General features: G+C 50.8%; 40 protein-coding genes (1 of these 40 running past the window's edge). 27 read left to right on the top strand and 13 right to left on the bottom strand.

The genetic code is table 11. The annotated features are described in order from the left end of the window. Window positions 1-359 precede the first annotated feature (359 nt). Window positions 360-1,886 carry a DNA topoisomerase gene (locus IYN85_RS23980; RefSeq protein WP_196161505.1) on the top strand — a complete coding sequence of 509 codons (1,527 nt, stop codon included), beginning with the start codon at window positions 360-362 and terminating at the stop codon, window positions 1,884-1,886. Between the two features lie 133 nt (window positions 1,887-2,019). Here IYN85_RS23980 and IYN85_RS23975 read toward each other — a convergent pair whose 3' ends face one another. The 3 genes from IYN85_RS23975 to IYN85_RS23965 form a co-directional block, all read right to left on the bottom strand. Continuing rightward, window positions 2,020-2,922 (bottom strand): GGDEF domain-containing protein, encoded by a 903-nt coding sequence (locus tag IYN85_RS23975; RefSeq protein WP_196161504.1) that lies wholly within the window; start codon window positions 2,920-2,922, stop codon window positions 2,020-2,022. Between the two features lie 272 nt (window positions 2,923-3,194). Next, window positions 3,195-4,313 carry a GNAT family N-acetyltransferase/peptidase C39 family protein gene (locus IYN85_RS23970; RefSeq protein ID WP_196161503.1) on the bottom strand — a complete coding sequence of 373 codons (1,119 nt, stop codon included), beginning with the start codon at window positions 4,311-4,313 and terminating at the stop codon, window positions 3,195-3,197. Then, window positions 4,310-5,755: a RimK family protein gene (locus IYN85_RS23965; protein WP_196161502.1), complete on the bottom strand. Its 1,446-nt coding sequence runs from the start codon at window positions 5,753-5,755 to the stop codon at window positions 4,310-4,312. Before IYN85_RS23965 ends, IYN85_RS23970 begins: the two co-directional genes overlap by 4 nt. A gap of 196 nt (window positions 5,756-5,951) precedes the next feature. On the opposite strand from IYN85_RS23965, the gene IYN85_RS23960 reads away from it, so the two are divergent. The 5 genes from IYN85_RS23960 to IYN85_RS23940 all read left to right on the top strand — a co-directional run bounded on the left by IYN85_RS23960 (window position 5,952) and on the right by IYN85_RS23940 (window position 12,319). Beyond that, the gene (locus IYN85_RS23960; protein ID WP_196161501.1) at window positions 5,952-7,454 is read left to right on the top strand and encodes a carboxypeptidase M32; all 1,503 of its coding nucleotides are present in this window, start codon (window positions 5,952-5,954) and stop codon (window positions 7,452-7,454) included. Between the two features lie 99 nt (window positions 7,455-7,553). Further along, window positions 7,554-9,533, top strand: coding sequence for a diguanylate cyclase (locus tag IYN85_RS23955; RefSeq protein ID WP_196161500.1), 1,980 nt, complete (start codon window positions 7,554-7,556; stop codon window positions 9,531-9,533). 97 nt (window positions 9,534-9,630) lie between these two features. Next, window positions 9,631-10,056, top strand: coding sequence for a hypothetical protein (locus tag IYN85_RS23950; RefSeq protein ID WP_196161499.1), 426 nt, complete (start codon window positions 9,631-9,633; stop codon window positions 10,054-10,056). A gap of 27 nt (window positions 10,057-10,083) precedes the next feature. Beyond that, the gene (locus IYN85_RS23945; RefSeq protein WP_196161498.1) at window positions 10,084-10,350 is read left to right on the top strand and encodes a TfoX/Sxy family DNA transformation protein; all 267 of its coding nucleotides are present in this window, start codon (window positions 10,084-10,086) and stop codon (window positions 10,348-10,350) included. A 328-nt stretch (window positions 10,351-10,678) separates the two neighbouring features. Beyond that, window positions 10,679-12,319: a M28 family metallopeptidase gene (locus IYN85_RS23940; RefSeq protein ID WP_304627162.1), complete on the top strand. Its 1,641-nt coding sequence runs from the start codon at window positions 10,679-10,681 to the stop codon at window positions 12,317-12,319. A gap of 53 nt (window positions 12,320-12,372) precedes the next feature. Here IYN85_RS23940 and IYN85_RS23935 read toward each other — a convergent pair whose 3' ends face one another. Next, window positions 12,373-13,968 carry a GGDEF domain-containing protein gene (locus IYN85_RS23935; protein WP_196161497.1) on the bottom strand — a complete coding sequence of 532 codons (1,596 nt, stop codon included), beginning with the start codon at window positions 13,966-13,968 and terminating at the stop codon, window positions 12,373-12,375. Between the two features lie 304 nt (window positions 13,969-14,272). On the opposite strand from IYN85_RS23935, the gene IYN85_RS23930 reads away from it, so the two are divergent. The 4 genes from IYN85_RS23930 (at window position 14,273) to IYN85_RS23915 (ending at window position 18,828) form a co-directional block, all read left to right on the top strand. Continuing rightward, window positions 14,273-14,539, top strand: coding sequence for a DUF4212 domain-containing protein (locus IYN85_RS23930; RefSeq protein WP_196161496.1), 267 nt, complete (start codon window positions 14,273-14,275; stop codon window positions 14,537-14,539). A 10-nt stretch (window positions 14,540-14,549) separates the two neighbouring features. Further along, window positions 14,550-16,250: a sodium:solute symporter family protein gene (locus IYN85_RS23925; RefSeq protein ID WP_196161495.1), complete on the top strand. Its 1,701-nt coding sequence runs from the start codon at window positions 14,550-14,552 to the stop codon at window positions 16,248-16,250. A 150-nt stretch (window positions 16,251-16,400) separates the two neighbouring features. After that, the gene (locus IYN85_RS23920) at window positions 16,401-18,263 is read left to right on the top strand and encodes a DUF294 nucleotidyltransferase-like domain-containing protein (RefSeq protein WP_196161494.1); all 1,863 of its coding nucleotides are present in this window, start codon (window positions 16,401-16,403) and stop codon (window positions 18,261-18,263) included. Further along, window positions 18,256-18,828 carry a 3'-5' exonuclease gene (locus tag IYN85_RS23915; RefSeq protein ID WP_196161493.1) on the top strand — a complete coding sequence of 191 codons (573 nt, stop codon included), beginning with the start codon at window positions 18,256-18,258 and terminating at the stop codon, window positions 18,826-18,828. Before IYN85_RS23920 ends, IYN85_RS23915 begins: the two co-directional genes overlap by 8 nt. Here the strand turns inward: IYN85_RS23915 and IYN85_RS23910 are convergent. Next, window positions 18,820-19,497, bottom strand: coding sequence for an ABC transporter substrate-binding protein (locus tag IYN85_RS23910; RefSeq protein WP_196161492.1), 678 nt, complete (start codon window positions 19,495-19,497; stop codon window positions 18,820-18,822). The genes IYN85_RS23915 and IYN85_RS23910 overlap by 9 nt on opposite strands. A 179-nt stretch (window positions 19,498-19,676) precedes the next feature. Here IYN85_RS23910 and IYN85_RS23905 point away from each other — a divergent pair, with 179 nt between their 5' ends. After that, the gene (locus IYN85_RS23905; protein ID WP_196161491.1) at window positions 19,677-20,642 is read left to right on the top strand and encodes a sensor domain-containing diguanylate cyclase; all 966 of its coding nucleotides are present in this window, start codon (window positions 19,677-19,679) and stop codon (window positions 20,640-20,642) included. A 157-nt stretch (window positions 20,643-20,799) separates the two neighbouring features. Then, window positions 20,800-21,756, top strand: coding sequence for a diguanylate cyclase domain-containing protein (locus tag IYN85_RS23900; RefSeq protein WP_196161490.1), 957 nt, complete (start codon window positions 20,800-20,802; stop codon window positions 21,754-21,756). Between the two features lie 14 nt (window positions 21,757-21,770). Here IYN85_RS23900 and IYN85_RS23895 read toward each other — a convergent pair whose 3' ends face one another. The 7 genes from IYN85_RS23895 to IYN85_RS23865 form a co-directional block, all read right to left on the bottom strand. Continuing rightward, window positions 21,771-22,265: a GyrI-like domain-containing protein gene (locus IYN85_RS23895; protein ID WP_196161489.1), complete on the bottom strand. Its 495-nt coding sequence runs from the start codon at window positions 22,263-22,265 to the stop codon at window positions 21,771-21,773. A 47-nt stretch (window positions 22,266-22,312) separates the two neighbouring features. Further along, window positions 22,313-22,870 carry a hypothetical protein gene (locus IYN85_RS23890; protein ID WP_196161488.1) on the bottom strand — a complete coding sequence of 186 codons (558 nt, stop codon included), beginning with the start codon at window positions 22,868-22,870 and terminating at the stop codon, window positions 22,313-22,315. 1,361 nt (window positions 22,871-24,231) lie between these two features. Then, window positions 24,232-24,981 (bottom strand): sugar nucleotide-binding protein, encoded by a 750-nt coding sequence (locus IYN85_RS23885; RefSeq protein ID WP_196161487.1) that lies wholly within the window; start codon window positions 24,979-24,981, stop codon window positions 24,232-24,234. A 116-nt stretch (window positions 24,982-25,097) separates the two neighbouring features. Then, complete coding sequence (locus tag IYN85_RS23880) at window positions 25,098-25,766, bottom strand: hypothetical protein (protein WP_196161486.1); 669 nt, start codon at window positions 25,764-25,766, stop codon at window positions 25,098-25,100. 49 nt (window positions 25,767-25,815) lie between these two features. Next, entirely contained in the window at window positions 25,816-26,226 is a 411-nt protein-coding gene (locus IYN85_RS23875) for a DUF1801 domain-containing protein (RefSeq protein WP_196161485.1), read from the bottom strand. Further along, window positions 26,210-26,593, bottom strand: a complete 384-nt coding sequence (locus IYN85_RS23870; protein ID WP_196161484.1) for a cupin domain-containing protein — start codon at window positions 26,591-26,593, stop codon at window positions 26,210-26,212. The genes IYN85_RS23875 and IYN85_RS23870 overlap by 17 nt, the downstream gene beginning before the upstream one ends. Before the next feature lie 59 nt (window positions 26,594-26,652). Continuing rightward, a complete protein-coding gene (locus IYN85_RS23865; protein WP_196161483.1) occupies window positions 26,653-27,282 on the bottom strand; it encodes a glutathione S-transferase family protein in 630 nt (209 codons plus the stop codon). 224 nt (window positions 27,283-27,506) lie between these two features. Between IYN85_RS23865 and IYN85_RS23860 the strand changes: the two genes are divergently transcribed. The 5 genes from IYN85_RS23860 to IYN85_RS23840 all read left to right on the top strand — a co-directional run bounded on the left by IYN85_RS23860 (window position 27,507) and on the right by IYN85_RS23840 (window position 32,145). Continuing rightward, window positions 27,507-28,718 (top strand): sensor histidine kinase, encoded by a 1,212-nt coding sequence (locus IYN85_RS23860; RefSeq protein ID WP_196161482.1) that lies wholly within the window; start codon window positions 27,507-27,509, stop codon window positions 28,716-28,718. Window positions 28,719-28,811: 93 nt separating this feature from the next. Further along, window positions 28,812-29,615, top strand: coding sequence for an acyl-CoA thioesterase II (locus IYN85_RS23855; RefSeq protein WP_230390949.1), 804 nt, complete (start codon window positions 28,812-28,814; stop codon window positions 29,613-29,615). A gap of 23 nt (window positions 29,616-29,638) precedes the next feature. Then, window positions 29,639-30,484, top strand: a complete 846-nt coding sequence (locus IYN85_RS23850; RefSeq protein WP_196161481.1) for a MoxR family ATPase — start codon at window positions 29,639-29,641, stop codon at window positions 30,482-30,484. Between the two features lie 2 nt (window positions 30,485-30,486). Beyond that, complete coding sequence (locus IYN85_RS23845; RefSeq protein WP_196161480.1) at window positions 30,487-31,656, top strand: VWA domain-containing protein; 1,170 nt, start codon at window positions 30,487-30,489, stop codon at window positions 31,654-31,656. An 18-nt stretch (window positions 31,657-31,674) separates the two neighbouring features. Next, a complete protein-coding gene (locus IYN85_RS23840) occupies window positions 31,675-32,145 on the top strand; it encodes a hotdog fold domain-containing protein (RefSeq protein WP_196161479.1) in 471 nt (156 codons plus the stop codon). A gap of 2 nt (window positions 32,146-32,147) precedes the next feature. Here IYN85_RS23840 and IYN85_RS23835 read toward each other — a convergent pair whose 3' ends face one another. Continuing rightward, window positions 32,148-33,665, bottom strand: a complete 1,518-nt coding sequence (locus IYN85_RS23835) for a diguanylate cyclase (protein ID WP_196161478.1) — start codon at window positions 33,663-33,665, stop codon at window positions 32,148-32,150. 113 nt (window positions 33,666-33,778) lie between these two features. On the opposite strand from IYN85_RS23835, the gene IYN85_RS23830 reads away from it, so the two are divergent. The 10 genes from IYN85_RS23830 to IYN85_RS23785 form a co-directional block, all read left to right on the top strand. Next, window positions 33,779-34,294 carry a GNAT family N-acetyltransferase gene (locus IYN85_RS23830; protein WP_230390956.1) on the top strand — a complete coding sequence of 172 codons (516 nt, stop codon included), beginning with the start codon at window positions 33,779-33,781 and terminating at the stop codon, window positions 34,292-34,294. A gap of 316 nt (window positions 34,295-34,610) precedes the next feature. Continuing rightward, complete coding sequence (locus IYN85_RS23825; RefSeq protein ID WP_196161476.1) at window positions 34,611-34,901, top strand: hypothetical protein; 291 nt, start codon at window positions 34,611-34,613, stop codon at window positions 34,899-34,901. Between the two features lie 449 nt (window positions 34,902-35,350). Beyond that, complete coding sequence (locus IYN85_RS23820) at window positions 35,351-37,495, top strand: diguanylate cyclase domain-containing protein (RefSeq protein ID WP_196161475.1); 2,145 nt, start codon at window positions 35,351-35,353, stop codon at window positions 37,493-37,495. A 56-nt stretch (window positions 37,496-37,551) separates the two neighbouring features. After that, window positions 37,552-37,989, top strand: a complete 438-nt coding sequence (locus IYN85_RS23815) for a GNAT family N-acetyltransferase (protein WP_196161474.1) — start codon at window positions 37,552-37,554, stop codon at window positions 37,987-37,989. A gap of 8 nt (window positions 37,990-37,997) precedes the next feature. After that, entirely contained in the window at window positions 37,998-38,660 is a 663-nt protein-coding gene (locus IYN85_RS23810; RefSeq protein WP_196161473.1) for an HAD family phosphatase, read from the top strand. 109 nt (window positions 38,661-38,769) lie between these two features. Beyond that, on the top strand, window positions 38,770-39,495 hold the full coding sequence (locus IYN85_RS23805; protein WP_196161472.1) for an ABC transporter ATP-binding protein: 726 nt from the start codon (window positions 38,770-38,772) through the stop codon (window positions 39,493-39,495). After that, window positions 39,492-40,652 (top strand): ABC transporter permease, encoded by a 1,161-nt coding sequence (locus IYN85_RS23800; RefSeq protein WP_196161471.1) that lies wholly within the window; start codon window positions 39,492-39,494, stop codon window positions 40,650-40,652. Before IYN85_RS23805 ends, IYN85_RS23800 begins: the two co-directional genes overlap by 4 nt. 54 nt (window positions 40,653-40,706) lie before the next feature. Continuing rightward, a complete protein-coding gene (locus tag IYN85_RS23795) occupies window positions 40,707-41,600 on the top strand; it encodes an AraC family transcriptional regulator (protein ID WP_196161470.1) in 894 nt (297 codons plus the stop codon). 101 nt (window positions 41,601-41,701) lie between these two features. After that, window positions 41,702-42,427, top strand: coding sequence for an ABC transporter ATP-binding protein (locus tag IYN85_RS23790; RefSeq protein ID WP_196161469.1), 726 nt, complete (start codon window positions 41,702-41,704; stop codon window positions 42,425-42,427). Further along, window positions 42,428-43,341: the 5' end (the start) of an ABC transporter permease gene (locus IYN85_RS23785; RefSeq protein ID WP_196161468.1), read on the top strand. Its footprint extends 1,453 nt past the window's final position; only the first 914 of its 2,367 coding nucleotides appear in the window; it begins with the start codon at window positions 42,428-42,430; the stop codon falls past the right edge of the window.

Raw genomic sequence — 43,341 nt, 5'->3', positions numbered from 1 at the left:
ATTGAATATTGCCTGCAGAACTTGCCTAGAACTTTGCGCATTTCTTCACCCGCTGAGGTAGATAGCAATTATTCAGAGTTGCCCTAGTTCCAGAAAAGTTATTGTGGGTTTACAAAAGTGTTTTTTACATGGCATCTCTCTTGCTGGCCTTTGCCCACTTATGCTGGGATTTTTTTGAGTCATCAAGCAGTTGCAGTGGCCTGGGTATTAAGGATTTAGACCAAACGATTTTTTATAAAAAGCGAGTAAGCAGTTGGACTATGTTCAATTACTGGCGCCCTTAATCCTGAAAGTATTTTGATGAAGTAAAACAATTTCTAAGGTTGAGACTTATCTGTAGAGGGTGGTAACGAGATTATATGATGAAAATATTGATTGTAGATTCGCCTGAAGTGGCTGCGAAACTTTCATCATTGTTAGCATCCGACTGGTGTTTGTTCTCGATACGTAAAGCCGCATTAGAAATATTTGACATGTTTACTAGTGCAGTAAATGGGCATAGTCACGCCTCACTCGATTCTATAGAAGTCAGTAGTGCTGACCTGGTGAGTGTTTTGATGGATTTATCTCAGAAAATCAATGAGGTCCTCATTGAAGATGTCAACGATGAATCGCGAAAGACTTTAACATACCGGATTTTTTGTGCGTTGAAAGTTGGTGGTTGTCGATTCCGGATATTTAGTTGTAAATTAACTTCACCTGGATGGGTGGATTTGCCTGTTGTGTTTATGAAAGATGCCCTCCGTATTACGAGTTTAAACGCAAAGAGTGCAATGACTGCCGATTCGGACAGTCAGTTTCTATCCTCGTTGAATATAACGCCCAGGAATGCTGAAGTTTTGAAGTTAGTCGTAGATAGAGAAGGCTATTTGGAGAGAAAAGGCGTTTATCAAGATGCCTTTAAGCTAAAGCTTGGCAATAAGAGAGTGGTTGAACTGAATCGGGATTTGTCAATAAACGGGCTGGATTTGATGAATGATCCTATTCGATTAGAGAAGGCGTTGTTCAGCATTTCGGATGTTAAGGTTTTAAGTAGCGTTACAGGGAGAGTTAAGATTAATCCTCCTGCACTTTTTACAACAGCGACTCTTGTGCAAGCTGCATATGAACACTTAGGCTACTTACCAAGTCAGACCTTTATGATTGCGGAAGAATTGCTCAGACAAGGACGCATTACAGACTATAAGACCAACAGTCCTGATTTGTCCGGTCAGGGAAGGCATATGTACAAGAAATATCTAGACTGTGAGGGACTGCCACGTTCTAAAGATGATCAACGTTGGCAAGGATGTTTGCTGAGTCACGCTTTTGATAACGAAGGTATTCGACCAACGGACCCGGGTTATGACCCGGATATAGAAAATGAGTCTGATCGCCTTTATCGATTGATCTACGAACGAGCTTTAGCATGCGTGATGATTGAGGGGTGGAACCTGAAAACGATATATACGGTTGTCGGAGAAACTGAAGAAGCAGTTCCGCTCTATTTTGTTGGAGAGATGACTCGAATTGAAACCATGGGTTGGCGGCAAGTTTGTTCTATTGAGCCAACAAATCGGGAAATATCAGAAAGCCGTCTCGTGCCCGAGAGGCAGCAAATTATAGCTGTGGAGGATTGGGCCGTTAGTCGCGTGGCTTCCAAGAATTTCCAACGTTACAATTTCAGTTCGCTGATAGATGAACTAAAAATCGAGAATATTGGTGAGGTTATTGATCGATGTCTGTTTATCGAAGAAGCGACCTTATCAGGTTTTCTTAATATGACAAAAGCGAAAGAGATCCTACCAACACCGACTGCTCAGTCGTTTGTAAAAACGCGCAACTTATTCACCCGCGTAGATTTTGGTTCAGGGCGAGGATCGAAGAACTACACGATGTTTAACTGATTTGGCAGGAAGGCAGCCGGAGCCATTTCAGCCCCGCCCACCGGGTTCTTCAGACCGATGACTGGGGATTTTTTGTTTTTTAAAAAGGATTCGCCAGTCCGTGAAACACACGCCTTGCTCATCCTTCGACGGGTTACGACGAAACAACCACACGGTTACGCCCTTCCTGTTTGGCTTGGTAGAGCGCGGCGTCGGCATGGCGATAAGTGGTTTGTGGGCTCTCCCCTTGTTGGCTGAAACACAGCCCGATACTAACCGTGCATTGAATGGTGCTGTCTTGCCATGCCACTGGCGTTGACTCAATCGCCGAGCGAAGGCGTTCGGCAACGTCTTTGGCTTGTTCCAGCGTGCATTGGGTCAGGAAAATGGCAAATTCTTCGCCGCCAATCCGGAAACATTCTTCGTCGCCACGGCAGCTGGCGCGTAACGTTTTAGACACCTGCTGCAAAGCGGCATCGCCTGCGTCGTGACCGTGTTGGTCATTGATCTGCTTGAAATGGTCGAGGTCGGCAAGCACCAAAATGTAGTCGGTTTTTTGCGATGTCAGGCGTTGTATTTGTTTGTTGTAAGCGGCGCGGTTGGGTAATTGAGTCAGGGCATCGGTCAGGCTTAATTGTTTGTACTGGTTTTTCTTTTCCTCTGTTTCTTCAATCAGAATCCGGTAGTCGCGGCCCCAGGCCGCAACACCGAAAGACAGCAGTGTAATTCCGGCAATTGCAAAAACCGTTTCTAAAATCTGCATACCGAGCGGTTGCACGAGGGCAAACTCGGCCACCATTTTCAGAATCATCAGCCAGACCAGGCAAAATACACCCAGTATAAAAACCCAGTAGGTGCGTTGTTGGCGCTTCAGGATGGACGCGGTGCGAATCCACATCAGCAGTATGACCATTAAGACCGATTCGGCCAGCAGGTCCAGCAGTTCGGCGTTGGGGTTCCATCCATTCTTTGAGCCCAGATTGATGGAAACAATTAATAGTAACAAGCCTGGAAGTGTCACCAGTAGCCAGGGCAGTATCGGTGTTCTTTGGTTCATGAAGACCCACGGTAAAAGCGTTAATTAAGGGCACCTCTAGAAAGTCCATCTGACTCTGGAGTTAAGAACGTTCTTAGGTCCCCATAGAGCGCGGGCTGGCAATGCAAAAACCATCATTAAACACCTTTAAAAGGACTCGTCATTCCCTTCAGTGTTTGCCTTGTTTTGCACGCCTCTAGCACAGGCGCAGAGATCGACGGACTTTTTTAGTGGTGCCCTTCAGTATAGCCAACTGAACGCAGGTTGCGAACAGGGGCCCGAAGACCCTCACTTTAGCTGGCCGCAGCCGGTTTAATGGCAATGGCTGTTCTCAGTTTCTGTTTGCCAAAGGCCGTCATCTTGTCGAAGTCTTCCAGCGCGATAGGCACGTGCTGGCAATCGACCGCAAGCTGGTTGTCGGACACATCGGGGTCGTGCACGTAAATGCAGCGATCATCAATGTGGGTCACGGCAACCCAGTGCGGTGTTTTTTTCTTGTCCATGCGATAGGTGCTGATGAGCACCAAAACGGTATACCCTTGCTGCATGGAGTCCCGAATCCAGTCGGTGGTGGGAGCCTGAAAGTCGATGGCGATGCCGTTGTCCTGAGCTTCTTTTAGGAAGGTGTTGTGCACCAGGGCAATGATGTCTTTTTTGTGGGCTGAGCGAACACCATCTATGAACAGGACATCTTCGGTGTTAACCCGCACCTCGGTGTTGTAGCCACGCTGATGCGCGGCCAGGGCTAGGCCGAAGGGGTGTGTGCCGCCGTGCCCACTGGTCATAAACACGGTGTTGGCTTCACGCCAAATGGCAAGCTCCAGCGTTTGTTGCGGAACACTGTGTTCGGCGTTATAACTCATGGCCATCATCAACGCTGCCGGGCCGCAGGTAAACTCGGTGGTTTGCTGATACCACGGCAATGTTCTGGCCATGGTATTGGGCTCGGCGGTGTAAATGGTTTTTTGCATCCGAATGGCGTCATCGTGGTCCTGGTAGTAGTCGGCGTACTCACCAAACACCCGATATCCCAATTTCAAATAGAGTTGGTACGCCGCCGTGTTGGCGCGCGCCACTTCCAATCGCATAAACAACCGTTGCTGTTGTTTGGCTTTGGTTTCCAGCGCTTGCAACAGTTGTTGCGCAATGCCCCGTTTCTGAAAATCCGGTGACACGGCAATGGAATACAGCCGTGCGAGTTTCGTGCCCCGATTGCACAACACCAGCCCGTAACCGGCCAGATCTTCGTCGGCGGTCACCACTAAAAATATGGCGTCTTCATCCGCCAGCCAGCGTTTAAAGCTGCGCCGGTGAATGCGATCCGATTGAAAGCAACGGTTTTCCAGCGCAACCAAGGCGTTCAGGTGATGAGCGGTGGCGCGTTCAATCGTTAAGGTTGGCGTGTCGCTCATGAGCGGCCCCGTGCCTCCAGCCGCTGTTGAAATTCAGCCATGATCTGCATGTACAGTTCTTTGCCGAGATAAACATCTTCCACTCCGTGGTCGATGCTCGGGTTGTCGTTCACTTCAAGCACATAGGGTTTGCTGTTTTTTACTTTAATGTCAACGCCGTAGAGGCCGTTGCCGACAATACGGGCAGCCTTTAACGCGGCATCCAACACCGACTTCGGCACTTCAAAGGTGGGCAGCGTATCGAAGCCGCCGGAGGTTCCGGTCTTGGCACCGTGGTTGTAAATTTGCCAATGGTTGCGGGCCATTTTGTAGCGGCACGCGTACAGCGGGCGGCCATTCAAAATACCTATGCGCCAGTCGTAATCGGTAAACATGAATTCCTGCACCAGTACCAGTGCACTGAACTGAAACAGCTCGTTTAAGCGGTCGCGCAGTTCATCGATGGTTTTTACTTTGTACACGCCACGGCTGAACGAACCCTCAGGCATTTTTAACACCAGGGGTAGACCAAATTCCGCTTCCAGATCCGTCAGTGTCTGCTCGTTGTATTCATGCAGTATACGGGTATGCGGCGTAGGCACTTTCTGGTAGCTGAAGGCATCGTGTAAAAAGGCTTTGTTGCACGCACGCAGAATCGATTGCGAGTCGTCCATAACCACCAGACCCGCGTCTTCGGCCTGCACGGCCAGCTCGTAAGTGTGGTGGTCAATCGCGGTGGTTTCGCGAATGAACAGCGCATCGAAATGCGACAGGTCGGTCAACTCGTCTTTGGTGACCAGTTGCGCGTTAATAGAAAGCTGCCGGGCGGCTTTCACAAAACGTTCCAGTGCTTTGTTATCGCTCGGCGGGTTTTCTTCCGCCGGGTTAACCAGAATGGCCAACTCCCAGCGCATCTTGCGATGCTCCAGTTGGGTCTTCCAGATCGTCTGAGTAAAGCGGTTCAGTTCGATATAAAACTGCTGTTTCAGCGCTTCGGTTAACGACGGTATCGAGACGCGTTCAACCTGCGCAAACTGCTGCTTGTTTTCCGTTAATACAGTAACCAGCAACACCGGCGCTGAATAGGTACGGAACACCAGGTTCGCCAGTTTGTTGAACTGCGCATCGGAAGCCGTCCCAAAGAAACAATAGAAAGGGGTATCCCCCTTTTCGCCCAGGTTCAGATGCGTGATGTTCAGGCGTTGTTTGGCGCCACCCTGTTTTTGACGCAACGCATTGATGACTTTCACTGAAGGCATAACCTGATGCTGACGCGCTTCGGCAAGCAAGGAGCAATAGTAGCCCTGGCTCAAATAGGTGCCGGCGTCGCAAAGGTTAATCACCCGGGTTTTGGGCTCTCCTTTTTTCGGATAATCGCGCAAATAGGTGGCAAAGGAGATGGCCTGAAATTCAGACGATTCAAGGTCAGACAGCTCATCAGATACGATCAGCGTTTTTTGCATCAGCAGGTTCCATTCTGGGTAATTAAAGGGTGTGCAAACTAGGTTAGTCGGAAGTGCCTATATACGCTTAATTTTTCAACGTGCAATGAATAATTTACGCAACGGCTGCCCGCGTCGCATTGCTGTAAAGGTGACAAAGCCGGGCTTTATCGCTAGGGTAGCCGCAACTCTGTTTTCGCCATTAAGGACTGCTTCCATGAGCTATGAAACGCTGACCAAAACCTTCTACCGGCTGGCCCAACTTGAACACGCAGGCAGTATGCTGGGTTGGGATCAACAAGTAATGATGCCCCCTAAAAGCAACGAAGCTCGTGGCCGGGCCATGGCCGAATTGCAGGTCTTGGCCACCGAAATTATTCAGCAGCCTGCCATGGCTGACGCGTTTGACGCCGCCGAACAGAACCAGGACGCGTTGGAACCCTGGCAGCAGGCAAACCTGCGCCAGATGCGTGAAGCCTGGAAAAAGGCGAACGTCGTGCCAAAAGAATTGGTGGAAGCCAAAGCTATGATCACCAATGAATGTGAACATGCCTGGCGTTCATTGCGCGCCGAAAACAACTGGAAAGATTTTGAACCGACATTGCAGAAGGTTTTTGATCTGGCTCGTGAGGAAGCGCAAGCGCTGGACAACGCACTGCGGGCAGAAAAAGGCTACGTGAATGCCTACGAAGCCCTGTTGGATATTTACGATCCGGGCACGCGGTTGGCGCGGGTGGATTCCGTTTTTTCCGAACTGAAAGCCGAATTGCCGACACTGTTGCAACAGGTATTGGCAAAGCAGCAGGCCAGTGGTGCGCCCATGCAACAACAGGCGCCGGTCGATAAATCGAAACAGATCGCGCTGGCGAATGAGTTGATGGCGGTACTGGGGTTTGATTTTGACGCCGGCCGGCTGGATGAAGCGGCTCACCCATTCAGCGGCGGTGTGCCGGATGACAGCCGAATAACCACCCGTTATGTGGCCGACAACGTCGTAGAAGGGTTAATGGGCATCATCCATGAAACCGGCCATTCCCGTTATGAAACCGGCTTACGCAAAGATTGGCGCTACATGCCGGTGGGGCAGAGCATGGGTATGGGCGTGCACGAAAGTCAGAGCCTGTTTTTTGAAATGCAGATGGGCCGCTCGGCGCCGTTTATCAACGCCATTGCCCCCATAGTTCAGAAACACTTAGGCAGTGACCCAGCGTTCGAGGCGGGCAACCTGCGTAAGCTCTATACCGAGGTAAAACCGGGGCTGATCCGCGTGAATGCCGACGAAGTGACATATCCACTGCACGTCATTCTGCGTTATGAGCTCGAACGCGACATTATTCTGGGCAAGGCTGATGTGAAAGATATCCCGGACCGGTGGAACGCCGCCATGCAGCATTACCTGGGTCTGAATACCGAAGGCGACTTTAAAAACGGTCCGATGCAAGACGTTCACTGGCCTTCCGGCGCAATTGGCTATTTCCCCTCTTATACCTTAGGGGCGATGACGGCAGCGCAGCTTCATGCAGCTCTGGTGCAAGCGGTACCTAATGCGGCTGAATTAATTGGCCGGTTGGAGCTGCAACCCATATTCGATTGGCTGTCGGCCAACATCTGGGAGAAAGGCTGCTTATTGAGCTATGACGATCTGATGGTCGAAGCCACCGGTGAAACGCTGAATTCACGCTACTTCCTGGAGCACATTAAAGGCCGATATTTGTCTTAAACTGTTGAATTGGCGGGCTTTGGCTCTGTTTGCCGCATTGCAATGTAGCAGTCAGCTTCTACGCTTAATGAGTATTGACTCAGGAATTCGTTATTCAGCATGTCTGCTCGTCCTTGCTTGCCCGCCCGACTGACCCTGAGGCTGCTGTTGTTATCATCACTGATCGCAATGGCCTCTGTGTTTGCCGACAGTACCCTCCAACCTGTGCGCCTGCAGTTGAAATGGCAGCACCAGTTTCAGTTTGCCGGCTACTACGCCGCGATTGAAAAAGGGTTTTACGCCGAGGCGGGATTCGACACGCAGCTCATTGAATACAGTGGCGGAACCGACCTTTTTGAGCCGGTGATCAGCGGCGACGTTGAGTTTGGCTTGGCCGATGCCTCCATTGTTGTGAAGCGCTTGCAGGGGAACCCCGTCGTTGTACTCTCGACGATATTCCAACATTCACCCCTGGTGCTGATCAGTTTAAAAGGCAGTGGCATCTTAAGCCCCTACGAGTTGATCGGTAAGCGAGTCATGTTTCAGCTCGGTGCCGATGACGCCGCAATACAAGCCATGTTAACCACCTTGGGTGTGCGCCAGTTCGAATACCAATTGGTGCCGCACAATTTCGACAACTTTGCCCTCATCCATGAAGAGACGCCGGTCGATGTGATGTCGGCCTACCTCAGTAATCAGCCTTTTTTGTATCAGGAAAAAGGTTTCGACGTTCAGGTGATCAGCCCCGCGAATTACGGCATCGACTTTTACGGTGACCTGCTCTACAGCAATGAACAGTATGTTAAAGACAATCCGGATCGAGTGCAGGCATTTCGCGATGCCAGCTTACAAGGCTGGCAGTACGCACTCGCGCATAAAGAAGAAGTCATTGGCTGGTTACAGGACAAGTACCCGAGCCACAAAAGTGAAGCCGCGTTGCGTTTTGAGGCTAACATCATAGAACAGATGGTGGCGCCGAACTTTGTGGCTTTGGGCAGCCTGAACCCGGCACGTTTTGAACGTATTGCCGATATCTACAAACAGCTGAACCTGGCACCGGACAATGCCGATTTAAGCGGCCTGGTTTTGTCGGATTACCTGCGCAGTGAATCGGAGGCCAATCAACGGCTATTGCAGGTTATTGCCTCCGTTGCGTTGGGTTTAACGGTCGCGCTGGCGGTGCTGATTATTGTGCTGCGGTCATTGCGCTTAACGGTAAAGCGGCGAACGGCGGAATTGAATCAGGCGAATCAAGCCTTGTCGCATCAGTTGGAGTTGACCGATCGCTATGTCATTTCAGCGGTGGTCGATCGGGAAGGGCATTTCTTGCAGGCATCATCGGCTTTGGCCGAGGTGTCCGGATACAGTCAGGACGAATTGGCGACCATGACTTCCCATCAGTTGGTGGCGCCGCACATGCTCGACAAACGGCAGGCGATTTTAGATCAGGTATTTCAGGGTGAAAGCTGGCAGGGCGAATTGCAATACCGGAATAAAGACGGCCGAGATTTCTGGGTATTTTTATACATCGATCCTATGCAGGATGCCCACGGAGAAATCACGGGTTATCGATCCACGGCAACCGACATTACCGAGAAAAAAGTGATACAGCGGATGTCAGAAACCGATGGTCTAACGGGTATCGCAAATAGAGCAAAACTGGATAAGGTGCTGTCGGTCGAGTGGGCGCGGTTCGAACGCTATGGCAAAGCGCTGTCGGTGATTATCTTCGACCTCGATCATTTTAAAACCATCAACGATGATCATGGACATCTGGCCGGTGATCGGGTGTTAATCCGGGTCGCACAGGTCGTCGAAACGCTGTTACGGAAAATGGATGTCCTTGGACGATGGGGCGGAGAGGAATTCATGGTCATACTGCCTGAAACCCATTTAGAGGCTGCCGGTCAGGTTGCGGAAAAAATGCGACTGGCCATCGCACAAATTGAAGAACATGAACTCCCTTCCGTGACCGCCAGTTTTGGTGTCGCCGGTTGCAACGAGACCGTAAACCATTCCGAACGGCTGATCCTGTTGGCCGATAGCGCTTTGTATAAAGCGAAGGAAAACGGCCGTAATCAGGTCGTTTTAGCGTCTTGAGTTGTCGCGACCTTTACGCGACCTTGGGATTTTTTTGTGTGACCGAAAAATTAAAATCTCTCATAATGGCGATCCGATTAATTTTCAGGGATCGACTATGAAATTCTTCACTCAATTTACCAGCACGGCCATTCTGGCCTCTCTGTTGTCCGTGCCGTTGGCATTTGCCGACACCACGTTGGCGGACGAATGCACCACTCGCGAAACCCAGATGGTGTCACTGTATTACATGACCATCATGAAGCGCGACGAAGATATTGGTGCTTTTTATAAAAATAAGATCGATGAAATCAACACATTGGCTGCCAAGCATGACTGGGCCGATTACCAGCTGACGTCACAGGATGTATCGATCAGTCAGTCGTCTTACGGTACGGGAATGCAGGATGTGACCGTATCCATCAGTATTCAATTAGCCGCGGATTACAGCACCATTTCTCAGATATCGAAGGGAACCGATGCTTATTCTATTTCGTCTTCCCGATATGCAGAGCAGATATGCCCTGATAGTTTCGATTATTAAGCAACGGATAATAGGGTTCCTCGATTCATGTCGATTGCCAATTTAGCTGGACTAGGTCCAAAGAGCGCGCAGATGCTGGCCACGATTGGCGTCACCACCGCAGCGGACTTCCTCGCTGCGGATCCTTTCGAGCTTTACCGGGATATGAAGCAGGCGGGCGTACCCGTCAGTCTAAACCTGCTCTACGCCATGATTGGGGCGCAGGAAAATAGGCCCTGGCAACTGGTTAAGCAGGAGCAGAAAACTACTATTCTCTTACGCCTCGATGATATGGGGCTCGCACCAAAGAAATGACATAGGTCCGGACCGTTCTTTCATCGTTTACGTCAATTACCACCTGGCCCGTTATCAACAATAATTTCACGAGTATTTTTTAGACGTGGTTCACATAGCTGTTGCGAATATCGTTAAAAACCAAGGATTCGTCAGCTCCTTTTTACACTGGCACCCAAAACTTTTTTCGTTCGGTGGTTCACGACATGGAGGCGACGTTGTTAACGTGCAGGTTCCATTTGATTCAGCCGTACAAATAGGAGTCACGCTTGTAGATCATTGAATTAGGAGAGTCATTCAATGGTCGTGGTTACAGGCATAATTTTTCATACCGAGAGATAAGAAAATTATGCGATCCATAATAAAAACATCTGTATTGCTGGCCGGTGCGTCCCTTGCGCTATCCATCAGCACTCACTCAATGGCAAAAGAAATTCCCCCTCACGTATCCGCCTTTATTGACCGCTTCTGGAGCGAAAACAACACGCATCCTTGGGAGTGTCGTTTTGCCATTGGTGCATCTCCCTTTCAAATGCCGCGCTGTATGCAAGCCGACAATGTGATGGAACGATTGGAAGCCCTGCAAGACATTGCAGACGAAAACGGTGGTACACGCGCAGCCGGATTGGACGGCTACGATGCGTCCGTGGCTTATGTAGCCAGCGAACTGGAACACATGGGTTATCGCGTCACTTACGACACGTTTGACTTTAATGCGTTCTACGAAAATGGCGATGGTACGCTCAGCGCGTTAACGCCAAACCCAGTGAGCTATGAATGGGACGTGGATTTTACGTATTTATCGCAAACCGAAGCGGGTGATGTAACGGCCACGGTTGAGGCGGTTGATCTCGACCTGGGTGAAGGCAATGGTTCTACCAGTGGCTGTGAAGCCGAAGACTTCGCCGGCTTTACGGCAGGTAACATTGCGTTATTGCAGCGGGGCGCCTGTGCGTTCCAAACCAAGGCTGAAAACGCAGCGGCAGCGGGTGCTGTGGGTGCCATTATTTTCAACCAGGGCAACAGCGAGGACCGTAAGGGTCTGATCGGTGCAACCTTGGGTGCTGGCTACAGCGGTGGCATACCGGTGTTTTTTGCGACATACGACAACGGCGTGGCATGGTCAGAAACCGACGGCTTAACGCTGAGCATGATGGCCGACGTTCTGCGCGAAGTCCGCTCCGTTGATAACGTGATTGCCGAAACCCGTTGGGGTAACCCGGATAACGTCGTTATGATCGGCGCGCACCTGGACTCCGTCTTCGAAGGTGCGGGTATCAATGATAACGGTACCGGTAGTGCGGCTATTTTAGAAATGGCTGACTTGCTGAAGCACGCGCGCGTGAAGAATAAGGTACGTTTCGCATGGTGGGGTGCGGAAGAAGCCGGCTTGGTGGGTTCAACCGAATACGTTCAACGCTTAAGCGAAGAAGAGTTGGCCAAAATCAAGGTTTACCTGAACTTCGACATGATCGGTTCGCCAAACTTCTTTAACGGCATTTACGATGGCGACGGATCCGATTTCGATTTGGCCGGTCCAGCAGGGTCTGCAGCAACCGAAGCCATGTTTGAGCAATACTTCAATCTGCGCGGTCAGCCATTTGAAGGGTCGGAAATTTCATTCCGTTCGGACTACGCAGAGTTCTTCCAGCAGGGCGTTGCCTTTGGTGGGTTGTTCACCGGTGCTGAGGGCGTTAAGAGCGCTGAACAGGCCGCGATCTATGGTGGGGATGCCGACGTTGCGTTTGACGAGTGTTACCACAGCGAATGCGATGACATTTTCAACGTGAACGAGCGCGCTTTGGAAGTGAACGCCGATGCGATTGCTTACGTTACCAGTGTCTTTGCGCACACAACCCGTAAGATCGACGATGAAATTGCGGCGGCTGAAGCTGAAACGGATCCTGCGGCGATGATGTTACGCAGCGCAGCGACCAGCAGTGCGAGTCAGTATGACATTACCCATTGGGGTAAGTACTGGATTAAGTAAGAACTCTTCACTAGCACAGGGCCGTATTCACGGCCCTTTTTTTTGCCGTCGTATTAGGTGGCCAATTGAATTTGGTTTCGGCCGCTTTGTTTCGCGCGGTACAGTGCCGCATCGGCTTGTTTGATCAGGTCGGTTAAGTCACCTGTCGTTGGTGCAGATGAACTGATTCCAAAACTGGCCGTGACACGTATGTCGCCCAGAATGGGTTTTTCGCGAAACGCTTCCAGCAGTTTTTCGGCAACTTGCATGGCGCCTTCGGCATCGGTACTCGGGCAAATTACAATGAACTCTTCGCCACCCCAGCGCCCCACGCTGTCGACATTGCGTACGTTTCTCATTGTTAAGGCGGCAACATTTTGCAGCACTTTATCGCCTTCCAGATGACCGTATTTATCGTTCACGTCTTTGAAATGGTCGAGATCAAAAATGATAATCGACAACGGAGCTTTGTAGCGTTCCAACCGGTGCCATTCTTCCGAGAGAATCGAATCGATCTTAAAGCGGTTGGCAATGCCGGTCAGGTGGTCCGTTTCGGACAGGTATTCCAGTTGTTGGTTGGAAATCTCCAGTGCCTGTGTGCGTTGTTTCACTTCAAAGGCCAGTCGACGATTGATCATCCACAGCGACAGCAGAATTACCAGGAAGACAGCGGCTACCATCAACATAAATTCGAGCCAGTTTTTATTGTATGTGTTGTTGGACTTCAGGTAGTTCTCCAGCTGTAAGCCTTCCAACGTTGCGCCCTCATCCGCAAAACCGACGGATTTGTACACACTGGCAATGCGGTTGAAACGCTCAGGTAAGAAGGTGCCCAAAGGCACAAAGTCTGCGGCGATCATCGGCAACGTCGCCTGGACTTCAAAGCTGAGTTCATCCAGTGTTTTTTCGCTGCCGTAGTATTCCAGAATCCAGTCTACGACCTGTTGCGGATTCTCTACCGTATACTGCCAGCCTTTCAAGCTGGCCTCGGCAAAGGCCTTAGCGCGTTGCGGAAACTGTTCGACATAAGCTTGATGGGCAAACAACAGGTCACCATAGAAGTCGATGCCGTAATTAATGGGATCCAGCAGGCGTACGGGCTGATCAAGCTTGTCGTAAATGAAAGGTTCGTTGGTCCGGTAACCGGACATCGCGTCGATATCTTCGTCGAGTAAGGCGCGGCTGTTATAGCTGCTGGGTACCCAGGTGTATTGGTCTTCGGTAATGCCCAGTGTGGTGAGCATTGCGATTAAGCTGGCGTCGTTATCATTGCGCTGAAACATGACCCGTTTGCCACGCAGTTCGTAGGGGCTGAGAATATCGTCTTCGGATCGAGTCAGGAACACCAGAGGACTGTGTTGAAACACCGTGGTGAGGATGACCACAGGGCGGCCATTCAGTCGCTGTAACACGATGCTGGCATCGGCAATGCCAAAGGTTGCGTTGCCGTTTATAACCTCATCAAAAACCGATTTCCCCGAGGGTATTTCGCGAAACTTAACGTCGAACCCTTCCGCTTGGTAGTAACCCAGCTGCTGAGCCGCATAATAGCCGGCAAATTGAAATTGGTGCTTCCATTTCAATTGCAGTGTGACGGTCTCAGTTCCCTGTTCTGCCCAAAGGAATCCGGAGCCGATGAGTATGCAGAACAGCAGGTGTATAAATTTCATCGAATAGTGTCGTTGCACTGTCATATCCGCCTAGCTTAGACCATATTTCGCGGCTTTTCTGCCTATAAACACACGTTCGATCACCCTCGTTCTGTACCTTAGACGGTCATTACCGGTTTCGGTCTGCTTAAGTCGCCTCGGTTGCCAACGGGACTAACCTTTAGTCGTATTCTCGACCAAAGTCGAACAGCTTAAGCCGACAGGCGGTGATAGCTTATTCCGTGCTTATCTCCCGGAAGTAAACAGGCAGGGTGTTCTTGCTGAAGCGGCTTCCACTAAAACAACAATACTGGAGGGGAATGCGATGAGCTTTGAAACAAAAGAACACGCCAAACAATATTGGCGGGAAAATGTGAAACTGATGCTGACACTGTTGGCCATCTGGTTCGCAGTCTCTTATGGCGCTGGGATTCTACTGGTGGATGCGCTGAACGAAATCCGTTTATTTGGCTTTAAATTAGGCTTCTGGTTTGCGCAACAGGGCTCAATTTATACCTTCATCGTGCTGATCTTTGTTTACGTGAGAAAGATGAATGCACTCGATCGTAAATACAACGTGCACGAAGACTGAGGGCGACTAAATGGATATTCAAACCTTAACCTATATTCTCGTCGGGCTTTCGTTTGCTCTTTATATCGGTATCGCTATCTGGGCGCGGGCTGGGTCAACCAGTGAATTTTACGTAGCCGGTGGTGGCGTTCCGCCTATTGCTAACGGTATGGCTACCGCAGCCGACTGGATGTCTGCGGCGTCGTTCATTTCCATGGCTGGTATTATTTCCTTTGCCGGTTACGACGGTTCGGTGTACCTGATGGGATGGACCGGTGGCTACGTGCTGCTGGCGCTGTGTTTGGCGCCTTACTTACGTAAGTTTGGTAAGTTTACGGTTCCTGACTTTATCGGCGACCGTTACTACAGCCAAACCGCTCGTACCATTGCGGTTGTCTGTGCCATCTTCGTCTCGTTCACATACGTCGCCGGACAGATGCGTGGTGTGGGTGTGGTGTTCTCTCGCTTCCTGGAAGTGCCGGTTACCACGGGTGTCATCGTCGGTATGGTTATCGTGTTTTTCTACGCCGTACTCGGTGGCATGAAAGGCATTACCTACACTCAGGTGGCTCAATACTGCGTACTGATCTTCGCCTTTATGGTGCCTGCGATCTTCATCTCCCTGTTAATGACGGGCAACCCATTCCCACAACTGGGCTTTGGTGGCAGTGTAGAAAGCGGCGGTTACTTGCTGGATAAACTGGATGGATTGTCAACCGAACTGGGCTTTGCACAGTACACCGAAGGTTCTAAACCGATGATTGACGTGTTCTTCATTACCGCCGCGTTGATGGTTGGTACTGCCGGTTTGCCGCACGTGATCGTTCGCTTCTTTACAGTACCGTCTGTGGCGGGCGCTCGTAAATCTGCCGGTTGGGCGTTGATTTTCATTGCGATCCTGTACACCACCGCACCAGCCGTTGCTGCGTTTGCGCGGGTGAACATGATCAACACCATTAACGGTGAAGACGGTGCCGGTACGCTCTACTCACAAGCGCCGAGCTGGATCAGTAACTGGGAAAAAACCGGTCTGATTAAGTGGGAAGACAAAAACAATGATGGTCGCATGTTCTATGCTGCCGATGGTCGTAACGAAATGAAGATCGACCGCGACATCATGGTACTGGCGAATCCTGAGATTGCGAAATTGCCGAACTGGGTTGTGGCGCTGGTGGCTGCTGGTGGTTTGGCGGCGGCGTTGTCCACGGCAGCAGGTTTGTTGTTGGTGATATCAACATCGATTTCGCATGACCTGTTGAAACGAAACCTGATGCCGAACATCACCGATAAACAGGAACTGTTGTTTGCCAGAATGGGAGCGGCGGTGGCCGTTATTGTGGCCGGCTATCTGGGTATTAACCCGCCAGGATTTGTGGCTCAGGTGGTGGCCTTCGCCTTCGGTTTGGCCGCATCGAGTTTCTTCCCAGCCATTATTCTGGGTATTTTCCACAAGCGAATGAACAAAGAAGGTGCGTTGAGTGGCATGATCGTTGGTATTACCTTTACCGCGGCATACATCATCTACTTCAAGTTCATCAACCCAGCGGCGAACGTGTCTGACAACTGGTGGTTTGGTATTTCACCAGAAGGCATCGGTACTCTGGGTATGATCTTCAACTTCGTCGTCGCATTTGCGGTCCATAAAGTGACTGGCGATGCACCTGACGAAGTGCAGGACGTGGTGGAATCCATCCGTTATCCAAAAGGATCGGGTGCCGCAACCGCGCACTAAGCAGATCTGTCACGGCGCATGGGCGCCGTGACTTTTTTTTGACAGTTTTTTACTCAGCCGCTGGTTACCGCGAGCTGATAGTTTGACAAACGTTTCGCTTTTCGCGAAGGTTAACAGGCCCTTCAAAAAATTATCGTCAACGGATTCTTTATGAACCAAGCCACGAAAGACGATCTCAAAGACATTCTCGATTTTATTGCCGATGTCTTACCCTTTTCCGTACTCGACCCCGACGAACAGTGGCAACTCGCCAGAAAACTGGATATTGAATATCTACCTCAGCGGGCCAACAAGACAGTGCCCATCGATGCGTGCGTCTACCTGGTGCGCACCGGCGCGTTTGATATCGTCGATGAAGACGGGCATCTGGTGGATCGCATTGGTGAAGGTGAATGCTTTGGGGTATCAACATCGATGGTTGAAAACAAAGATCAGCTGCGCGTCAATGTGATTGAAGATGCGCTGGTGTATCGGTTGCCTAAAGCCGATTTTCTGGCACTGCTCGACAGCAATAAAAGCATCCGTCGTTTTTTTGAAAAACTGGTGGGGTATCGCAGCCATCGGGTTTTTGAGAAGCAGCCTACCGCTAAATTCGACATGCAACATACTCAGCCCGTCCGTACCCTGATTCAAAATAAACTGGTCTATTGCTCTATTCACAACAGCATTCGTGAAGCGGCAGAGATCATGCGGGAGAACAAAGTCAGTTGCTTATTGCTGGTGGAAGACAAGCGCTTGCATGGCATCGTGACTGACCGTGATTTGCGTAATCGGGTCGTTGCCGAAGCGCTGGATGTGAATCTGCCCATTACCCGTATCGCCACTTTTGAACCTCAGACCATTCCGGCTGACGCGGCGATTCTTGAAGCGCAGGTGCGCATGACAAACGCCGGTATTCATCATTTACCGGTTCTGGAAAAGGGTTTGCCCATTGGGGTAGTGACCGCGACCGACATTGTACGAACGCACAGCGTGTCGTTAATCCATTTTGTGGATCGCATCTTCCGTGAAAAGAACCCTGAAAAAATTGCTGAGTTGCAGCAGCAAGTCCCCGGTTTGATGGAGTATTGGATTCAGGCCGATGTTTCTCCTGAGGAAATCGGTGAGTCGTTGGCGGTCATCGGCGACGCCTTTGTCCGCAAAGCACTGTTACTGGCTACGCAGGAGCATGGTCCGGCGCCCATGGAGTTCGCCTGGCTGGCATTTGGTTCCCAAGCTCGAAAAGATCAATCGTTCGCGTCGGATCAAGACAATGGCTTAATTTTGGAACGCGAGCCGGATGCGAGTGAAGCCGACTATTTTTCTGCATTCTGCGCGACCGTCTGTCAGCGGCTTGACCAGTTTGGTTATGACCTTTGTCCGGGCGACATCATGGCGCAAAATCCACAATGGCGAAAAACGTTGCCGCAGTGGCAGCAAACGTTTAAACAATGGATCGACACCCCAGAACCAGAAGCCCTGCTGCACGCCAGTATCTTTTTTGATATGCGTATTGTGGTGGGACCGCAGCAATGGTTATCTGAATTGCACAGAGCGTTGTCTGAAAAATTGCAGCGCGGTGATCTGTTTTTTATGCACATGACACGCAACGCCTTACGCACGAAACCCCCGTTGGGGTTTTTCCGTTCTTTCATCGTCGCGGATTCCGGTGAGCATGAAAACGAGTTGGATGTGAAACATCAGGGCATTGCGTTAATCAATGATTTGGCTCGCATTGTGGCGCTTAGCGAAGGGAATCTGATGCCCGGCACGTTGTCACGATTGACTCAGACCGGTGAAACGCTGTTGCAAAAACCGTTACGCGACAGTCTCCGTGAAGCCTGGCTGTTGCTCAATGACCTCAAGCTGGAAAATCAAATCCAACAACTGAAGCAACATAAGCGCAGCAGTAATTTTATGAACCCAGATGCGCTGTCGCCGTTGCGTCGGGCACATCTGAAGAACGCTTTTAAAGCTATCGAACGGGCACAAAAAGCACTGGCTCAGCATTATCTGCGGGGCAGTGGTGTTTAGTCGGATACGCTTACAAAAGAAAGCCTTCCCGGAAACCCGCTATCTGGTGATTGATCTGGAAATGACCGGGTTGAATCCGGAAGCGGATTCCATTGTCAGCGCGGGCTGTGTGCAGATTCATCAAGGGCGGGTTCAGCTAGGCAGCGCCGAACATCACTATTTTTTACCCTCGAGTCTGATGGCCGACGATGTAGGGGATTCCGCCCATATTCATCTCATCACCGATACCCAACGAGAATCTCAAGGTGAGTCGCTCGCAGATTGGTTGCGGCGGTTAAGTCATGAACTGCTGGCCGATGCCTGGGTGTTTCATCACGCCACTATCGATATGAAGTTCCTGACAACCTATGCCCGCCGTTTGGGTGTGTCGCTGCCTAAGGTTCCCGTCTACGACACACTCGTGTTGGAACGCGACAAGCATAAGGACGATCCGTTGGATAGCCAGGTGCAGTTGAGTTTGAACGCATGCCGGGCGCGTTATGGGCTGCCACTGTACCGACAACATCATGCTCTCAGCGATGCGCTTGCCACGGCTGAACTGTTTTGTGCGCAGCAATTATCGTAGGCCAAACAAGCCCTGACCCTTCAATTCCCGAATGGCGGCTTCCAGCGCTGGCACCAGGTCGGCGTGGCTTTTATGAACATGGTGGTAAAGCCATTCTGAGTACAACGGTGCAGATACCGCTTTGGCACGCCCGGTGATACCGGCTGCCTTTTGCTGGTTAAAAATATAATCGCTGTACAGGGCTGCCTGTACACGTCCGGCCAATACCATTTTTAACGCCGTCTCCTCGTTAGCGACAAAAACGATGGTGTAACCTTTGCTCGCCAGATCTTGCGCAAAGGCACTGGCTCGGCTGGCAGATATCGTCATGTCTTTGAGCGCTTCCGAATCGAGGTTGGTTTCCTTGCCCATGCCCCAGGCGTAATAGGCATTTTGCAAGTAGATGGGCACGTCGATAGCAATCATATTCTTGACCGGTTCCGTGTTCTTGAAGCGGGCGTCCAGGGCGTCGTACTCGCCCACATTTGCCAGGGCGATCGCCCGTGAGCCGGGCAATACCGTGAAACTGGCCGGTATGTTTGCCAATTTATACGCCTCGATTAAGTCATCAATGATGTAAGGCGCCAGTTTTACGTACTCCTCATCAATAGCGACCTTTATTTCCGCTTGTAAAGCGCCCGATAACAATGGCAGAACCAACAAGAACGCGAGGGATCTGACGGATTTCATCACCCTTCCTGTTATCAACACACGCATAGCTGTACGACCTTGAGAGCTGTGACCTGAGTAACGAGTTTAGCAGCACTGATCAGGTTGCTGGATCAACTTAAGGCGAAGAACTGAGTGAACTGGTGAGCGCTGGCCGGTTTGTGTCTATACTGAACCTATTGCTGACCTTTGGACCTTACATGAAGACTCCCCCGATCCCGGACAATGAACAGGAGCGTTTGATTGCTCTGCGCAGTTTAAGCTTGCTGGACACCGAGCCCGAAGAGCGATTTGACCGCCTGACCCGGATGGCCAAACGCATGTTCAAGGTGCCCATTGCCCTGGTCAGTATCGTCGACGAAGACCGTCAGTGGTTCAAGTCGTCGTTTGGTGTTGATGTTCGACAAACGCCGCGAGATGTCTCGTTTTGCGGGCACGCGATTGTGCAACCGGAAACGCTGGTAATTCCCAATGCACTAGCCGATGAACGCTTTTACGATAACCCGCTGGTGACCGAAGATCCGAATATCCGTTTTTACGCCGGTACACCGATTAAAACCCCCAGTGGGCACGCCATTGGCACCCTGTGCCTCATCGATAAGGTGGCTCGGGTGTTTCATCCAGAAGACGTCGAAATGTTGGAAGACATGGCCCGGATGGTTGAAAGGGAGTTAGCGGCCTTGCATTTGGCGACCATGGATGAGTTAACTGGTGTGTCCAACCGTCGTGGGTTTTATCTCATCGCCGAACACAGCCTGTCTTTGTGTTTACGCCACAAAAGCAAAGCCAGTATTGCCATGTTCGACTTGAACAAATTTAAGCAAATTAATGACGAGTATGGGCACGCGGAAGGTGACCGGGTGTTGTCATTGTTTGCCACCGAATTGAAGCAGTTTTTCCGCGAGTCGGATTTGGTCGGGCGGCTCGGCGGCGATGAATTTGCGGTGCTGCTGCTGGAAACCAGTCCACCGGTGTTGTTGGAAGTCCTCGAAAAATTGAATGACTCTATCGTCAAACTGAATAAAAAATTTGACCGTCAGTATCAGATCGACTACGCCGTCGGCATGGCGACTTTTGATCCGCAGCACCCAAAGACGATTCATCAATTAGTCGAAGAAGCGGATAAATCTATGTATCGCGAAAAAGCGCATATGGAACCCCGCTAAGCCGCATGATTCGTGACCTTTTTCGGCGTAAGCGCACTCGGAGATGCCCTTGAATGGTGTTCCGTTGAAATCTTGCGCTGTTCTAATTGAAAAATAAACCTTCACCGTCTCTCAACTGAACTATATTCGTTACAGTGGTCACGCGACGGAGAAAAAGATGAAGGACATTATTCGCCCCTACGACGAAGAAGAACGGCTTGAGGCTTTAAAAAAGCTAAATATTCTGAGCGGTGAATCGGAAGAACGTTTCGACCGTATCACCCGTATTGCACAACGGATGTTTGCCGTACCGATGGCTGATTTCTCGATCATAGATGCCGACCGGCAACGGTTTAAATCCTGTTATGGCCTGAATGGCGATTCCATCCCGCGCGACATTGCCATGGCCAATTACGCTATTTTGAAAAACGATATTTTCGTCGTGCCCGATACCATGGCCGATGACCGTTTCGCGGGCAACCCTTTGGTGGTCAGCCAACCCAAAATCCGCTTTTTTGCGTCTTACCCCATTCGCAGCAAGGGCGGGTACCGTGTCGGCGCGTTAAGTATTGCAGACCGGGAACCCCGTGGCTTAAGCGCTCACGATCAATCTGTATTCCGCGACCTGGCCGAGATGATTGAAAATGAATTGTCGTTTATGGAAGCGTCGCAGTTCGATCGTTTTACGCAGATGTCTATCAACGATGGCTTCTTCAACATTGCCGAGCAAAGCTTGCGCGTCTGTGAACGGCAGAAAAACCCTGCTGTTGCAGTGGTGTTCGATGTAAAGAAAAAAATTAACGTACCGGATCTGGACAGCGACTTTGAAAAAGACAAACACGTGAAAGTGTTTGCCAGTCAATTGCGTCATTTTTTCCGTAAGTCGGATGTCGTCGGGCGATTGGGCAGTGAAGAATTTACCGCATTGCTGGTGAATGCACGCTCAGAACACGTCGATGAGATTGTACGGAAATTGCAGACCTCCATTGATATCTACAATTCAGAGTCCGGTGGTCGCCATCAGGTGACATTCAGTCATGCCATCGCGGAATTCGATCCGGAGCATCCGGTGACGTCGAACGCTCTGGTGCAAATGGCCAACCGGGCTTTACACCGATTGGCCAAAGTCGTCTGAGTATTGCCGAACGGTCAGGAATCGCCTGCAGATTTGCGCATAACCGGTATCCAGATTTCCTCGCGGGCGTCGTCCGCGAGGGGGTTGTAATCCCCGGGCAGAATTTCAAAATGTGCCCGATTATCCAGCTCGTAATCTGACGCGGGCAACCATTGCCCAAAAATCATACCGAAGACCTGCATGGCATTGCGCGCAGAACCGACGTAATCAAACACGGCGTAGTCGCCACCTTCCATAATGTATGTCGTTAACGGTTTTGGTAGCGTGTCGAACTCACTGACTTCCACCAAAGCCCATTTCTGAAAGGACAAATTCTTTTCGCCAACCTGTTGCGGATGGGCAGGGTACTCTTGCAGCGAGTATCGACGATCATCGACCCGGTGTGCGATTTTTGACAGCAGTGGAAAAAACGACTGCCACAATTGAGCCGTCTGATTATCCTGAAACGTCATGGTGCGTTGTACACCAACAAAGCGCTTGCTCGGGTGGTGCAAAATTCGGGCATTCATGGATCGGTCCTTCTTTTAAATGCACAGTGTGCCCGAAGTCATGTCCGCTACGCAATTTCCGAAAGTTGATCCTGCCAGGCCTCAGCCACGTTACTGAGTTGCTCGTTGTCTTTTAACAGCGCCTTAAACGACTGTTTCGGTTTTTCCAGTTCACCGTGTCGCGCACGATTCCAGTCGTGCCACTGCAGACCGCCACAGACCTGATGCGCGTGATGAAACTGATCGTCAAAGTGGTAGCTGCTGAGCGCGTCTCGGGTGACCTGGGCAATGCCCATGACTTCGATATTGCCGAGCGTGATCTGGCTGCCAGTTTCCATGACGACGATATAATCCCCGGCTTTGATGTGAATAAAGTCCCAGAACACCGCTGGAATGCCTTCATTCAGATGCTGGTCGGCTTCCGTCCATTGAGGTGAGTGCGGCCCATAGGCCAGATTGCCGCGCAGTTGGATAAATGTTTTAAATTGCCGCTCCCAACCAGGTTTGTCTTTGATGTAGCGAGACAGTTCACCGAGCTCCGGCCAACCCAGTGCGATACAGCGTCGTTGTTTCAGTTCGTCGTAGCGGCAATGCCGACTGGAAGAAATAAACCACCATAGATTCATAGCAGATCAGACCCCTCTTCGTATTATTGTTTTTGTTATTTGTTTTTTTGGTCTACTAAACGGCGGAATACGGTGTGGGAATAGGGGTGTGAGTTCAATACGACCAAAGTCTCAGGGTCAAAATGGAATGGCACTCATTTGAAGTTTCCGTTATCACGTAAATTTAATTTTTGAAATCTCCTGCGACTTAGTCCAGCTGCGTGATTTCTTTTGTTTAGGGCGAGGCGTAATCGGCAATTCGGATTTAGCGCTTCAAGACCGGATCTTTTGGAGGTTTTTCTTTCCAAGGGGAGGTCTCCTTGAAATGGCCTGCGCCAGAGGTGAAGTCGTTAAAATCGAATCGAAGCCCATTGGGGCTTCGCTTTTAATCGATTTTAACCCCTTCTGTTTTCCGCTTTGGTGTTCTGCCATGTCAGACACTTTCTTCGAACGGTCGCTTGAGGGTGCATCCCTGCACACGCGGTCCTTGACGGCGATAATCTCCCAACGAAACAAAGTCGCAAAATGAAGCAAATGCCAAAGATATAAATTGCATCTTCTTAAGTGAGTGCTATTTGGGGCAGTCCGTACGGTATTTACTTAAGCTTATTTACAATGTATTTGAGACTTTTACGTCATTCGGAGACTAAGTTTCACCGAGAATTTTTACTTCGCGTGCTAAATCTGTTCTGAAGACTATGATTCCATTTTTAATCAAAAGATCTCTTGGAGGATTTTTCTTTCCAAGGGGAGATCCCCTTGCACCCCCTTCTGTCGCCCGCTTTGGTGTACTTCCTTAATTGCCACTTTCTTCGAACGGTCGCTTGAGCGTGCGTCCCTGCACGCGCGGCGCTTGCAAGGGCAACCATGCCCTTGAATCCGTTGCGACGTGACAATTAAGTAAGCCAAAGCAGATGCGACGGTAGGGTTATTTGCACCTGATCAGGCTAAATGGAGTTTTCTGGTTCGTACTTGTTTTCGAGAAGGTAGCGCTTGATGTTTACCCGCCTTTCAAACGACTACGCGAAGCAATTTACGTCTCACAGGTTGGTCAAGCACGGATGCTCGAACAAGTGAGCCGGCAAAGTCGGTTCGACGTTTCGGTGGCTGTCGCGAACGACCTGTCGAAGACGAAATTGAGAAGTGTGATCAGTCGTTTTTGGCGGCTGGGATTGTTAAGGGCCGAACCCGAATCGTCGGACCGGTTCGGCCCTTTGACGGCGAAAATCTCCCAACGAGACAAAGTCGCAAAATGAAGCAAATGCCATAGATATAAATTGCATCTGCTTAAGTAAGTACCATTCGAGGCTGCCCTCTTGGAAAGAAAATCCCGTCAAGAAATCCATTTTTCAAAAACCAAAATAATCAGAGTGACAGGTGCCCTATGGCGCGGTAAGTATTTCCTTAATATTGCCACACACAACCCGGTCGTCCAGTATGCGACCATCGCGTGCGGGGTCTGCTCCTTCTCGAATATCCCAATTCAGTTGGTATTTCGTGTTTATGAGCTGTACCAGCTGATAAAAACTGAGTTCGTGTTCATTGCCGCCGATATGATAAATTCCGGGCTTTGCAGCCTTCATTAGATCAACCAGACACGCCATGGTGTGACCGGCGAACGCAACAGCCGGTAGCCATTGGCTGCTGGCGATCAGATAACCTTTTTCGTTATGCATGTCACGGACATGGGTCAGTAAATTATCCTGCTCAAAGGTATCGAACATTTGCCAGCCCAGGCGGGCGATGATGCTGTTAGGGTTGGCGTTTAATGCGGCCTGTTCGCAGGCAATTTTATACACGCCGTAATCACTGGTGGCATCGGGTTGTCGGTCTGGGGTGAATGGTCCGCGACTGTCTGGGTTAAAGACACTTTCGGTGCTGGTGAATAAAAAAGGAATATCATGTTGATGGGCAATGCCAGCCAGGGTGGCGACCCAGCTTTCCGGTCCGGTGGCCAGGTGAAAGATCGCGTTAATCTGTTGCTGGCTAATGAAGTTCCGTTGCTGATCCGGGTCGTTGATGTCCAGTTGCTGCCGGTCAAAGGAGACGACCGTGACGCCATTAGATTCCAGTGCCATTTTCAAATGTGGGGCAAGTCGGCCGTTCAGCCCGGTAACCAGTGCGCGTTTCAAGTTATGTGCTCCCCGTGCGGATTTGGTTCACCAGTCTAAGCGGGGAACCCGGTTCCGCGCAGATGGAAAGCGAACCGGGTTTTAAAAATATAAATGTCATTGTTGAATACGAGCTGTTATTCCTTATGCCGGATGTAGTGCCGGACGCGCATTAAAAACACCACAAAAAGAGGATACGTTAGGCTTTGCAGTACCGACGGGAAGAACATGGCCACCGGTGAACCGTCGCTAAGGTTGCTGATGAAGGTTGAAATCGGGGTGGTGATCAGCAGCACACCGATTCCGAGGATAAGACCGCCGAATAAAATGAGCCAGAAATGGTCCGAGGTATCTTTCCAGCTGCTGCGCAACGCTTCGAGGGGATTCTCCTGGTTCAAGACAATGTTCTGCTCAACCAGCGACCAGCGAATCATCAGAAAAATACCGGGGATGATCAGCAGAATCAGGCCAGTGAACACACCCACATAAAACAGAACGTTGGCCAATACGATCATGAACCAGAGGTTGGCACCCTGCGCCCACAGTTGTTTGATGTCTGGTGTTTTACCCACGAGCCGGTCGGCGACGGCCAGTACTAGTGCCGTCTGGTAAATAGGGTAAACAATGAGCTGCGCCATGATACTGGCGACCAACTGAGGCACATTGTTCTCATCCGCAGTCCAGGTCAGGCCTAACACCATATTGAACAGTTCCAGCGGAATCACCAACGGCAGCATGATCGCGGCGAGCAGTTTTAAGTTCTGCCAATAAAAAGTGAGTGTATCTTTCAAAACGGGAAACAACATGGTGTGCAAAGCCTTTTGTCTGTTTAACAGGACATGGGTTCAGCGGCCATTATGCACCAAGTAGCGGTAAGTGTTTAACCCGGTGGTAGGTTAAGGTCAGCCGGATCAGGTGATCCAGTGCGTCTGCTTGCCATTCCTGGTCTAGTGGTAAGCGCACTTCGCGGCTGCCGACCGTCTCCAGTGCATCAGGATACCGTTCACGGATGGTGTCGATCAGCGAGGTTTTACAGTTTACGAACAAAGATACACTGTCGGGGTATTTGGGCTTCCAGTCGATGCGTAGGGTGCTGCCGCTTTTGCACTGAAAGCTGGGCTCACCCCATTTCAAAGTTTCGGTGAGGTCGTGAACATTGGCTTGGTCCGCAACATTCAGGATTAAGCCACGCAGACGCGACAATGCAGCCTGCGCGGCGCTTGGGTAGCCCGTGATGACGCTATGAAACTCACTCGGGTTGTTCAAGCTGGTGGTCCGAGGGTTGTGGGGTAATGGTCAATATCTTCACGCTATTTGGTGTTTCAAACCGATGCCATACGTTTGCTGGAACGACGAACAGGTCACCGGTGGTGAGCGTCTGCCGATGCTCTGTTTTGTCCAGCCACAAAACCAGTGTGGTTTCGCCGTCGATCACCTGCAGCAATTCATCGCCCATCGGGTGGCGTTCCCATTCACTGTAACCGGCATAGTGTCCAACCCAAATCTTCCCCTGGCGGTATTCGCCTAACGGCGCAAAAGCGTCAGGTACCCCATTCAAGCTGGGGACGCGATTGGGCTCAAAAGTGACAGATTCAAGCGCTGCGGGGATGGACGCTACCTTGGGTGCAGACATAGAACACATTTCCCTGTTTGAAATCCGTTCAGTGTATGGGTCGCTACTGTCAATTCTTGTCAGGAGGGGACAGCGTGGCGTTGAATGCTGCCGAAAAATTCAGCCTGTTGCGCAGCCGGTCGCGTCATCAGCGGCTCCAGGTAGTGCGCAACATCGGACCAGTCCAGCAGTTTGCTGGAGACGGCCAACCGCAGGCTGTAAGCCAGATGAATATCCGCCACCGTGAATCGATCGGCCACCAGAAAACCCTGTTGAGGCAGACGCTCGGTCACAATGCGCAGTTTAAAGCGCAGAGTTTTCTCGGTCAGAGGTTGAATTTCAGCGGGCAATATACCGGCAGCCGCCAGGGTGTATTCAACAAGTTTGGCTTCCAGCGTTGTGCAACTGATCGCCTGCCATTGCAGGAAGTCTGCTCGCGACGGCTCCGTTGGTAACACAATAAGCTGTTGCTCTGGATACTGCTCAGCAATATAGGTCAGGATGGCTTCGGATTCGATTAATGTCTGGCCGCGCCATTGCACCGTGGGAACGGCTGCAAAGGGGTTCAGATCGCGGTAGGGGTATTGGCGTTGTGCGCCAAAGGCCACTTTCTGTTCGGTGATTGGTAATCCAAGTTCATGGGCAAGCCAACGTACTTTTCCTGAACGGTCGTTTGTGCCAAAGCTATGTAATATCAGTGTATTTTCCATCGTGCATCCTTGAATGTTGGTTGTGGAACTACCGATCGTGAAACCGTCCGCCTTTGAATAACCAGTTGCTAATAAAATAAGCCGTTGTTTTCCCATAACGGTGGTCTTTTTGCAACCGGCGCACATCAGGAATCTGAACCGCGAAAAAATGGTAATGGACCGGTTATGAGCTAGTCTTAAAACATGGTCAGGGCTATGGTTACTTGGAGCAGCTGTCTTACCCTATGGAATTTAACGAACTTTCGGCGACTGAGCTTATCGAGGCGATCAGTGGGCTTTCGGGTGTCATTCTACAAATCCATAAAGATTTCCGTCCTATTTTTGTGACGAAGGACTACGCACGTCTTTACGGTTTTGACAGTACCGAGCAGTTCCTGAAGCTCGGTTCGATTATGGATCTCATACCCGAAGATGCACGTGACCTGGCAATCAAACGTTATCAGCAAATTATCCGCACGGGCATGGGCGACACGTTAACGCTGAAAACTCAACGAGTTGACGGCACGGGTATCTGGGTGCGTATCCAAGACCGTCGCTTAAAATACGGCGACGACGGTTACTGCGTGATGACGGTGCTGATCGACATCACCGACGAAGTGGAACTGAAACAGAAATACGAAGAAATAGCCGCTGCCGAACACGAAGCGCGCAGCGAATTGGAGCGTGTGCAGGGGCTGACGATAGAACGTGAGAAACAATCCGCGCTCACCCAATTACTGGCCGGCGTCTCGCACCAGCTGAACACCCCGCTGGGCAATATCCGGACTTCGTCCACCACCGTTGAAAAAATTCTCAATGAAACCTTGGTAAAGTTGCGCGACAAGTCACTGCGCGAAAGTGATCTGGTCAGTGCTATGACAGAGGCCATGGAAGCGATGCACGTCATCGATAAGAGTGTTGTCAAAGCCAACCGTTTGATTAAAAACGTCAAATTTATGGTGTCAGATCAGACCGACGCTGATGAGGTCCAGTTTCGTTTTCAACCCATCATTACCGATGCTGTGCGACTGTTCAGTGAAAATGATAAGGGCATCAGCCTTGATCTGGATATTCAGATCGACCCGGATCTGCACGCGTTTGCGAACCCGAACACCTGGATGCAGGTGATCTCCGTCTTCTGTGAGAACGCGATCCAACATGGGTTTTATGACCGAAGCCATGGAACATTGCGCATCGACAGTGCTTTCGAGGATGGTCGCTTTATACTGGTGTTTTCCGATAATGGCCATGGGGTCGATCCTGAGATGGCAAGCAGAATTTTTGAAGCGTTTTACTCTTCTACCATGGGCAGTCGCCATGGTTTGGGCCTAGCGCTGGTTTACAGTTTAGTGACGCGGAAACTGGGTGGTGAGATTCGTCTTATTGAGTCCCGATTCGGGCAAGGCGCCAGTTTTGAAATGTCTCTACCGGCAGAACATTACATGATCCGTTCCTGATTCATCGTTTCTGACCCTGCGCTGTTAACTTTTCGTTAACAATACTTCCATTCAAACGATCGTTTGAATACTCTTCTGTGCTGAATCTACCGAATGAGAACAAAAACGATGCATATCGACGAACTGCTGGGCGCGGCAAAGCACGACGTGTCATTGGTCGTACCGGGCTCCTGGGGGCAGGGCAGGACAGCCTTTGGCGGTTTGACGGCAGCGCTTGCCAACCATGCCATGACCGCGGAACTGGGCGATGAGCGCGATATGCGGGTGCAGACGGTTCAGTTTGTGGGACCGTTGTTGACGGATGAGGCATTCGACATTGTCGTGACCCACTTGCGTGACGGTAAAAATGTGACTCAGATGCAATGCCAATTGATCCAGAACGGTCAGGTTGCTGTGCAGGCAATGGCGGCCTTTGGTAATGATCGGGTGTCCAAAGTTGCCGTACGCCCCGCCCCGCAGACGCTGCAATCCGCGCCGGAGAAAGCAAACTGGATACCGCAGATTCCCAAAGTGACCCCCAAGTTCCACCGGCACATTGACCTGCGCATAGAGCAGGGTGGGATGCCCTTTACTGGCAAGAAAAACGCTGCCTACCGCGGATGGATGCGCTTTACCGATGCGCCCGCCAAGATGACTGACGCGCACCTGATTGCCCTGATCGACGTCTGGCCGCCCACGGTACTGCAAATGCTGAAGTGGCCAGCACCAGCCAGTACGCTAAGCTGGAACGTGGAGTTTTTGCATCCACATCCGGTCATTGAACCCAGGCAGTGGCTGCACTACGACTGTATTACCCAGCAGGCCGCAGACGGTTACGGCCATACTGAGGCCAAAGTATATACAGAAGACGGTACCCTGATCGCGTTGTCGCGACAGTTGGTGACCGTTTTTGACTGAACCTGACGACAAGAGAGCGACACATGAAATTTAGCGGAACAGAACGCTACATCGCATCCGATGAGTTGCAGCTGGCGGTAAACGCCGCCATCACGTTACAGCGGCCCCTGCTGGTGAAAGGCGAACCGGGCACAGGTAAAACGCAGCTGGCGGAAGAGATCGCCCGTGCCTTGGGGGCGCCCCTGATTCAATGGCACATTAAGTCGACCACCAAAGCTCAGCAGGGGTTGTATGAATACGACGCTGTGACCCGTCTGCGCGATAGTCAATTGGGCAACGATCGGGTGCATGACATCCGCAATTACATTAAGCGCGGCAAGCTTTGGGAGGCCTTTGCCAGTGAGCAGCGCGCGGTTCTGTTGATCGATGAAATTGATAAGGCTGATATTGAATTCCCCAACGATCTGCTGGTGGAACTGGATCGCATGGAGTTTCACGTATATGAAACTGGCGAGACCATCAAGGCACAGCAACGCCCGATCGTGTTGATTACGTCCAATAATGAAAAAGAATTACCGGACGCGTTTCTGCGCCGTTGCTTCTTCCACTACATCAACTTTCCGGATTACGACACCCTGAAAGCTATTGTGGATGTGCATCACCCGGATGTTCAACGCGACCTGGTGCGCAACGCCCTGGAAGTTTTTTTTGACATTCGCAGTTTGAATGGATTGAAAAAACGTCCGTCCACGTCAGAATTGATCGATTGGCTAAAACTGCTGGTCAGTGATGAACTGTCCGCTGAACAGTTGGCCGATGGCGATATCAAACAAGCGTTACCGCCGTTGTTTGGTGCGCTGATTAAAAACGAACAGGATGTACATTTACTGGAACGATTGGCCTTTATGTCCCGCCGTAAAGAGTCGTAATTATGTTGGTCGGCTTTTTACAGCATTTAAAAAACGCCCATGTGAAAGTCAGTATTACCGAATGGCTGGATTTGGTCGATCTGATGGCACGGGATCTCATCCCAACCACATTGGATGACTTTTATTTGCTGGCGCGCACGGCTCTGGTGAAAGACGAAAGTCAGTACGATCGGTTTGACCGTGCCTTTGCTGATTTTTTTAAAGGCATCCGCGCACTGCCAGATCCGTTCCCGGAGACATTGCCGGAAGACTGGCTGAACAACGCTTTGCTGAATCAGTTAACCGACGAAGAAAAAGCCCAGTTGGAAGCTCTGGGTGGGCTCGATAAATTGTTGGAAACCTTAAAGCAGCGACTGGAAGAACAGAAAGAACGTCACGAAGGTGGCAGTAAGTGGATCGGTACCGGAGGCACCAGTCCATTTGGTCACAGTGGTTACAATCCAGAAGGTATTCGTATCGGTGGACCGGGTCGTCATGGCAAAGCGTTGAAGGTCTGGGAACAACGGCAGTATAAAAATCTGGACGACCAGTTAGAACTGGGTACCCGTAACCTTAAGGTAGCGCTGCGCGCGTTGCGTCGGTTTGCCCGAACCGGTTCCAGCGAGGAATTGGACCTGGAAGACACCATCGCCTCAACCGCACGCAATGCCGGGCTATTGGATGTTAAACTGCGGCCGGAACGGCACAACGCCGTGAAAGTGTTGTTGTTGCTCGACGTTGGCGGTTCGATGGATTATCACGTCCGCGCCAGTGAAGAGTTGTTCAGTGCCTGTAAGAGCGAGTTCAAGCATCTGGAAACTTATTACTTTCACAATTTTATTTACGACCATCTGTGGCAAGACAATCGACTGCAACGCGAATCCGTTATTCCATTGTTTGATTTACTGCACAAGTACGGCAGTGACTACAAGGTCATTATTGTGGGGGATGCGGCGATGTCGCCCTACGAAATTTTATCGGCGTACGGCAGTATCGACTTTATTAACGAACAACCTGGTTCCTACTGGTTCAAGAAAGTCACCGATCACTTCAGTAAGGTTGCCTGGTTGAATCCGACCCCGCAGGAACAATGGAAATGGGTGCAGAGCATCGGCATTATTGAGGAGTTGATTGAGTCCCGAATGTTTCCGTTAACCGTGCAGGGGCTGCAGAGCGCCATAAAAATCTTATAACCATAACGAGAGACCACCATGAGCCACACCAACTATCTGCTTGCACTGCAACACCGTTTTCAGAAACTGCCATTCGGACAGGCGCTGTTCAGCAAAGTGTTTGCGGCCAAAGCGCCCTATTTCAAAACGATCAAACCACAGATCCTGACACTGGAAGAAAATTTTTGTCAGGTGAAACTACCGAAACGAAAAGCGGTTGAAAATCACATTGGTACTGTGCACGCCATAGCGGTATGTAACGCATTGGAAATGGCGATGGGTGCGATGGCGGAAGCCTCCATTCCAAAGCATTTGCGTTGGTTGCCCAAAGGTATGGATGTGAACTACTTGGCGAAATCGACCACCGACTTGATTGCTGAGGCGAAAGTCGACGCCGCAGATTGGCAAGCAGGTGATTTAAACGTGCCCGTGCGGGCGGTTGATCTGCATGGCACTGTAGTGGTCGACGGAGTGATTCGGTTGTGGGTGTCGGAGAAACCCGCCAAGTAAGATTAAGTGTTTTCCTCGAAGACAACAGAGCATTGATTGCGACCGTTGTCTTTGGCCACATAGAGCGCTGCATCGGCGGCGTTTAGAATGTCCTTTGGGTGTTGATTGTCTATGGCTTCGGTAATGCCGATACTCAGCGTGACCGGAAAGGTTGATGAGCGGTAGTGTTGTTCAACCAGATTCACTAATTTTTGCCCCAGTTCGTTGGCGTCCTTAATTCCGGTATTGGGTAAAAAGACGATAAATTCGTCGCCCCCCCATCGAGATAAGGTATCCGATTGGCGCAGGTTGGCTTCAATCAGATTGACGACGGTGATCAAGACCTGATCGCCGGCTGCATGACCGAACTGGTCGTTTATCTTTTTAAAATAGTCAACATCGATCAGCAACACCGAGAGCGGGTTATGATACCGGTGATGCCGGTAGAGTTCATCCGCTAACTGTTCTTCCGCGTATTTGCGGTTGTGCGCTTTGGTCAGGAAATCGGTATTCGCCTGTTCGGTGAGAAAGTGCTCCCGGGTTCTATCCTGAATAATAGCAATAGCCTTGCGTTCGCCGGCATCTTCGATGGTCGCGACGGAAATTTCGGCGGGAAATTCTTCGCCATCCAAGCGTCGGCCAAAGAATTCTTTGTCGCGATCTTCCATCGCACTCATGCGGTTCGACTTCAAAAAATCCATTCGATCATGTTGATGCCGATGTCGGAACCGTTCGGGGATGAAGTCCTCAATGGTCATCTTTTTGAGTTGCGCATTGCTGCCCACCAGAAACATTTTACGGAACTTTAAGTTTGCCCCCAGAATACGGCCACGCTGATCGATCATCACCATGGCGGAAGGGGAAACGTCATTGATCGCAGACAAATGGTTGGTGTATGTTTTCATGCGCGCGCTGTAACGCAACAGAAAACCAACACTGGTCCAATAAAAAATAGACAAGAAAATTAACCAGCTTGCGAGTTTCAAAACTAGAATTTGGAACTGGTGTTTACTGTCAGCCTCTGCCTCCCTTAATAACGCTTCGTTACGGTCGTACAAATTAAGTAAGGCAATATGTGCACGCTCATCGTCTACGCGCAGTAAGTCATCTAGTTCTGAAATCGGCATGGTGCTGGCCAGATCCAGATTGTTGAGCAACCATTGCATGTCTTTTTGATAAAGCGCAAAGGTTGATTTAATGCTGCTGATCTCATTGAGGTCCTGGGGCTCATTAAATAACATTTCCAGGTTGGTGATCGCCGCCTGGGTTGCTTCCATTGAGGTTTTAGCCTGATCCAAATAGACCGGCTCGCGGCGAATAAGGTAGTTTTTGAAATGATGAATAAAGCCGGTGTAGCCGAACTCCTTCGTCAACCGGCTGATTTCAACCGACTTGTTCTTTAATAGGTGTGAATTTCCCAGCCAGACTTCTTGCAACTGTTGACTGGGCACATAAATGAGCTGCCAACCGCTGACTAATATGATCAGGTAGCTCAAAATGGCTATTGCAATGTTCCTGTGGAATTTAACCGTTCTAGGCATAGATATACATCTAAATGAGTACTCATTATGAATAGGAAGTAGACTAGCTCAACACCCATTAGTCGTCATTGTTTTTTATATAGACTTAATTTTAGGGGTTATTTTTGAGCCAAATGATAAGACACACCATGAACGGGGAGCTGGTGGTTGAGCCTGCGGCTTTTGCACACGCAGCATGTTACCGTGACTATATTAATGCCTGCTCGGCAGACCCAGCCATCGACCACTACGATGAAGCCCTGGAAGACAGCGATGAGTATTTGCTCAGCGTGGTTAATGCGGCTCAGGGTATAGGGTTACCGGCAGGCTACCTGCCACAGGCAACCTTTTTTGCCATTCGGGGTGGCCAGATACAGGGGGCTATCCGGCTCCGGCTGGGTAGCAACGCGTTTGTTGATAACATCATTGGTCACATTGGGTATGAAGTGAGACCCGATGCCCGTAACCAGGGCGTTGCCCGAACGATGTTGCATTGGGTCGTGAATCAGACGGCCGCACGGCCGGTGGTTATTACGTGTGGGGTCGACAATATGGCTTCCCGGCGTGTTATTGAATCCGTTGGTGCGGAATTTACCGGCACCCGCCATGACGAGGCGTTTGGTGAAGTGTTGAGATTTATTGTTCGTTAGCGAGCAGCGTTACCCGCAGGGTTTTACCACTGCAGCCGGTTTAACCGTGTGTTCTTTGTAGTGATAAACCAATCCGGCATGGTGATTTGGGCTTGACCTTTAACAATCCAGCCGTCATTGCAAATAACTGATCACACTTCTCAATTTCGTCTTCGACAGGTCGTTTGAAAGACGGGAAGAATGTGGCATGAGTCTCTTTCTCGAGAGATAAAACCAACCGCCAAATTCAAGTACCAAGGGCTGGCGTAAATAACCGATCCGTCGCATCCGCTTTGGCTGACATGACGGACGCATCGCAACGGTTTCAAGGGCATGGATGCCCTTGCAAGCGCCGCGCGTGCAGGGATGCACGCTCAAGCGACCGTTCGAAGAAAGTGTCCGTTATGGAAGAAAACCAAAGTGGGCGACAAAAGGGGGGTTAAAATCGATTAAAAGCGAAGCCCAAATGGGCTTCGATTCGATTTTAACGACTTCACCTCTGGTGAAGGCCGGATCAAGGGGATCTCCCCTTGGAAAGGAAAATCCTCCAGAAGATCTTTTGATTAAAACTGGAACCACAGTCTTCGGAACAGGCTTAGTATTTGAAGTAAAAAAAATGTCCCAATAAACCCCTGTCATTGAATGAGGCAAATGCCGAAGATATAAACTGAATACGCCAAAGTAAGCGCTACAAAGGAAGCGTTGCATCGACGCCAATCGAGCGCTGCCCAAACCAACCACCGTGCTCCCACCACCGCAGACGCTTTATTCCCCAAACTCCGAACTGTGGATGTAACGTGCTTCGAGGGAACTTTCAGTAAAAAGTTCTGTCTTAACGTCTGTTGACCCTGACTTTACCGTCTCTGGAGACCATCAGGGTGTTTGTGTGTTACAACATAAGCGTAAAAGCTGGCGTTTGTGGTCCAGTTTTCAAAAACGGACATATAGTCTGCTTGATGGAAAACCATGGCCTATACTGTGTTGGGAGTCAGAGTCATGGCAAGAACAGTCTCGTGCGCTGCGTACGGACCTCTAGCCGCGCCGCGTTAAGGCATGGTGATCGGTCAAAATTCAGTAATGTCACAGGGTACTATGCCGGATCCGGGAAACACCATTACAGAACAATTGGAACATTGCTGGGATGACATGGTTGCGCATCCCGCGCAGACATTGTTGCGCCTGGAAGAACTGTTGGCGTCAATGACGGTTAACGACCCGCACTACGGCAAAGGTTTGTTCTATCTCGGTTGCTGTGCGGTTTACAACGGTGATAACGCCCGCGCCATTGAACATCTGCGCGAGGCGCTGGCGTTGGCAAAACAAGGTAACGACCTGCATCAGCAGCGACGGGTCTCTAACTCTTTGGGCATGGCGTACAAAAGCCTCGGCGAGTATGCCGCAGCGGTTGAAGCTCTCGACAATGCCATCGCGTTGTCTATCTCCCTGGATTATCCATTGGGGCATATCACAGCAAAGCTGAATATGGTTGAGTTGTATTACGACATCGGCGACAAAGCCGCCTATGAGGCCAACCTGAACGAAGTGCTGGCCATGAACGTTGAATTTGACAACCCAGAGTGGGAAGGCGAAATACTGTTGCTACAGGGCCGGCTTGGATTAATGCATTTTGACTTTGTCAGTGCCGACCGCGCGTTGTCCGAAGCCCTTCGGATTGCCCACAGCATTCATTATGGGCATCTGATCATCAACGTGATGACGGAAATAGGTCGCATGCAACGACTACGCGGGCAATTGCACAGCGCCGTGCTGACGTTGCAACAGGTGGTGGGCAGTGAAGAACTGGCATTGGAAGGCGTAGCGGGACTAGCAGCGTACATTGAGCTGACCAAAACCCATCTGAGCCTGAACGATACCGGCGCCGCCTACGCTGTTTTACAGCAATCACAGCAGGTGATAGGGCGTCACCCGAATGAACACCAACAGTATCGTCAGCAGATCTTCGAGTTATTCGCCCGTTGTCTGGAACAAAAGCAGCAATTTGAAGAGGCTTACGGGTATCTGCAACGGGCGACCTTGTTGAAAGATGTCATCAACAATCAGCAGATCAAACAAACCATCGCCATCCGCGCGCAACAACAGCAGCGCGAAGATGAACGGTTGCGACGCGCCAGTGCCGAGCGGGAAAACAGCTTACTTAAACAATCGAAGCATCAGATGGAAATTATCAACAAGGTTGCCATTGAACTGGCCTCGACCCTGGATATGACGGTTCTGGGTAAGCAACTGTATCAGTTGATGAACCACTACTTTGATGCCCACTTCTGCTCACTTTGCGTGAATCATCCGGAGCTGCGCATGGTCGAGGTGCGCAGTATGATCGACGAAGGTCAGCCCTTGCCGTTATTGTGTTTGCCCTATGGTACGCCAGAGAGCCGTACGCTGCAGGTCATTGAAGATCGCAAGCCGCTAGTGCTGAATGGTGAGGCCTCATTTCTACGTGTCGATGTGAAACAGAAAAAACCCAATTCTCTACTGTTTTTGCCGTTGATACAGGAGCAAACCGTTCTCGGTGTACTGTCGATTCAAAGTGTGCTGGAAAACCGATTCGACGGTGACGATCTGAATCTGATTCTGGCTATTGCGCCGTTTATTTCGCTGGCCTTAAGTAACGCCTTGAGTCACGAACAGGTGCAACTACTGAACGCAGAACTGGTGTTGGAAAAGGAGTATATTGAGCAAGCGCAGCAGCAGATTCAGTTCCTGGCGAACCACGATACGTTAACCGAGTTACCCAACCGGCGGGCATTGGAAGCGCATCTCAATGCCAAGCTTGCGGAAAGCACCCAACCACGGTTTTCTCTGGTCTATATTGATCTGGATGGGTTTAAGCCAGTCAATGACGTGCACGGCCATTTAATCGGTGATCGCGTATTGCAGATCGTCGGTGGCCGATTACGCAACGTGTTGCGTAAAAGTGATTTTGCCGCTCGCATCGGTGGTGATGAATTTGTTTTGGTCGTCGCATCGGTGGTGGATCAAACACAAATCGGCATGTTGATCGAAAGAATATTGCAGAGTATTGAACAGCCCATCTCAGTAGACGGCAACGTGGTTCAAATTAGCGCCAGCATTGGTGTTGTCGAATGCAGTGAACAGGCTCAGACCCTGGATGACCTCATGCATTATGCCGATCAGGCCATGTATGACGTGAAGCGCGCCGGTAAAGGCGGTATTAAATTCCACCCACGACCCCACTCGTGAATCCTGCTGCCATGCGGCACACTTGCTCGCCTTAATTTCAAGACAAGGGTGTAGTGATGCTGGCATTTTCCCCGGTACCCATCGAGGATTTTGAAGAGGTTTTTCAGTTAACCAAACTTGGGCTCCACGATTTTGTGGATGCCGTTTTCGGTTGGGACGATGACATGCAACGTCAGCGGATTCGTGATGAATATGAGTGGCGCTGGATGCATTGGGTGACGTTGCGCGATAACCGCATTGGTCTGGTCTGTTTTAAACCCTACGCGCGGGCGCTGCATATTCATTTGCTGTTGCTGTACCCGCAATGGCAACGGCAAGGCTTAGGCAGCCAAATTATGACGAAGTTTCATGCGCAGGCTGCGCTTGAGCAACGCGACATCACGCTTTCTGCTTTTCGCATCAATACCGCGGCGGTAGCGCTGTACCGTAAACTGGGCTATCTGGTAGAAAGCGAAGAGCCCGACTTTCTGTTGTTCCGGCGCAGTTGCAAATAGGGGTCTCTATGATTAGCCAACCTTCTTTTCAATTAGCCAGTTTCGATCTCGACGGTACCTTGGTGCGTGGCACCAGCACCGGTGGCTTTCTGGCGCAAAAAATGGGACACGCCGAGGCCATGCTTGCCGCTGAGCAACTGTACGCAGAGGGCAAAGTCGCCAACGATTACGTCTCTACCCTAGATGGCGAATATTATCGTGGCTACTGCAAGGCCGATATTTTTGCCTTGCTGGCGGATATTCCGCAAATCCGTCACATTGGTGAAACCGTGAGTGCGTTGAATCAACTCGGTATCCCCTGTGTGATCTGTACCCTGGCTTGGGAATTCGTCGCCGAATATTTTGCTGAACGCTATGGCTTCATGGCTTGGAGCGGTCCTGCGTTGCAGGTTGACACGCAAGGTCAATTTACTGGCCGTATTCAATCGCATTTTGATGAAACCGGAAAACCGGTGTTTATTGAACAAATCTGTCAGCGTTTTGGTTTTTCCATGGATCGCGTGTTTCATGTTGGTGACTCCCGTTCCGATATCGAACTGTTCAAACGGGCGGGCTATTCCGTAGCTATTAATGCAACGCCCGATGCCCAGGCAAATGCGAATTGTCAATTGAGCACCGAATCATTACTCGACGTACTGCCTTTGATCCCGGGATTGCAATTGGACCGTTAATCAAAAGCTCTCCGCTGATGAGGCAAATCATTTTTCTAACGCTGAAGTTCGTGCCAAACTGAACAGACATGTGCGTTTAGAAAAGCGGCCTTCAGGAAGGAGGGGGATCATGCTGAACATGCAACAGGCTACCGTGAAATTTGCCGACAGTGTTGCGCTGAATGGTCTGACGCTAAGCGTTGAAGAAGGCAAGGTGTTCGGTTTGCTGGGTCCTAACGGGGCAGGAAAAACCACACTGATCCGCTCGCTGATGGGGTTGCAGCATCTTAGCGAGGGCAGTATCCGTTTGTTTGGCGACATGTTGCCGGGCAGTGCATCTTCCCGCACCCTGATTGGCTATATGCCGCAACTTTACGCAATATACGACCAACTGACCGTGCGCGAAAACGTCCGTTTTTTTGCGGAACTGTACAGTGTCCCGTCGGCGCTGATAAACGATCGTGTCGACGAATTACTGCACATGACCGAACTGGATAACAAAGCCGATGCGATCCTGCACACGCTTAGCGGCGGTATGAAGCGCAGAGCCATGATGGCCACCGCACTCGTCCACAAACCCCGCTTGTTGATACTCGATGAACCCACCGCCGGTGTCGACCCTATCTTGCGCATCAAGTTCTGGCAGTGGTTCCGTAAACTCTGCGATCAGGGCACGAGCATTCTGGTCACCACCCACCACATTAACGAGGCCGAGCAGTGCGACGATATCGTGTTTTTACGCGCCGGCACCATGATCGGACATGGTACGCCGCAACAACTGATGGACGAGCAGCAGGTCGATAACTTAGATCAGGTGTTTATTCGGTTGGCGGAACAGACGGAGGTGCAGGCATGAAATCGGTATTGATTGCCCGGCGTTTAATACGAGAAATTACCCGCGACCGTCGAACCCTGGCGTTCTTTTTTCTGGCGCCGTTAATCGTCATGTCCTTGGTGTATTTCGCGTTACTGGAACCGAGCTCTGCGCGAGTGGCGCTGGTCACTGAAGGGACCATGGACTTGTTCCGTTACGATCTGGAACGCACCCTGGAAGACGAGCCCGACATTGAACTGGTGAGCCCGGATTGGGAGTTGCCCGAAGGCTATGAGGCGCAGAAAGCGTCGTTATTGAAATGGACTCGGTCCGGCGAAGTCGATGCCATTCTGTATTTGAACACACAGTTACTGATCGACCGTTTTGATGGCAAACCCGGTACCGTTAATTTGTTTTTGGAAGGCAGCCGACCCACGCGCACCGGCGCCGCACTCGATGCCGTCAGCAGTGCCATGGACGATCTGGGCTCTGCGATGCCGGTGGTGATCGAAGCGTCGTGTTCATCTCTGTGCGCCAATTCTGTCAACAATGAAGCGATGGATCTGGAAAAAATATACGCCTACGGTGACGAAGACCTGGATATCATCGATTTTTTCCTGCCGGTCTTTCCGCCGTTTTTTGTTTTCTTCTTTACCTTTATCTTGTCAGCGATCAGTTTTCAGCGCGAACGGGTGACCGGTACGCTGGAGCGCTTGATGATGTCGCCGATCCATTTTGCGGATATCGTCATCGGGTATGTGATGGGCTTTTTTATTTTCGCGTCGGTGCAGGCCTCTATCATTTTGGGTTTCGTGCTCTACCTTATCGATATTCCATTTACCGCCGAGCAGGTCTTTGTGTTGGTGATCATTACCTTCTGTCTGCTGTTGGTTGGGTTAACGCTGGGTTTATTGGCCTCCTATTTGGCGAAGAACGAATTCCAGGCTATTCAGTTTATCCCGGTGGTGATTTTGCCGCAGATTTTCCTGGCCGATATGATCTGGTCCATTGAGGACTTTCCAAAGGTGTTTCAGGTTTTTTCGGTGATTCTGCCGCTCACGCACGCGAATCAGGCCATGCGGGATGTATTGCTGAAGGGCGCTGACCTCTGGTCAATTGCCGACTCCGTGGGTATTCTGTTATTGATGTGGGTCGTGTTGGTGGCGGTGATGTCGCTGGTGGCCAAGCGCAACGCTTGAATCTCTGTCGGGACAAAAATACACTGAGGCCTGTGTATTCACAGGCCAAATTTCATGAAACGCAGCGGTGTAGAGAAAATCCGCCATCTGATTAAAAAACAGTTTTCAGAGCCCTTATCATTGGCCGACATGGCCAAACACGTCTTCGTGTCACCCTTTCATTTTCAGCGAATTTTCAAAGAATCGACCGGCGAAAGCCCAACCCAATATCTGACCCGGGTTCGCTTGGAGGCGGCGGCTCATACCATTTTAACCGGGCCGCAGCAGAGTATGCTGGCTGTCGCTCTGGATTGTGGCTACAACTCACTGGAGCATTTTTCGCGGGCGTTTAAAAAAGCGTATGGCGTCAGCCCCAGTGCGTTTCGTGACCTGCCGGAAGCGGAGAAAATCCAGTTATTACAAACGTGCAGCCAACGCAATGACATCGATTTCACCGTATTCAATCCCGACAACATCGCCGCCGTTAACGCGCGCGATATGCCTATCGAGGTGGTGAAACTGCCTGCCTATCAGGTTATTACTCTGCCCACGACCTTAGCGTCTCTGCAGGCGATCGAGGACCGGTTCGAACAACTGTTGCAGTGGGCAAGCGCTCGCGACCTTGTCAAGCAGAGCACCGAGTTTTTCGGCCTGGTGATGGACTACCCATTGTTTACCGCGCTGGATAAATGCCACTATCTGGTCGCCATGACCGTGTCCGAAACGCCCGATATCGCCGACGAAATGCAGGCCATTACCATACCCGCCGCCACCTATGCGCGAATTCCCGTGCGTCTGCCGATAAACGAAATGATGCAGGATATGACGCTGTTCTGGAAAATCTGGCTGCCGCAGAGCGGTTACCGAATCAAACACGAAACAGCATTGCATTGGCCGCAGTTATCACTGCAGCAAACGCCATTTTGCGCCAACCGGCACCATTTGTTCATCCAGTTAGATCCCGCCTGAAACAAACCGTCGCAAGAAAGATCAAACGCAACGCAAGTAATGCTAAACGCCGAAAAAGCGGACCGATTATGGTGACAGCCACTTTCATAAGGAGCTCAACCATGACGCAATTTCATTCGAATAACAACGCCCCCGCTTTGTTGGCCATTAACGGACTGCACAAAACCTTCGGCAGTGCTGACCGTCTTTACAAAGCACTGGTAGACATCAATCTGACGGTCACACGGGGCGAATTCATCGCCATTGTGGGTCGTTCCGGGAGTGGCAAATCGACGTTGTTGAATATGATTGCCGGGCTGGATACGCCCAGCAACGGTGACGTACTGTTTCAAGGGCAGGCGTTGCACCGGTTGTCGGAAAACGAACGGGCGCGCTGGCGCGGTCAACACGTGGGCATCGTGTTTCAGTTTTTCCAACTCATTCCGACACTCAGTATTCTGGAAAACCTGTTGTTGGCGATGTCGTTTGTGAACGTTGTACCCCACGAGCAGCGATATCCGCGTGCGGTGTCGTTATTGACAGAGGTCGGCTTGTTGAACCATTTGCACAAGCTGCCCAGTGCACTGAGTGGCGGTGAGCAACAGCGAGCGGCCATCGCGCGCGCGCTGGCCAACGATCCGCAAATCCTGATTGCCGATGAACCTACGGGCAATCTGGACCAACACACCGCAGACCAGATCAACGCCTTGCTGGCGTCACTGACGAAGCAAGGTAAAACCGTTTTGGTGGTTACCCATGACCGTGATCGCGATGACCAGTATGACCGTGTCATCGAACTGCGAGATGGACAAATCGTTGGTGCGTCACGTACGCAAAAGGTGGCGTAAATGATGATGCAATGGCGAAAAGGTTGGCGTGATCTTCTGGCGCACCCTGGGCGTACGGCGACGGTTCTGTTTGCGCTGGTGTTGGGGTTGTGGGGCATGGGAACTGTATTTGTGTCTTACGTGGTTATGCACAACGATTTGAATGAGAATTTTCTGCGCACTGAACCGGCGCACCTGGTTTTGACCAGTGCCGACTTTGGTCGGCTCGACATTGAGCGAGTACGCCAGCTTCCGGGCGTCGCGGGTGCCGAGTTCCGCAATCTGACCAAGGTACGTATTGAAATCGGACCGGACCAATGGATTCCTTTGTGGTTGTATTCGGTGCCCGATTTTGCCGCCAGTCAACTGGCCCACCTGAACTATCAGCGCGGTGACGCGATACCGCCTCGCGGCACCATGCTGGTCGAACGCAACGGTCTGCTAATCGCAGATATTGATATTGGTCGTCAGCCGCGCATTCGTATTGGTCATGAGGTTATGACCACTCTGGTCAGCGGGGTGACCTTCGACGCCGCGCAGCCGCCGTCGACTCAGGAGTCTTTTATTTACGCCTATGTAAGTCCGCAGACCTATGCGGATTGGACGGGTCAACAGACACCGCAACGATTGATCATCCGTTTTGCCGATGTCGCCTCGGCCAACGATGTCGAACCGTATCAGAAAGCCCTGACAGAACAATTGTCTGCGTGGGGTATCCGCACCCAGACCGCCCGGTTACCCGGCTTCGAAGAACACCCTCACCAGTGGCAGCTCAATACCATTTTGTTTGTGGTGTTTGCGGTGGGCTGTTTGATGTTTATCTTAAGTGCGGTGCTGGTGAATCAGCTGATGAAAGCCAGTCTGGCACAACAGGTACGGCAAATCGGCGTGATGAAAGCCATTGGTGCACAGCGCCGGCAGATTATCACACTGTA

Source organism: Reinekea sp. G2M2-21 (assembly GCF_015687175.1).
Taxonomy (GTDB): Bacteria; Pseudomonadota; Gammaproteobacteria; order Pseudomonadales; family Natronospirillaceae; genus Reinekea.
The sequence above is the reverse complement of the archived record's forward strand: the minus strand, read 5'-3'. Positions and strand labels throughout refer to the sequence as shown.

What these genes read in the sequence shown, in the direction of transcription:
- IYN85_RS23910 (WP_196161492.1), bottom strand. Translation starts at nt 19,497, where the DNA reads ATGAAATCCGTCAGATCCCTCGCGTTCTTGTTGGTTCTGCCATTGTTA.
- IYN85_RS23870 (WP_196161484.1), bottom strand. Translation starts at nt 26,593, where the DNA reads ATGTCTGCACCCAAGGTAGCGTCCATCCCCGCAGCGCTTGAATCTGTC.
- IYN85_RS23895 (WP_196161489.1), bottom strand. Translation starts at nt 22,265, where the DNA reads ATGAATGCCCGAATTTTGCACCACCCGAGCAAGCGCTTTGTTGGTGTA.
- IYN85_RS23840 (WP_196161479.1), top strand. Translation starts at nt 31,675, where the DNA reads ATGAGCCACACCAACTATCTGCTTGCACTGCAACACCGTTTTCAGAAA.
- IYN85_RS23950 (WP_196161499.1), top strand. Translation starts at nt 9,631, where the DNA reads ATGAAATTCTTCACTCAATTTACCAGCACGGCCATTCTGGCCTCTCTG.
- IYN85_RS23845 (WP_196161480.1), top strand. Translation starts at nt 30,487, where the DNA reads ATGTTGGTCGGCTTTTTACAGCATTTAAAAAACGCCCATGTGAAAGTC.
- IYN85_RS23855 (WP_230390949.1), top strand. Translation starts at nt 28,812, where the DNA reads ATGAGAACAAAAACGATGCATATCGACGAACTGCTGGGCGCGGCAAAG.
- IYN85_RS23930 (WP_196161496.1), top strand. Translation starts at nt 14,273, where the DNA reads ATGAGCTTTGAAACAAAAGAACACGCCAAACAATATTGGCGGGAAAAT.
- IYN85_RS23860 (WP_196161482.1), top strand. Translation starts at nt 27,507, where the DNA reads ATGGAATTTAACGAACTTTCGGCGACTGAGCTTATCGAGGCGATCAGT.
- IYN85_RS23970 (WP_196161503.1), bottom strand. Translation starts at nt 4,313, where the DNA reads ATGAGCGACACGCCAACCTTAACGATTGAACGCGCCACCGCTCATCAC.
- IYN85_RS23825 (WP_196161476.1), top strand. Translation starts at nt 34,611, where the DNA reads ATGCCCTTGCAAGCGCCGCGCGTGCAGGGATGCACGCTCAAGCGACCG.
- IYN85_RS23940 (WP_304627162.1), top strand. Translation starts at nt 10,679, where the DNA reads ATGCGATCCATAATAAAAACATCTGTATTGCTGGCCGGTGCGTCCCTT.
- IYN85_RS23850 (WP_196161481.1), top strand. Translation starts at nt 29,639, where the DNA reads ATGAAATTTAGCGGAACAGAACGCTACATCGCATCCGATGAGTTGCAG.
- IYN85_RS23790 (WP_196161469.1), top strand. Translation starts at nt 41,702, where the DNA reads ATGACGCAATTTCATTCGAATAACAACGCCCCCGCTTTGTTGGCCATT.
- IYN85_RS23935 (WP_196161497.1), bottom strand. Translation starts at nt 13,968, where the DNA reads ATGAAATTTATACACCTGCTGTTCTGCATACTCATCGGCTCCGGATTC.
- IYN85_RS23960 (WP_196161501.1), top strand. Translation starts at nt 5,952, where the DNA reads ATGAGCTATGAAACGCTGACCAAAACCTTCTACCGGCTGGCCCAACTT.
- IYN85_RS23810 (WP_196161473.1), top strand. Translation starts at nt 37,998, where the DNA reads ATGATTAGCCAACCTTCTTTTCAATTAGCCAGTTTCGATCTCGACGGT.
- IYN85_RS23905 (WP_196161491.1), top strand. Translation starts at nt 19,677, where the DNA reads ATGAAGACTCCCCCGATCCCGGACAATGAACAGGAGCGTTTGATTGCT.
- IYN85_RS23865 (WP_196161483.1), bottom strand. Translation starts at nt 27,282, where the DNA reads ATGGAAAATACACTGATATTACATAGCTTTGGCACAAACGACCGTTCA.
- IYN85_RS23805 (WP_196161472.1), top strand. Translation starts at nt 38,770, where the DNA reads ATGCTGAACATGCAACAGGCTACCGTGAAATTTGCCGACAGTGTTGCG.
- IYN85_RS23830 (WP_230390956.1), top strand. Translation starts at nt 33,779, where the DNA reads ATGATAAGACACACCATGAACGGGGAGCTGGTGGTTGAGCCTGCGGCT.
- IYN85_RS23795 (WP_196161470.1), top strand. Translation starts at nt 40,707, where the DNA reads ATGAAACGCAGCGGTGTAGAGAAAATCCGCCATCTGATTAAAAAACAG.
- IYN85_RS23945 (WP_196161498.1), top strand. Translation starts at nt 10,084, where the DNA reads ATGTCGATTGCCAATTTAGCTGGACTAGGTCCAAAGAGCGCGCAGATG.
- IYN85_RS23890 (WP_196161488.1), bottom strand. Translation starts at nt 22,870, where the DNA reads ATGAATCTATGGTGGTTTATTTCTTCCAGTCGGCATTGCCGCTACGAC.
- IYN85_RS23815 (WP_196161474.1), top strand. Translation starts at nt 37,552, where the DNA reads ATGCTGGCATTTTCCCCGGTACCCATCGAGGATTTTGAAGAGGTTTTT.
- IYN85_RS23965 (WP_196161502.1), bottom strand. Translation starts at nt 5,755, where the DNA reads ATGCAAAAAACGCTGATCGTATCTGATGAGCTGTCTGACCTTGAATCG.
- IYN85_RS23925 (WP_196161495.1), top strand. Translation starts at nt 14,550, where the DNA reads ATGGATATTCAAACCTTAACCTATATTCTCGTCGGGCTTTCGTTTGCT.
- IYN85_RS23800 (WP_196161471.1), top strand. Translation starts at nt 39,492, where the DNA reads ATGAAATCGGTATTGATTGCCCGGCGTTTAATACGAGAAATTACCCGC.
- IYN85_RS23980 (WP_196161505.1), top strand. Translation starts at nt 360, where the DNA reads ATGATGAAAATATTGATTGTAGATTCGCCTGAAGTGGCTGCGAAACTT.
- IYN85_RS23920 (WP_196161494.1), top strand. Translation starts at nt 16,401, where the DNA reads ATGAACCAAGCCACGAAAGACGATCTCAAAGACATTCTCGATTTTATT.
- IYN85_RS23820 (WP_196161475.1), top strand. Translation starts at nt 35,351, where the DNA reads ATGTCACAGGGTACTATGCCGGATCCGGGAAACACCATTACAGAACAA.
- IYN85_RS23835 (WP_196161478.1), bottom strand. Translation starts at nt 33,665, where the DNA reads ATGCCTAGAACGGTTAAATTCCACAGGAACATTGCAATAGCCATTTTG.
- IYN85_RS23975 (WP_196161504.1), bottom strand. Translation starts at nt 2,922, where the DNA reads ATGAACCAAAGAACACCGATACTGCCCTGGCTACTGGTGACACTTCCA.
- IYN85_RS23880 (WP_196161486.1), bottom strand. Translation starts at nt 25,766, where the DNA reads ATGTTGTTTCCCGTTTTGAAAGATACACTCACTTTTTATTGGCAGAAC.
- IYN85_RS23955 (WP_196161500.1), top strand. Translation starts at nt 7,554, where the DNA reads ATGTCTGCTCGTCCTTGCTTGCCCGCCCGACTGACCCTGAGGCTGCTG.
- IYN85_RS23900 (WP_196161490.1), top strand. Translation starts at nt 20,800, where the DNA reads ATGAAGGACATTATTCGCCCCTACGACGAAGAAGAACGGCTTGAGGCT.